This window comes from Ruminococcus sp. FC2018, assembly GCF_000621805.1.
Classification (GTDB): Bacteria; Bacillota; Clostridia; order Oscillospirales; family Ruminococcaceae; genus Hominimerdicola.
The window spans coordinates 1-57,671 of the sequence record NZ_JHXH01000014.1 but is presented as its reverse complement, the minus strand read 5'-3'; the positions used below and the strand labels follow the sequence as shown (position 1 = coordinate 57,671).

General features: G+C 47.2%; 51 protein-coding genes, 1 pseudogene and 1 riboswitch (1 of these 53 running past the window's edge). Of the genes and pseudogenes, 41 read left to right on the top strand and 11 right to left on the bottom strand.

Features of this window, described 5'->3' with window-relative positions; all coding sequences use genetic code 11:
* On the bottom strand, positions 1–504 hold the 5' portion of the coding sequence (locus T494_RS0109815; protein WP_037344579.1) for a thioredoxin domain-containing protein. The gene continues 1,416 nt to the left of window position 1, outside the view; 504 of the gene's 1,920 nt are visible here — the first part of the coding sequence; it begins with the start codon at positions 502–504; its stop codon lies off the left edge, out of view.
* A 931-nt stretch (positions 505–1,435) separates the two neighbouring features.
* Here T494_RS0109815 and T494_RS0109810 point away from each other — a divergent pair.
* From T494_RS0109810 to thiC, 14 genes and pseudogenes are all read left to right on the top strand, one after another.
* On the top strand, positions 1,436–2,329 hold the full coding sequence (locus tag T494_RS0109810; protein WP_051540324.1) for a MetQ/NlpA family ABC transporter substrate-binding protein: 894 nt from the start codon (positions 1,436–1,438) through the stop codon (positions 2,327–2,329).
* A gap of 18 nt (positions 2,330–2,347) precedes the next feature.
* A complete protein-coding gene (locus T494_RS0109805; RefSeq protein ID WP_028506153.1) occupies positions 2,348–3,364 on the top strand; it encodes an ATP-binding cassette domain-containing protein in 1,017 nt (338 codons plus the stop codon).
* Positions 3,357–4,058, top strand: coding sequence for a methionine ABC transporter permease (locus tag T494_RS0109800; protein ID WP_242836425.1), 702 nt, complete (start codon positions 3,357–3,359; stop codon positions 4,056–4,058). Before T494_RS0109805 ends, T494_RS0109800 begins: the two co-directional genes overlap by 8 nt.
* 431 nt (positions 4,059–4,489) lie before the next feature.
* Positions 4,490–5,695 carry a hypothetical protein gene (locus tag T494_RS0109795; RefSeq protein ID WP_028506151.1) on the top strand — a complete coding sequence of 402 codons (1,206 nt, stop codon included), beginning with the start codon at positions 4,490–4,492 and terminating at the stop codon, positions 5,693–5,695.
* A 40-nt stretch (positions 5,696–5,735) separates the two neighbouring features.
* On the top strand, positions 5,736–6,761 hold the full coding sequence (locus tag T494_RS0109790) for a hypothetical protein (RefSeq protein ID WP_028506150.1): 1,026 nt from the start codon (positions 5,736–5,738) through the stop codon (positions 6,759–6,761).
* 40 nt (positions 6,762–6,801) lie between these two features.
* Positions 6,802–7,830: a hypothetical protein gene (locus tag T494_RS0109785; RefSeq protein WP_028506149.1), complete on the top strand. Its 1,029-nt coding sequence runs from the start codon at positions 6,802–6,804 to the stop codon at positions 7,828–7,830.
* A 102-nt stretch (positions 7,831–7,932) separates the two neighbouring features.
* On the top strand, positions 7,933–19,098 hold the full coding sequence (locus T494_RS0109780) for a hypothetical protein (protein WP_028506148.1): 11,166 nt from the start codon (positions 7,933–7,935) through the stop codon (positions 19,096–19,098).
* Between the two features lie 157 nt (positions 19,099–19,255).
* A riboswitch (TPP riboswitch) is annotated at positions 19,256–19,363 on the top strand.
* Positions 19,364–19,559: 196 nt separating this feature from the next.
* Positions 19,560–20,114, top strand: a pseudogene (gene thiW / locus T494_RS12910) (energy coupling factor transporter S component ThiW); the annotation flags it as partial.
* 160 nt (positions 20,115–20,274) lie between these two features.
* On the top strand, positions 20,275–21,069 hold the full coding sequence (gene thiM / locus T494_RS0109770) for a hydroxyethylthiazole kinase (protein ID WP_051540320.1): 795 nt from the start codon (positions 20,275–20,277) through the stop codon (positions 21,067–21,069).
* Positions 21,070–21,081: 12 nt separating this feature from the next.
* On the top strand, positions 21,082–21,783 hold the full coding sequence (locus tag T494_RS0109765; RefSeq protein WP_028506145.1) for a hypothetical protein: 702 nt from the start codon (positions 21,082–21,084) through the stop codon (positions 21,781–21,783).
* A 22-nt stretch (positions 21,784–21,805) separates the two neighbouring features.
* On the top strand, positions 21,806–22,441 hold the full coding sequence (gene thiE, locus T494_RS0109760; protein ID WP_028506144.1) for a thiamine phosphate synthase: 636 nt from the start codon (positions 21,806–21,808) through the stop codon (positions 22,439–22,441).
* An 18-nt stretch (positions 22,442–22,459) separates the two neighbouring features.
* Positions 22,460–23,200 carry a hypothetical protein gene (locus tag T494_RS0109755; protein ID WP_028506143.1) on the top strand — a complete coding sequence of 247 codons (741 nt, stop codon included), beginning with the start codon at positions 22,460–22,462 and terminating at the stop codon, positions 23,198–23,200.
* 3 nt (positions 23,201–23,203) lie between these two features.
* Positions 23,204–24,010, top strand: a complete 807-nt coding sequence (gene thiD, locus T494_RS0109750) for a bifunctional hydroxymethylpyrimidine kinase/phosphomethylpyrimidine kinase (RefSeq protein ID WP_028506142.1) — start codon at positions 23,204–23,206, stop codon at positions 24,008–24,010.
* Positions 24,011–24,023: 13 nt separating this feature from the next.
* Positions 24,024–25,328 (top strand): phosphomethylpyrimidine synthase ThiC, encoded by a 1,305-nt coding sequence (thiC, locus tag T494_RS0109745; protein ID WP_028506141.1) that lies wholly within the window; start codon positions 24,024–24,026, stop codon positions 25,326–25,328.
* 101 nt (positions 25,329–25,429) lie between these two features.
* Here thiC and nadE read toward each other — a convergent pair whose 3' ends face one another.
* From nadE to rpsT, 5 genes are all read right to left on the bottom strand, one after another.
* Positions 25,430–26,167: an NAD(+) synthase gene (gene nadE, locus T494_RS0109740; RefSeq protein ID WP_028506140.1), complete on the bottom strand. Its 738-nt coding sequence runs from the start codon at positions 26,165–26,167 to the stop codon at positions 25,430–25,432.
* A 29-nt stretch (positions 26,168–26,196) separates the two neighbouring features.
* Positions 26,197–26,688 (bottom strand): leucine-rich repeat domain-containing protein, encoded by a 492-nt coding sequence (locus T494_RS0109735; protein ID WP_028506139.1) that lies wholly within the window; start codon positions 26,686–26,688, stop codon positions 26,197–26,199.
* A gap of 19 nt (positions 26,689–26,707) precedes the next feature.
* The gene (locus T494_RS0109730; RefSeq protein WP_028506138.1) at positions 26,708–27,472 is read right to left on the bottom strand and encodes an amino acid ABC transporter ATP-binding protein; all 765 of its coding nucleotides are present in this window, start codon (positions 27,470–27,472) and stop codon (positions 26,708–26,710) included.
* A 12-nt stretch (positions 27,473–27,484) separates the two neighbouring features.
* Positions 27,485–28,198: an amino acid ABC transporter permease gene (locus tag T494_RS0109725; RefSeq protein ID WP_028506137.1), complete on the bottom strand. Its 714-nt coding sequence runs from the start codon at positions 28,196–28,198 to the stop codon at positions 27,485–27,487.
* Between the two features lie 170 nt (positions 28,199–28,368).
* Positions 28,369–28,620 (bottom strand): 30S ribosomal protein S20, encoded by a 252-nt coding sequence (rpsT, locus tag T494_RS0109720; RefSeq protein WP_028506136.1) that lies wholly within the window; start codon positions 28,618–28,620, stop codon positions 28,369–28,371.
* 243 nt (positions 28,621–28,863) lie between these two features.
* On the opposite strand from rpsT, the gene gpr reads away from it, so the two are divergent.
* The 8 genes from gpr (at position 28,864) to cysK (ending at position 36,135) form a co-directional block, all read left to right on the top strand.
* Positions 28,864–29,688, top strand: coding sequence for a GPR endopeptidase (gene gpr, locus T494_RS0109715; RefSeq protein WP_028506135.1), 825 nt, complete (start codon positions 28,864–28,866; stop codon positions 29,686–29,688).
* Between the two features lie 137 nt (positions 29,689–29,825).
* Complete coding sequence (locus tag T494_RS12905; protein WP_051540318.1) at positions 29,826–31,292, top strand: trypsin-like peptidase domain-containing protein; 1,467 nt, start codon at positions 29,826–29,828, stop codon at positions 31,290–31,292.
* Between the two features lie 131 nt (positions 31,293–31,423).
* On the top strand, positions 31,424–31,609 hold the full coding sequence (locus T494_RS0109705) for a DUF3343 domain-containing protein (protein WP_037344596.1): 186 nt from the start codon (positions 31,424–31,426) through the stop codon (positions 31,607–31,609).
* 12 nt (positions 31,610–31,621) lie between these two features.
* Complete coding sequence (locus T494_RS0109700) at positions 31,622–32,752, top strand: aminotransferase class V-fold PLP-dependent enzyme (protein ID WP_028506133.1); 1,131 nt, start codon at positions 31,622–31,624, stop codon at positions 32,750–32,752.
* Between the two features lie 422 nt (positions 32,753–33,174).
* Complete coding sequence (locus tag T494_RS13500; protein ID WP_051540316.1) at positions 33,175–33,678, top strand: type II secretion system protein; 504 nt, start codon at positions 33,175–33,177, stop codon at positions 33,676–33,678.
* A gap of 140 nt (positions 33,679–33,818) precedes the next feature.
* On the top strand, positions 33,819–34,313 hold the full coding sequence (locus tag T494_RS14300; RefSeq protein ID WP_051540315.1) for a type II secretion system protein: 495 nt from the start codon (positions 33,819–33,821) through the stop codon (positions 34,311–34,313).
* Positions 34,314–34,566: 253 nt separating this feature from the next.
* A complete protein-coding gene (locus tag T494_RS0109685) occupies positions 34,567–35,058 on the top strand; it encodes a hypothetical protein (RefSeq protein ID WP_028506132.1) in 492 nt (163 codons plus the stop codon).
* 144 nt (positions 35,059–35,202) lie between these two features.
* Positions 35,203–36,135: a cysteine synthase A gene (cysK, locus tag T494_RS0109680; protein ID WP_028506131.1), complete on the top strand. Its 933-nt coding sequence runs from the start codon at positions 35,203–35,205 to the stop codon at positions 36,133–36,135.
* 95 nt (positions 36,136–36,230) lie between these two features.
* On the opposite strand, the gene T494_RS0109675 is transcribed toward cysK, so the two are convergent.
* The 4 genes from T494_RS0109675 to T494_RS0109660 all read right to left on the bottom strand — a co-directional run bounded on the left by T494_RS0109675 (position 36,231) and on the right by T494_RS0109660 (position 39,909).
* Positions 36,231–36,650, bottom strand: coding sequence for a hypothetical protein (locus T494_RS0109675; RefSeq protein ID WP_028506130.1), 420 nt, complete (start codon positions 36,648–36,650; stop codon positions 36,231–36,233).
* A 96-nt stretch (positions 36,651–36,746) separates the two neighbouring features.
* On the bottom strand, positions 36,747–37,232 hold the full coding sequence (rlmH, locus tag T494_RS0109670) for a 23S rRNA (pseudouridine(1915)-N(3))-methyltransferase RlmH (RefSeq protein WP_028506129.1): 486 nt from the start codon (positions 37,230–37,232) through the stop codon (positions 36,747–36,749).
* On the bottom strand, positions 37,229–38,014 hold the full coding sequence (locus T494_RS0109665) for an MBL fold metallo-hydrolase (RefSeq protein ID WP_028506128.1): 786 nt from the start codon (positions 38,012–38,014) through the stop codon (positions 37,229–37,231). Before T494_RS0109665 ends, rlmH begins: the two co-directional genes overlap by 4 nt.
* 608 nt (positions 38,015–38,622) lie before the next feature.
* Positions 38,623–39,909, bottom strand: coding sequence for a UDP-N-acetylglucosamine 1-carboxyvinyltransferase (locus T494_RS0109660; RefSeq protein WP_028506127.1), 1,287 nt, complete (start codon positions 39,907–39,909; stop codon positions 38,623–38,625).
* A gap of 508 nt (positions 39,910–40,417) precedes the next feature.
* Here T494_RS0109660 and T494_RS12890 point away from each other — a divergent pair.
* A complete protein-coding gene (locus T494_RS12890; protein ID WP_051540313.1) occupies positions 40,418–40,789 on the top strand; it encodes a NusG domain II-containing protein in 372 nt (123 codons plus the stop codon).
* Positions 40,790–40,792: 3 nt separating this feature from the next.
* Entirely contained in the window at positions 40,793–41,308 is a 516-nt protein-coding gene (locus T494_RS12885; RefSeq protein ID WP_051540312.1) for a Gx transporter family protein, read from the top strand.
* A 99-nt stretch (positions 41,309–41,407) separates the two neighbouring features.
* Here the strand turns inward: T494_RS12885 and T494_RS0109645 are convergent, their stop codons facing one another.
* Complete coding sequence (locus T494_RS0109645) at positions 41,408–41,638, bottom strand: hypothetical protein (protein ID WP_028506126.1); 231 nt, start codon at positions 41,636–41,638, stop codon at positions 41,408–41,410.
* 324 nt (positions 41,639–41,962) lie between these two features.
* On the opposite strand from T494_RS0109645, the gene ruvC reads away from it, so the two are divergent.
* From ruvC to T494_RS0109560, 17 genes are all read left to right on the top strand, one after another.
* Positions 41,963–42,460: a crossover junction endodeoxyribonuclease RuvC gene (gene ruvC / locus T494_RS0109640; RefSeq protein ID WP_028506125.1), complete on the top strand. Its 498-nt coding sequence runs from the start codon at positions 41,963–41,965 to the stop codon at positions 42,458–42,460.
* A complete protein-coding gene (locus T494_RS0109635; RefSeq protein ID WP_028506124.1) occupies positions 42,453–43,022 on the top strand; it encodes a hypothetical protein in 570 nt (189 codons plus the stop codon). Before ruvC ends, T494_RS0109635 begins: the two co-directional genes overlap by 8 nt.
* A gap of 18 nt (positions 43,023–43,040) precedes the next feature.
* A complete protein-coding gene (gene ruvA / locus T494_RS0109630) occupies positions 43,041–43,637 on the top strand; it encodes a Holliday junction branch migration protein RuvA (RefSeq protein ID WP_028506123.1) in 597 nt (198 codons plus the stop codon).
* Between the two features lie 21 nt (positions 43,638–43,658).
* Positions 43,659–44,330, top strand: a complete 672-nt coding sequence (locus T494_RS0109625; protein ID WP_028506122.1) for a class I SAM-dependent methyltransferase — start codon at positions 43,659–43,661, stop codon at positions 44,328–44,330.
* Positions 44,331–44,334: 4 nt separating this feature from the next.
* Positions 44,335–44,691, top strand: a complete 357-nt coding sequence (locus T494_RS0109620) for a hypothetical protein (protein WP_028506121.1) — start codon at positions 44,335–44,337, stop codon at positions 44,689–44,691.
* Between the two features lie 15 nt (positions 44,692–44,706).
* Positions 44,707–45,756: a Holliday junction branch migration DNA helicase RuvB gene (gene ruvB / locus T494_RS0109615; protein WP_051540310.1), complete on the top strand. Its 1,050-nt coding sequence runs from the start codon at positions 44,707–44,709 to the stop codon at positions 45,754–45,756.
* 70 nt (positions 45,757–45,826) lie between these two features.
* A complete protein-coding gene (locus T494_RS0109610) occupies positions 45,827–47,167 on the top strand; it encodes a phosphoglucosamine mutase (RefSeq protein ID WP_028506119.1) in 1,341 nt (446 codons plus the stop codon).
* Between the two features lie 38 nt (positions 47,168–47,205).
* Positions 47,206–48,075: a class I SAM-dependent methyltransferase gene (locus T494_RS0109605; protein WP_028506118.1), complete on the top strand. Its 870-nt coding sequence runs from the start codon at positions 47,206–47,208 to the stop codon at positions 48,073–48,075.
* A 361-nt stretch (positions 48,076–48,436) separates the two neighbouring features.
* Positions 48,437–48,616: a hypothetical protein gene (locus T494_RS0109600; RefSeq protein ID WP_028506117.1), complete on the top strand. Its 180-nt coding sequence runs from the start codon at positions 48,437–48,439 to the stop codon at positions 48,614–48,616.
* Between the two features lie 100 nt (positions 48,617–48,716).
* Positions 48,717–49,580 carry an energy-coupling factor transporter ATPase gene (locus tag T494_RS0109595; protein WP_028506116.1) on the top strand — a complete coding sequence of 288 codons (864 nt, stop codon included), beginning with the start codon at positions 48,717–48,719 and terminating at the stop codon, positions 49,578–49,580.
* Positions 49,581–49,628: 48 nt separating this feature from the next.
* The gene (locus T494_RS0109590; RefSeq protein ID WP_028506115.1) at positions 49,629–50,510 is read left to right on the top strand and encodes an energy-coupling factor transporter ATPase; all 882 of its coding nucleotides are present in this window, start codon (positions 49,629–49,631) and stop codon (positions 50,508–50,510) included.
* Positions 50,507–51,310, top strand: a complete 804-nt coding sequence (locus tag T494_RS0109585; RefSeq protein WP_028506114.1) for an energy-coupling factor transporter transmembrane component T — start codon at positions 50,507–50,509, stop codon at positions 51,308–51,310. The genes T494_RS0109590 and T494_RS0109585 overlap by 4 nt, the downstream gene beginning before the upstream one ends.
* Before the next feature lie 21 nt (positions 51,311–51,331).
* Positions 51,332–52,066 carry a tRNA pseudouridine(38-40) synthase TruA gene (truA, locus tag T494_RS0109580; protein ID WP_028506113.1) on the top strand — a complete coding sequence of 245 codons (735 nt, stop codon included), beginning with the start codon at positions 51,332–51,334 and terminating at the stop codon, positions 52,064–52,066.
* A gap of 102 nt (positions 52,067–52,168) precedes the next feature.
* Entirely contained in the window at positions 52,169–53,995 is a 1,827-nt protein-coding gene (locus tag T494_RS0109575; protein ID WP_028506112.1) for a DUF5711 family protein, read from the top strand.
* Between the two features lie 121 nt (positions 53,996–54,116).
* A complete protein-coding gene (locus T494_RS0109570) occupies positions 54,117–55,004 on the top strand; it encodes a hypothetical protein (protein WP_028506111.1) in 888 nt (295 codons plus the stop codon).
* Positions 55,005–55,043: 39 nt separating this feature from the next.
* Positions 55,044–57,356, top strand: a complete 2,313-nt coding sequence (locus tag T494_RS0109565; protein WP_197021146.1) for an ATP-dependent Clp protease ATP-binding subunit — start codon at positions 55,044–55,046, stop codon at positions 57,354–57,356.
* A gap of 50 nt (positions 57,357–57,406) precedes the next feature.
* The gene (locus T494_RS0109560; protein WP_028506109.1) at positions 57,407–57,655 is read left to right on the top strand and encodes a hypothetical protein; all 249 of its coding nucleotides are present in this window, start codon (positions 57,407–57,409) and stop codon (positions 57,653–57,655) included.
* Positions 57,656–57,671 lie beyond the last annotated feature (16 nt).

Here is a 57,671-nt window from a genome sequence, read left to right as displayed (position 1 = left end):
CGCCGTTTCTTCGCTTTTCAGAATCTCAGTTATTTGATGTGCAGAATCAAGGAGCTTGTCACGCTGAGTTTTCCACATTTGCGTGACTGCGTTCAGAACATCGGTAAAGCCCGGCATACCGAAACGGGAATGAACAGGGAAATACGTCCCCGCAAAGAACGGCTTTTTGTCCCATGTCATAATAATGCTCATCGGCCAGCCTCCGCTGCCTGTAAGCGCCTGACAAACGTTCATATACACGCTGTCGATGTCGGGACGCTCCTCCCGGTCAACCTTTATTGATATATAGCTTTTGTTCAGTATATCGGCGGTTTCGGTATTCTCAAAGCTCTCACGCTCCATAACGTGACACCAGTGGCAGGTGCTGTATCCGATGCTCAGAAAGATCGGCTTGTCCTCTGTCTTTGCACGCTCAAACGCCTCATCGCACCACGGATACCAGTCAACAGGGTTGCCTGCGTGCTGCAACAGATAGGGACTTGTTTCATTTTTCAGATGATTCATACAATGTCTCCTCGCTTTTTGAGATTAGTATGCGTGGGATCGATGCTTGTATACAATACTTTCATCTAAAAAGCGAGCCAAGGTGCAAGCTGAAACTGTATAGGTTGGTGGAAGTTACACTTTGAGCCGCACAGCATAAAAAGGGTCGTTGGTTCGAGTCCAACTGGGGGAGCCAAAGAAAAATCCGTAAGTTTAATGCTTGCGGATTTTTTTGTTATATAAAAGCGCGGCGCAAGGCTTCGGGATCGTTCGATTTTTACGCATTACGCTTTTTATCGTGCGTCTTTTTTCATGCCGGCACGTCTTGCAAGTGCAGAATTTGCAAATGTCAAAAATCGGCTGGGCATAATTGACATAAATTTTTAAAGATGCACATTTGCTTTGTTTATCTCGCCGAAATCGTTTCCTGCGATTTCTTACCAAGGACTTTAAAATGTGCGTATTTACGCAGTGATCGGACACATCTGTTTCCTCTGATCCAAGCGTATGCACAAAAAAAGTTTGAAAAAAACTCTTGACAAACAAAAACTGATGTGTTATCATTACATCATACCAAGACTAACCTACCAAGTTAGTGTGGTAAATCTGAAAGGAGAACGTATCTTATGAAAAAGACATTTACAGCAATGATGAATATGTCTATGTGCATGTACGGTGGTATGTGCTTGTTTTGCTGTGATCTTTTTCCAATGCGTTCCCAAGCAGATATGAATAGTTGACGCTGAGCCAGCTTTAATATCAAGCCTTTTGCCGAGGGATCCGCTTGGATCTCTCGGTTTTTATTTTCTAAGGAGGTATGTGTTATGCAAAAAATACTTACGACCCTTTTGAGAGAGAATTTCAGGAACGGACGAATGTAACGATACCACTTTTTCGATCTTATCCGTAATAATCAAATCTGAAATTCAAATCAAGAAAGAGGTAATCAAATATGAAAAAATCATTATCAAAAAGAATTATATCACTGGCACTTTCCGTTGTATCAATAGCATCAGTCCTTTCTTTCACATCCTGCGGCAGCTCGTCATCCGGCGGCAGCTCTGATTCCAAGTCAGACGGTGTGACCATAGCTATCCCCAATGACACCACCAATGAGGCGAGAGCACTGCTGCTCTTGCAGGATAAGGGCTATATCACCCTCAAAGACGGCGCAGGCATAACCGCAACACCTCTTGACATCAAGGACAATCCGCACAATATCAAGTTCAAGGAAGTCGAGGCAGCCCAGCTTCCCAACGTTCTGCAAGACGTGGATTATGCGATAATCAATTCAAATTATGCTATTGATGCAAAGCTCAATCCGGTTAAGGATTCACTTGCGATCGAAGGCTCATCATCAGCTTACGGAAACATTCTTGCCGTTAAAGAGGGTAACGAGAAGACCGATCTTGTAAAAGCATTGAAAGCTGCGCTTGAAAGCAAGGACGTGGCAGACTATATCAAGGAAAAGTATGAAGGCTCTGTTATCTCGGTTGTTGACAATCCCACCGACGGATACGACTCATCTGTGGATTATTCCGCACTTTCCGGCAAGACAATAACCGTTGCCGCTTCACCGACACCTCATGCCGAGATACTTACAAAAGCAAAGGACATTCTCGCTAAGAAGAACATTACTCTCAAAGTCACCGAGTTCACCGATTACGTTCAGCCCAATAACGTTGTCGAAAGCGGCGAGATCGACGCAAACTACTTCCAGCATGTTCCCTATCTTGACGATTTTAATAAGCAAAACGGAACCCATATCGTCTCTGTCACAGCTATCCACGTAGAGCCGCTTGGACTTTACGGCGGCAAGCTCAAAAGCCTTGATGACATAAAATAAAAAAGTTTGGAGAACAACATGATCGAGATAAAAAATGTATCCAAGGTCTTTAAGACCAAGGAGGGCACAGTTGATGCACTGCGAGATGTGAATATTACTATCCCCGACGGCGATATCTTCGGTATAATCGGTATGAGCGGTGCAGGTAAAAGCACGCTGGTGCGATGTATAAATATGCTTGAAAAGCCAACAAAGGGAAGTGTCCTGATAGATGACACCGACCTTTGCACCCTGAGCGAAAAGCAGCTTAGAAAAGTCCGCAAAAATGTGACTATGATATTTCAGAGCTTTAATCTGCTTATGCAGAAAAACTGCCTGAAAAACGTCTGTTTTCCACTTGAACTTGCAGGAGTAAAGCGAGCGGATGCGAAAAAGCGTGCGCTGGAGCTGCTGGAGCTGGTGGGCTTGCAGGATAAGGCAAAGGCTTACCCTGCACAGCTTTCCGGCGGTCAGCAGCAGAGAGTTGCAATAGCAAGGGCTTTGGCGACCGATCCCAAGGTGCTGCTCTGCGACGAGGCAACAAGTGCGTTGGACCCAAACACAACGGGTGCGATCCTTGAGCTTATCGCTGACATCAACAAAAAATTGGGTATAACCGTGGTTGTTATAACCCACCAGATGAGCGTTGTCGAGCGTATATGCAAGCACGTTGCGATAATAGATGACGGCTGCGTAGCCGAGCAGGGAGAGGTAGCACAGGTGTTTGCCGATCCTGAGTCCGATGCAGCAAAACAGCTTGTTTACAGCGACGAGCTTTCAAAGATAATTGACCAGTGCGGCGGCTTTGGGCATACCGTCAGAGTCGTTTTCAATGGCGCTGAAGCGGCAAAAACTCCGCTGATAGCCCAGCTTGCCGAAAGCAAAGGCATACTTGCCAATATAGCATATGCCTCCACCAAAAGCATTGGCGACAAGGCATATGGCTCAATGATACTTGGTATCGACGGAGATGAAAAGGTGCTTGCACAATCCCTTGATTTCATCACCTCGATCAAGGGAATTACTGCCCGGGAGGTGTTTGTAAATGATAAGTGACTTCTTTTCCTCGCCGGAGTTCAAAGAGGCTTGGGAAATATTTAAGACCCAGTTTCCCCTCGCTGTATGGGAAACGGTATATGTGACCGTAGTCTCAACGTTCTTTGCGATCCTCATCGGACTTCCGCTGGGAGTCCTGCTGGTGGTAGGCGAAAAGGGCGGCGTCAGACCCATACCCGGCTTTATTTTAAAGCTCCTTAACGCACTGATAAATCTTTTGCGCTCAGTGCCGTTTCTGATCCTGATGATACTTGTTTTTCCGCTTACAAGAGCCTTGATCGGCACGGTCGTGGGCACAACGCCATCTATTGTCCCCCTGGTGATCGCAGCATTCCCCTTCGTAGCACGCCTGGCCGAGAGCAGTCTGCGTGAGGTCAGCCAGAACACTATCGAAATGGCGCAGAGTATGGGTGCATCGCCTTTTAAGATAATCACAAAGGTGCTTATTCCCGAAAGTGTCCCCTCACTTATATCAAATGCAACTATCGCCGTTACTACCGTGCTTGGATATTCCGCAATGAGCGGTATTATCGGCGGCGGCGGTCTTGGAAAAATTGCTATCAATTACGGCTATTATCGCTATAAGTATATCGTGATGATCTTTGCGGTGGTGCTGTTGATCCTGATAGTCCAGCTTTTCCAGTCTGTTGGTACAAAACTTGCCAAAAAAACAGATAAACGTCTGAAAGGCTGACATAATCATTGTTCGTTGGCAGGTTATCCGGGTGTCTTTTTTGAGAACGGTTATTCCGACTGCACTTGGGAAAAGATCTTTCCGGTTCTGATCTATATTTGACAGCTTGTGGGAGCTAAGTTTTTCTTGGCTCCCGCTCTTTTTGCCTGTTTTCACTATTTTTGATAAGTGTGTAAGTCACATAGCGAAATTCTGAACTGATATTATAAGCTAAAGTGGAAAGTTTTAGTAAGTTGTATGTTAAAAGTGTGAAAGAAATCTATAAAGCGCACAATCATCTTTGTGCATTTTTGTCAAATATGCTTATTGCAAAACGAGGACTTTTATTGTATAATATAAGAGAGAAAATATGCCCACAAGGGGGAAGTGCACCCTCTTGACAAAAAAGTCCAATTATTTAAACAAAAAACGAAGAGAGCGAGGTGAGTGTAATGAGCGAAAGAACGGTGAGTGAAAACAATAAAATGTGGGAAGCAGCGGAGAAAATAGCCGAACAGGTCGTCGCAGAAAAGAAAGCCGAAAGCGAGGAAGAACGCCGTAAGCAGAAAAAGCGTGCAATAAAGCTTGTGCTGATGATGATACTTATTGCACTCATAATGATATTCGCCTCGATAGCATGGTTTGCCATGAATAAAGCCGTGACCGCCGACACAATGGCGATCGAGGCAAACGGAAGCTCCTTTGATATTGCCACCAAAAAAGAGAAGGTCAGCTATAAGGACCGCCTTTTGGAAGTTGACAGCGAGTATAATGAAGGAACTAAACATACCTATAATAACGAAGACGGCGGCGAGAGTGACTACTATATCCCCACCACATCAAAGCTGATACTGCGCTGTGATGCAAATTCAAAGGGCGAAGGGGACAAGGATATCCTTCCCGGCGGATACGGTGAGCTTGATCTTTATATGATAGCTAAGAAAGCCGGTACACTGAACGCAAGGATAAATGTCAAGGTCACAGGCTTTACGGCACTCGAATTCCCGGTTGTGGACGAGGAAACCGGAGAGCAGAAGACAGATGCCCAGGGCAACAAGCTGTATGTAACAGAGCTTAAAAAGACCTCGGAATTAACAACCGAAAAAGTAAGAGGGTCACAGCTTGAAGGCAAGGACCTTAACGTGTATAAGCAGGCTGAAAAATACCTCTGCGGACATATCCTGTTCTTTAAAGATGAAGGAGATACTTCGTCCGGTACCCCCGAAGAAAACAGGTATTATTATAAGACACCGGCAGCCTTTAACACTGCGGATATGAGCTGGACACTGGAATTCGGAAAGGAAAACGCAGCGGAAAACACAGCATATAAAGTACCCGTTCGTTGGATGTGGACCAATACCCTCGGACAGATGGCACTTCCGAACAACGCAGACGACAAGCGAAAAGGCTATCCGGTGGTTGAAGACGGCAGCGCCGACCATGATACAGTTGTAAAGTATCTTAAAGATAATAAACAAAATATATTTAAGCCATATACCGAGGCAGGCAGCACAATTACTGTAGATAACGAAATGATTGATAATCCTACCGACGGCGATAATTTCAGGAAACTCAGCGACGGCTATAACTATGCAGACTTTGATATCGGTACCTGCGTGAATTACTTTATGATCGAGGTATCTGTGGAGAAAAAGTGATGTCCGATCCAGGAGCTTAACGGAAAGGAGGGCGAATGCAGTGAACAGAATAAAAAAGATTTTCCGCAGATTTGATGATCTGCCTGCAAGGAAAAAAATGCAGCTGGTAACTGCCATGACGCTTACCTTCTGTCTTATGATCTCTATACCGTCCTTTGCGTGGTTCAATGAGCAGAAAAAGGCAGCAGAGATGTTCAAGATCGAGTATCCGAATGCGCTTTATGTAAATGCCGCCCATCGAGAGGACAGAGTGTTCTTTGACCTTGGCGCTATAAATGTCAATGCCAATGTTACCGATGAGTTCGGCAACGATATTTATTACAGCAAAAGTACAAATCAACCTAACTACCACCGTGACGACCAGGATCAGATAATTACCAACGAAGACGGTTCGCCTAAGTATGTTACAGAGCCTGAATTGAGCTATACCAAGAAGATAGATAAAAAACAATACGTTTTTTCTGTCTCCGGATCAGGCACCAGAAGCTTTACACTCCAGCTTGCCCATACGACCAATAACCAGTTTACCTATAAGGTGTATGATGCGACCCAGTACAGATATAACAAAGGCACCACCGGAGTTGACGAAGCAGCGGCGGTTCCTTCCGGTGCCAATGATGAGGATATAGTTAAATATAACCTTAACGCAAATAGCCATACCGAGAATAAACTGGTAGTATCCGGCGACGAGTATAATGACCCGACCCTTCCTTCAACATTGTATTATGTTAAGGGCAGCGACATTGAAATGGAAGCTAAAAACAAAAAGGAAGTCGCCATGGAAGGTGCAAGCTACTCTGAGGTCCTGGGAAAGACCCTGAACGATGAATCCAAAGAAAAGTATTATACCGAGACTTATGCTGAATATACCGACGTTCATAAGAACGCCGTTCCGATCTACTGGCAGAAGAACGTGAATCTGAGGAGCGACGAGATCGATGAAAACAACAGAACTTTCTGTAAGTATTATATTCTGGAAGTAACATGGAATACGGATCAGCAGGCAAGTATTATCAATAAGGAAACTGATATGGTTTATCTCTCTGTTGACAGAGGAAACGGCTGATCTTAGATTTCGGAAATCTGAATGAAAGGAGCTGCGGCGTATGAAAAAGAAAATATTTAAGTTCATAAAGAAGCAGTGGCTCCTTGCGTGGATACTTGCTGTATCTGTGGGATTACTGTCATATGTAGCATATGCTGAGTACGCTTTTAACAACAATTATATGAAGCGGGTCGTAGTGTCTGCTTCCGATCAGGGAATGATGTTCTCGTCAAACTATCTGACTGAGGGCGGAAATAATGTATATCAGGCAAAGTATGTGACTAAGCCCGATGTGCCGGATACGGATTTTTCCGCCGATGTAAACGTGTATATCTGGAATTTCAGCACACGTAACTCAGCGCAGACCTACCCTGAGGATATAGAGTATACGATGGAATATAAGGTCACCGATCCCTCCGGCGCAGCTATTTCGGATATGGGAACAAGAACGATCGTTATAACAAAACCTGACAATACAACAATTGAGGTAAATAATTCAAATCTCAGCGGAAGCTTTGACTATACCTATGTTAAAACCGATGCTGATAATAAGTATACCCTTACCTATAATGGATGGAATCCGGATACCGACAGCGGTATATGTCTCCAGCTGATAGCAAAGCCTAAGAAAACCTCAGGAAAATACAGCGATCTGAGGGATATCGGAGGAATAATCGGACTTAAAACCGAAACCGGTTCTGCAGGCGGCGGCTGGGATGCCTATGTAAGCGAAATAAGAGCAAGTATAGACAGAGGCGAAGCAGACGGCTATAATCTGGTTGTTACAGGTTCCGGAAAGGCAGAGGTCACCATAAGATGGGATCCTGAAAAAATTGATATGAATAAGTATTTTAAGGAAAACCCTGTAATAGACTATCCCGAAGTCGGAACCCCTGTAGACGATGATCTGAAAGCCGGCTGGAAGAAAATGACCATAAGCGCCGATGCTGGTGAAAGAAACCGATATAATATCCAGCTTTATCTTAAACAGGGAAGGCCGGATAATTACGACTTCTTTAAACAGCGTAGTGAGGCGTTGGATAATACCTGGGTGACATATGAGATCAACAATATAACTAATGAAGGATAATACTATAAGAATAGTATATATGGAATTTGAATTATTGAAATGAAAGGGAAAGCGTAAGCGATGGCTTTAACAGTCATCTGACATTTTGGGAGTATGATGCATATGAATAAAAAGCTTCTGAAAAGAATAAAGAAAACCAAAGCTTACAAACGTGTTATAAGCGGAGTAGTTGCTGCCGTTATGTTCTTTGGTGCACTTCCGATGCTTGAGATCAGCGAGAAGTTGGGTGAGCTCGATTTTTACAGTATCAATGCGTCTGCAGCGGGTCATGATGAATCTGCTGATGATATTAAGTTTTTGCCGGACCCACATACCGGATATGTGGAACTGACACCGAACAACTTTGTAGATTATTCTAAAAGAGCGAATGAATATCACAGAGCCCACCAGAACGATAAGATCCGTATTAACCTTGAAGCGGGCAATGTAACATCGAATGTTCTGTTGATAGACTTCATGCCTCTTGGTACTGAAAAGTATCCGTTCAAAGGATCTGTGACTGTAGACGGACTTAGCGGAATCGTCCTTAACCTTGAACAGCCTTTGTTTGACTATGTGTATGATTCCGCACAAGTTTTACGTTCGTCTGATAATGCAGAGGTAGATCATTATCCGCTGGATATCTCAAGATACTATGCACAGGGACGTAATAGCCTGAAGCCTCTGCTTGCTAACAACGTTATCCACGACAGCGGTAGTGACCCTGATCCTGATAGCGGTGAAGAAGCTGTTGTAAACAAATGGGATATAAATATCTGTACGCCTAAGATCGAAGATTCTCCCTCGGCTACACTAAGGAATTTTGGCGGACTTATCGGCAAAATGTGGAACAACTATACCTATTCCGAGTCCGGAAATGATACTATCCACAGCGGTGCCGCTAAACTTGAGCTTAGCGTAACTATGAATACGGGCGAGGGCGATACTGAGAATGTTTCCATACAGGGTGATGACAATATCGGATTTGCCTGCGGAACAATGGAAACAGGAACATCACTTACTCTTGATTTTACCTCTAATAGGAAAATTGCCGAGATCACAACCGAAAATGGAAATGCCGGCGGTTTTGTAGGAAAAATGGAAGCCAACTCCACATTCGAGTATACCTGCTCTTCATCTCCTTTCGATGAAAATACAAAAATCGAAACAAAAGACAGCAGTAAAGGCTTCGCAGGCGGTATTGCCGGATACAGCGTCGGCGGAAATGTAGTTATTTCCGAAAATCATACCGTGAACCAGACCATAATCGGTGTTAAGGGTGAAGGCGGACTCTTTGGTTATTATAAGCCAAGCAGTGATGTTACAATAGAAACGAATGTTTGTAAAATAGACGGCTGCTCACTCCAGGGAACGGGAGGAAGCGGCGGTCTTATCGGTGTGCTGGAAAGCGATAAGAATGTTACGATAAGTGTTGATGGTGATATTGAATCAAAGCGTGCAGGCACCGATACCTGCAATGCATATGGCGGACTGATCGGTTTGTATAGGGTCGACTCCAAGAGCCATTCGCTTACTGTTAATGGAACAACAGGAAAGAGCGTGTCTGCCGACGGAGCATCCAAGGCGAAGGTTTACGGCGGCGGCATAGGCGTGATAGATGGTACCGTTACTGCTAACCAGACAGATGGAACATCATATGTAAAGTTCAACGGCTTTACACTTGGCTCGGCTGCCAACGCTTCGACCTTGACATTCGGCGGATTGGTTGGCAATGGCGACAAGGCGTTCATTGATGCCAAGAATGTTACAATAAAAACCAGCGAAAATTATAAAGGCGGCGGACTGGTGGGCAGTCTTGCCTACGGCGTCCTGAGAATGGACGGCACCATAGACCTTAGCGGTGCAAAGTCAGCTGAACCTGATAAGAATGACACTACTAACATAGATGAAACAAACAAAGTCGGCATAATTGTGGGATACCGTGACGATGCCCTGATTTATGCAAAGCCGGGTTGGACACTAAAGAGAAATATGAGCGGCGCAGCAGTTGATGACATCGGCTCATGGGGTCAGGTGATACGCTTTGACGGTTCATCTCTCACAGCCGAAAACCAACTGTTCAATGTAAACGAAACTGACCATACCGTCCAGATAGCTTCTCCTTCAAGTGCATATACAACCATCGGATCGGTGGCGGATTTTGCCAAGACAGCGCTCTGCTTCCAGATCGATGCTTCAAATAATGAGTATGTAAGCTTTGCAAACACAAATTATAAATGGGATACGATCAACGAAGCTTCTATAACTTTGACCGCAGATATAGATCTTTCCGGAACGGGAATTACCGGATTAACAAGAGATAATGATATTGGCAGCGAAGATGTTAAGCATACCTATACAGGTACATTGTCATCTTCAGACGGTAAAACTATCACCCTTGCTATCGGTGAGCCTTACGGCAAAGACGGTACCATACCCATCACCTCACATTCCAAAGAAGGTCTGGGTAAACAGTACCGCCACAACTATGTGGGTCTGTTTGGTTCTGTCAGTGCTTTTACGATCACAAATGTCAACCTTGCCGGAAACGTTTATCTTAATGCCAAAGAGGATACAATGCTTGCAGGTGCAGCAGCAGCCGAAGCAAGCGGAGCCTTTAACGCAAACAATATGAATGTTACCACCGCCTTCAGTCATGCAGGCGGAGCGAAGCTTACCCTTGGCGGTGTTCTCGGTGAGGCAACAAATACTATTAGCAGCATAGATATAAATACCGTTAATGTTACTGCGAATATTTCCGGCACAGCTTCCAATACCACCGATCTTTATCTTGGCGGCGTTGTCGGACGTATCAATGAGACAAGTAATAACAGTAATGAGTGGAAGTTCACCAATGTCAATGTTTCAGGCAGCATTTCAAATACATGGGGTGTTGCTTATAACCGTATGGGCGGCATTGTGGCAGTTGTTTCCCATAATGCAAATACCACTAAGTCTAACCGTTCCATTAAGCTGAAAAACATAACTGTAAGCGGTCTTTCCCTGTCGGCTTCCAAAACCGGAAGCGGAGATACCTCTAAGAGTACAAGGGCTATCGGCGGCTTTCTGGGTTATGAATGGCGAAATGTAAATGTTGACTTTGATAATGTTGTTGCACAGGAAAAGGTCGAGGGCGAAGGCAACTCGGCTGTGACTACCCACAACACGATAACTCTTGGAAACGTTGAATCGAATTATGGCGATATCGGCGGACTGGTATACTGCGGCACAGGTTATTGGACTGTAAAGGACGCAAACGATATTCAGCTCAAAGATCTCCGGATCTCTTCCGGCGGGAAAAAATCACTTGGTCTTCTTGTAAACAAAGCCTGGTATACCACCAACAATAATGATTATAAAGGTAGCACAAGCTCCGCACTTTATCTTGAATTGCAGAACAAGGATGCGTATAAGATAACAAAAACAGGCGTTACCGGAATTTCCGGCTTTAGCGTATTTGATGAAATAGTTGCGTATAGTGCTTACTATAACGATAACGGAAGTGGCACAAGGCTTTATGCTCCCGCAGGAGATACCGAAAACTTCTATGTCCTTCAGAACAAAGCAGCGGTCATATCTATAAAGACAGCTGCACCAAATGGGCTTTATATGGACAAAAGCGGCAATACTCCCAGCAATTCTTATACCGCTCAGACAGCTGAGGGCAATACCGCAAATCCCTATACAAGATACTACTACAATCTTGACGTTGTAAGAGACAGCAGTAAAGATAATGGTAAAGATGCTCCAAAGCTTATGCGCTGGGGTCTGGGTCACTATGCCCATGAGTCAATAAGTGAGTATTTCAATGATACAATGGGTAATAGTATAGCGGATGGCACTTATGATATGCAGGGCTACAGCTGGTATCCGGTCGATGTGGACAGCAGCGTTACCGTGAACGGCACGTTCAAGCTTTATAATAAGGAGTTTGAGCTTTGTGAACCTAAAATTGTTATCAATCCAGACGCAAATGATCCTACTGAATTTCAACGAACATCTCTTGATAAGACACAGCATTATCTGCTGCAAAACGGCCTGTTCCGTAATGTTAATTCTGATGCTAAGCTAAGCGTAGGTGAAGTTAAGCTTCAGGGCAACGTTGGTAAAACAGCTTATGGTTCAGGTGCGCTTATCTGCGGCAAGGTACAGGGTTCGGCTAACCATAAGGCAGTGATAAATGTCACCGGTTCTATACGGCTTGACAGGGTTTATGTCCATGATATGACCGGTGACGAAGATGAGTATGCTCCGCTTTTGATAAATAAAGTGGGCGATTATACTCAGCTTACTATAAGCGCGTATTCAAAGCGTGATTATAACTCAAGAACAAAAGTTGAGACAAGCTACAGAAAAATGATGGATTCGCTTTCCACATATCCTGGTTTGCTTACAGATACAGAAAATGGTGTAGATTGCCCGAAGGCAGGTACCAGTTTAATAGGTAATGTAGATGGCAGTAGTACTAACGGTGCCACTGGTGTTTCAATTGAGTTTACAAAGATGATCCTTGACGGAAGGAATAAGAACCTTACTGTACTAGATTCGGAAGATTCTTACGCTTATGATAATAAGCTAAACATAAAATATGGTACGGAGCGTTCGATTTTTACACATGCAACTTTTTTGGAAAAGTTCAGATACGAACCGGGTTCTTTCGGTAAATATAACTTTACATGGGATGAAGACTGGAAAGATTTTGACCCTGATAGCAATGTAGATGCACCACATCAAGTGACATATGGAAAAGAACTTGGCTATACCGTTTCAGATACATCTACTGAGTATCCCGGTAAGGAGCGTTACTATTATGGTGAGCCTCAAGAAGGTGAAACAGATAAATGCTTTGTTAATCCTGTTTCTCTGTGGGATGTTACCGGTGAGTATGCACAGCACTTCCGTGAGGATTTCCTTCCCTACGTATATACGGAATACAACGAGGCGAACAAGACTCACCAGATAATGGTCAACCAGAGTTCTGAGGGCTTCAGCGGCTGCGGAACTTACAATGATCCGTATACTCTGGAAAAGGACGAAAACTTTGTCGCTCTTTCGCAGATCTTTTTGGAAAACCATACGTTGACCGAGATTAGTGTACCCGCAGATAAGAATGGAAAGGCTGTTGATCTTACGAGTTCTGCAGCAACATGGCATAATTCTTCATATGGTCATGTAACTTTAAAATATTATGATAATCCGACTATTGATGACGGTAATGGAGGAACCATAACTTGTCAGTCAGGTTATTATTCCGGAACACCTACACAAAATCCCAGTGGTGGCGGTAAATCCGGTACATTTATTTCCAAAGAATATATGGAGAAATACCTTGCCGGTGCGTATTATATCCTCTCCGGTGATGAAAACGAGATCGAGATAAAAGGAAGTAATTTCAAAGGAATAGGCTACGCAACTTCTGATAAGAATAATTATGTTCCTTTCAGAGGCGTTATCGTGGGTAACGGTAAAACTATAGTCAATAAGACTGTGTACCCGCTTATTGCCAATGCCAATGGCTGTGTGCTGAAAAACATCAGCATTAAAGTAGCATCTGAAAAAGATATACCCGTAATTGGAACATCCTCTGCGTTCAAAATAATGGATAACAACAATGGTACAAACGCATATGGAGCGCTTATTGGTAAAGTTCACGGCGGAGACAATATCATAGACAACTGTCTTGTTGATTATTCGTCGTTTGAAAAGACGATCAGCCTGACCGGAACACCGCAGCTTGCTCCTGTTGGCGGATATGTTGGAGTAATAGTAAATGGCGGAGTGATTTTCCGTAACATGGACGAAACCGCCGGAGACTATAATGGAACTACCCGTGCACTCAGCGATTCAAAGTTGACAGCATCAAATGCTGCTCCCGCTAATGCAGGTTCTCCCTCAACATCAAGCGACAATCTTGCGTGGCTTTACGTGAACCCGATAATCGGCCGTGTTATAAACGGATATGCAGTTACCGAATCCGGCGCTTACAGACCTTTTGAGGATGGCGTAAGAGAGTACGGCGACGGTACAAAGGTTTATTATACCGAGACTAAGGGCACTGATGGCAAGATCACCTCGTCCTATAACGGTACAAAAGCAAACAAGATAGGCGTAACGCTGAAAAACGGCACAAAGCATTATTCAATAACAGATATCAGTAAAGGTTTAACTCAGCTTGATACTTACTATGGTAATAAGGATAATAATATTGGCGTGCCAAACGGTCAGGCTTTCTTCGTTATGTCCTTAATTGTAAACAGCGGAATGAGAAGCAATATAATTGGTTATAAACAGTCATATCAGGTCACTCGCTGGGCTGATTATACTGATGTAGCAACAAATCTCACTGCCGTTAATACAAGTGTTGACGATTATAAGAATTATGCTAAAAATGACTGGTTAAATAAAACAACTTATTCTGAACAAGCCGGTTATCTTGCAAAATTCTATACGACAAATGTCAATAAAAAAGATAAGATATCAGGTACTATCACGTTGACTGATGAAAACAGCACATATTACCTGCCAGATGGTTACAAGGGTATAGGTAATATGTATTATAGTACCAATGATAATGCCAAAATGTCTGTTACCAATTTCAACGGCAACGGTGCGACCATATCCCAGAATTCGAGCTATTATTACTACTACTCCAAGAAAAATACAAATCCAATTTCAAAAGCGAACACAACTGTTGCTGATTATCAGAACAGTGAGTTTGATTCAGGATATCCTCATATAGGTGATATCGGTTTTGGTCTGTTCAATAATCAAAAGGGATCAACAAATAGTGAGAGTAAAAAGTACTATAACTTTACTCTTACCGGCAACGTTATTTGCGATTGCATAGATAATAAATCAGGTGATCATATACCGTATCTGTGTGATATTAGTTCTCCAGATCCAAGCGGTGGAAGTGGTATTGACAGAGTACAAATGGTAAGTGCAGGAATGCTGATGGGCACATCTAATGCCGAGCAGTATCTTGATAGTGTTGCAGTAAAAAACATTAATGTCAAGGGTGTAAGAAATGCTGGTGGACTTATCGGATGTGTTGCTGGAACCAAGAACACTTTTTATAAAACTACTTATAAAAATTCTTTAAGCTTACCTTCTAAAGAGATCAAGATTCACAGTGGCGGCTCGGCAGGCGGAATGATAGGCAAGAGCTACAATGGAATGATCGACATTGACAACAATAATGCTACTTACAGCATTACTGAAGTTGTCAGTGATTGTGATTATCGATCCGGATACGATTATAACTACGGCGTTGGTGGATTTATTGGTTTCTGTAGAACCTCAACCGTTTTAGATGCTGGTAATAATAAAACAAGTTATGTAAGAATCAGAAATGTCATTGTAGGTGATAAGAATGCAGTTGAGGCTACAACGGTAAAATGCAATGAAAATAGTATCGGTGGCATAATGGCGGGCGGACTTATAGGAATGCAGAATAAGGCTACTTTGTTCCTTGACAACTGCAAGGTGTATAATCAGTCAGTGACCAGTCCATATATAGCAGGTGGACTGCTTGGTTATATCGCATCAACATCTGATAAAACTGATATTCACCCGATATTAAAAACAGTATGTAATCAGTCGATCATTACTAACACAGAGGTTTACAGCAACAGCAATGCCAAAGCAATCGTCAAGTGTAACGGATATACAAGTTATCAGGAAAACAACCCATCAAAACAAGCTTATTATGTAGCAGCAGGTGGATTTATAGGTGCTGTAAAACATGAAATGAGTAATGTTCTGATACAGAACAGCAATATTGAAAGATACACTATTGAGGCAAATGAGATTGCCGGCGGTGTTGTTGGTGTCTACGGGCAACACCCTTCATCTAACGGTACAGATAAGGATAATAGATTTGATATTGAGAACTTTAAAATATCTGATTGTAGTATCAAGGCTACAAATAATACTGATGGAGCATTGAGCTATGCAGGTGGTCTTGCCGGAATACAGTATACTTCGGGTAGTAAGCAAAAGTATCTCCACGGATACAATATCCTCGCTAAAAATCTGACATTCACAGGAACAAATCAGGGCTATATCTGTGGCTGGAGAAGGTGTAATACTGTTGCTAATACTGACACTTATTGTGTCATCAAGCTCGCAGGCTTCTCACGTCAGGACGACAGAACCGGTGGAAACAACAAGATGATATCAGACCTTGTGGGTTCTTGCCCGGATGCCTCTACTCCATACGGCACCAACGGCTACGTTATCTTTGCAGACTATAACGATAACGCCAGCAAAACAAGCACACAGTATCCCTGGTTCTCAAATGTCAATAACACCGATCTCAGCGAAACCAATAACGTTGAGACCATGCGCAGTATCAAGACATGGACACAAAATGGAACAACTTATACTGCCTACGATAATAATAAGGATCAGGCTGCTGCGTATACAGCTGCCGGATATGACGAAACGACCGGTGGAGTAACATACAATTATAAGAACGAAAACTATCCGTTTGTTACCTCCAGCCCGTCCTTAAAGATCGACAGCTCCAATATCCTTACAAGTGACGGAATAAGTAAGTCTGGCTCGTCTTACACATACGATAATTCTATGTTCAAAAAGATCCGGACCGATATAGCAGGAAATGTAAGAAAAGCATACAGCAATGTACCTGCTATTGATAATGTGACCATGAATTATATAAAGGATCACTATTCGACGTCGAACATGGAATTCCTTACAAAAGACAGTAATATAGCTGAATTCCCGCTGATCGTTGTGGATGACTCCAACAGCAGCAACGTTACCGATCTTATCAATGGTTATCTGCGTACACTTACCAATACATCGTATAACTTTGCAGACAGTACAACCAATAAGCAGGTATATAACGTTCAGCTTCGTAAAATGGTCTATGATTCAGGTGAAAAGAGATTTAATGATCAGACCGGTACAGATGAAAAGGATCTTGCTAACCTGCGTATTGAAGGCGTCGGTGCAAACAGTAAGTTCTGTATGCTGCCGCAGTATGTTGATACAGGAGTTACCCAGCAGTTTACCCTCGTTGACGTTCAGTTCTACGATCCGTCAACCGTGACCGGCACCGGTTCGACTGCTAATATCACCGCCGCAAAGGTCGCATATCATCTGTATGTACCTGTGTATACAAGAAAGATCCTGAGATATAACTTCTATGCTACCCTTGCTTCCAATACCAACTACTATAAGGATGCATATGACAACGATACCAACAATAACTTTGAATCAAAGTTCCTGTTTGAGAACCTTGGAAACCCTGTAACCTATGCCTTTGAATATCAGTATTTCCGTACTGATGAGGGCAAGGCTGATAATGAGTGGATCGAAGCACTTAACAGCGGTGAAAACGTTATTGTTGACGGTAACTTCAGAAAAACTATCACCATAGAAAAGAAACATACCAGCGATAAATTCTGGCCTGATGTTACCAAGATGGTACTGGTTGATTCCACCAAGGACGGAAAGAGCTATTATCTTGACGCCCCTGTTGCCCCTGCATCTGAAACAGCTTCCAGTCGAAGCATTAACCTTGTTGATTTCAAGGACAGCAGCAATAATGCGTGGAAACCGTCTTGCTTTAACGATCTTATGCAAATAACAGTTCAAGAGGACAGCACCGACGGAACGCTTGTTGAAGCTTCCGATGCTTCAGCGGCTACCTTCTATGTCAATACCGCATCAGGTAAAAAGTATTACAGACCGTTTAACAGCGGAAGCGATGGTGCTGATGTCAAGAAGTATAAAGTAACAGCTGTAAATGTTAAGCCGGAACGGTACTATCTCACATTCTTTACCCAGAATGAGAAGGATAATTTCTACTATTATTCCCTGACTTCACCTGCTCAGTTTGACCATATACAGGATGGATCAGGAAATGATCAGATCGAGGATAAAAACTGGCGGCCTAATAAAATCAATGCAAAGTCGTACTCATATCTCATCATAGGTGATATCTATGAGGATAACTTCGCAACGTCGGATACATCACTGACAGTTTGGACTCCTCAGAGCACGAAACTTATTTCAGCAACGAACAATACACTTAAAGTCACCATGTTGACCACGATCAATCTGAAAGACAGTACGCAAAGAAATACTATTGCAACTCAGATGTCTCAGCAAAAAATGAAAACTCAGATCTACCATGCGTTCCTTATGACGTATGGACAGAAGCTTTCAAACATGGGAGACGAGATCGTTGGAATAGTCAAGAATTCTCAGATAGTCAGCAGTGAGTTCAAACTGGCACCGGGCGTATATTCATCTAACAACTTCCCTGACAGTGCACAGAATGTGACTTCACCTACCATTGATACAAGCTCCTCAAGCTTTATCAAGCTGACCAGTGCCGAGAATCTTCTGGAGTATCTGTGGGATTCATCCAATCAATACGCAGTGACCATAAAGGCAGAGTTTACTCTTGCGTACTATGACGATCTGAGCCGAAACGCACAGTTCCCGACTAACGATCCTAATTCACCTGATCCCGAAATAGGAGCAAAGGTCATCGGTCACTCTAATATTTCGTCTTCTGCCTCAGGCGTTGATTACAGCACAACCTCGCAGAAGAAGGAACATGCCAACAGGTACTATGTTGCCAAAACCGCTGCAGCAACACTTTCCTACAATATGGTGGAGAATACCGAAGATACAGCAGAGGTCAAAGCGGACGGAAAGTACAGATCACTTGGTATAAATGCAAAGACTGACAGCGAGGGATATATAATCTCCAACGGTGAGTATGATACCCATAAGCTGACAACAACAAGCAACTATATTGAGTATACCCTTACACTTTCCAAGAAGAACAGTTACGTCTTCCCGTCAGAGAATAGTCCCACAGCACAAGGTACACCTCTGAAGATCAGCGACTTCCTGTCAGATCTGAAGATCTATGCGGATAATGGCGATGTGATCTTCGATCAGAATAAGATACTTGACGACAGCTTTACACTGCCAACAGGTGTTGAGTTTGTAAGTACAGGAGGAGAAAGCGGTACTGTGTATACCGTAAGAGTTGATAAGTCCCTGCTCAAGACCAGAGGTGCGGCTTCCGACGGAGTATACGTGCTTCCTATACGTTATAAGGTCAAAACAGGCGACGGAAGTGGTAAGTGGAACGATACCTACTCCAACTACAAAGTAACACTTACCGCACAGATGTATAACCCTGCCAAGGGAAATGCATCACTCACCCGTATCCAGTCATCCTGGGCGCAGGATTACTTGATCTATACCAATGCAAAGGTAGAAACAAGGGTGATCAGATAACAACCCACAGAGTCGGGACTAACCTCCCGGCTCTGTTTTTTGCATTTAAAGCATAACTTACAATGAGTTTCCCGCAGCCGCCGCATTGCTTCTATCGGGCAGCAAAAAAATCTTGGAATATGCTTGCAATTTTATGAGTAAAGGTGTATAATAAAACTCGGAAACAGACGGGAGCTTGTGGGGACAGGCTGAGAAAAAGGTGTTACCTTTGACCGTAAACCTGATTTGGGTAATGCCAACGTAGGTACTTGATGATATTTCGTCAATGCGCAGGGCTTGCCTTTTCGGGAGCCCTGTTTTTATTATGTGTGAAAGGAAGTGACAACGCTTATCCCGAAGGATCGGGCGGATAGAAGGGGAGCTCCTTGTGTCTTGTATTTTTGCGATGGGAACCTGTGTTTCAGGGTGAGAGGCAGAAATAGATCTGCGACCGAAAATAAATGCGAAAAGAGGATATTCAAGTGAAAAGATCGAAGAATCTTATGAAAATGGTCGTGCTCTCCATGCTCATAGCTTTAGGCGTTGTTATCTCACCTATACTCAGAGTAGAGGGCATGTGCCCAATGGCGCATCTGATAAATATAGTCTGCTCGGTGCTTTTAGGACCGTGGTATTCGCTCTTGTGCGCCACACTCATCGGAATAATAAGAATGGCTTTTATGGGAATACCGCCCCTTGCACTTACAGGTGCCGTCTTCGGTGCGTTTTTGTCAGGAGTCTTTTACAGACTCTCAAAAGGCAAGATAATCTTTGCCGTCCTGGGCGAGGTCATCGGCACAGGTATCGTCGGCGCAGTGGTTTCCTATCCCGTAATGCGCTTTATCTGGGGCAGAGAAGGACTTGGCTGGGTGTTCTACATACCCTCGTTCGTGGCAGGAACACTTATCGGCGGCAGCATCGCATACTTCTTCCTGCGTAAGCTTGCCGATAACGGAAGCCTTGGTAAAATGCAGAAAGCCCTTGGCTCGCCTGCTTTTGCCGATAACGCCGGCGTCCTGTCAAATTCCCTGACAATAGCCGCCTTCGGTGCAATAGCCTTTGTGGTGGCGGAAGTGGTCTGTGGAATGTTTAAGCTTGGCGCAAAAACCACCCAGTATGTCGCCTATGGCTCGCTCATAGCCTTTGCAGCCGCAGCACTTGTTTATTTTATAGTGAAGAAAGCCGGTGGAAAACCAGTTGGAGCAGATAAGTGAAATAAGAAAATCCCTCAGGGATAATTCCCCCCTGATACATTGTATAACCAACCCTATCTCAATAAACCAGTGCGCTAACGTTATTCTTTCCACAGGCGCAAGACCAATGATGGCAGAGCACCCCGAGGAAGCAGCCGCAATGACTGCCTCCGCAGGTGCGGTCATGCTCAATATGGGCAACCTTACCGACGTGCGTAAACAGTCCATGCTTATCAGTGCCCGGACTGCAATAGAAAAAAATGTGCCCTTTATGCTGGACATCTGCGGCGCAGCCTGCCTGCCTACCCGCAGACAATATGCCCTGAAGCTTGTGGGATCGTTCACGCCAATGGTGGTCAAAGGCAACTATTCCGAGATAACCGCCCTTGCCCGTCAGGATTATTCTTCGTCAGGTGTGGATGCGGATAAAAGCCTTACCCTTGAGCAAACCGTAAAGACCGCAAAGCAGCTTTCCCTGCACCTTGGAACAGTTATCCTTGCCAGCGGCGAAACGGATGTGATAACCGACGGCAAAAAAATAAACCTTGTGAAAAACGGCTGTAAACAGCTTGCCTCGGTCACAGGTACAGGCTGTATGCAGGGCGCATTGTGCGCAGCATATCTTTCGGCAGCAAACCCGCTTGATGCCGCAGCAGCGGCGTGTGCAGTCTTCGGCATCTGCGGCGAGCTTGCCCAAACAGATAAAGGCTCGGGCAGCTTTATGGTAAACCTGCTTGATGCCCTTTCCACCATAACTGACCGGCAGATAAACTCTCTGACAAAAATACAAACCCTTTAAGGAGGTGTCACCGTGAGCCTTTTTGACCACTATTTTGACCGTGACTACGCCCTCGAATTTGAAGCGTGGGGCGACGGCGAAATTTCCGAAAAAGCACTCAAGATCTCCCTGGACGAGATCTTCGCCGAGTTCGCCGAGGAAATAGGCGGCTACCCTGCCGACATCTCGCTGAGCATTACGGACACCCTCGCATGCGGCTACGACTACGGCTTCACCTCGATAGATACCGCCTTTCTCGAAAAGCTGGATACCCTAAAAGAACTTGTCCTGCCCGATTCGATAACCGACATTAAAATGACCCCAAAGCTCGAAAAGCTGCTCAAAAATAACGGCGTGCTTATCCGTGGCACATTCGATTCGTTCGCCGAAAAGTTTGCCGCTGAAAACGGACTGCATTTCAGACACAGAGATCTCTTCCTCGCAAGCTACGAGTTCGCACCCGCCCACGAAACGACCACCCTCACATTGCAGTTCCTCCGTGACGGCTCTGCACAGATAGAAGAAAACGTCTCCTCACCTGGCTCGTCATCAAGCCATTGCTTCGGCGGCACGTTTTACCACGCCCTCGACAGAGAGTTCTTCCTGCACAAGTCCGCCGAGGACATCGCCGATAGGTTCGGCAAAAGCCTGCACGATGAGCTTATCGAAAACGGTAGGCTCGCAGATTTCCTTGAAAAAGCAAGAACACACAGGCTCTACAAGGGCAAAAACTGACCACAGGTACGGAGGAAAGATAATGAAAAACCTCGATACAAGAATATATTTTATAACCGACAGCACCCCCTATACCGAACAGGAGTTCCTTGAAAGGGTGCAAAGTGCCCTCAAAGGCGGCGTGAGCCTTATCCAGCTCCGTGAAAAGGAGCGCACCACAAGAGAGTATATCCGCCTTGCACAAAAGGTACATCAGCTTGCCAAGCAGTTCAATGTGCCGCTTATAATTGATGACCGTGTGGACGTTGCACTTGCAGCAGAGGTCGAGGGAGTGCACCTGGGGCAGAGCGATATGCCAATATTGACCGCCCGTAAGATACTGGGCGAGGATTATATTATCGGAGCTACCGCCAAAACCGTGGAGCAGGCACTTGAAGCCTTTGAGCAGGGCGCAGACTATCTCGGCGTTGGAGCAATATATCCCACCACCACAAAGGTAAAAACAGTGTTGACCTCAACAGAAATGCTGGATAAAATATGTAAAGCCGTGCCTGTCCCCGTCAATGCCATCGGCGGACTGAATAAGGATAATATCGACGTCCTGAAAGGAATAAAAATAGCAGGCATCTGTGCAGTGAGCGCAATAATGAAAGCCGATGACCCCAAAACCGCCGCAGAGGAACTTTCACAGGCAGTAAAAGACAAGCTTGGATTCTGAATCAGATAAGGAGCTCTTATGAAAAATCAGTATGTCGGTGATATAGGCGATTACGGCAAATACGGATTGCTGCGTTTTCTTGCAGGAAAAGGCATAAATATCGGCGTGAACTGGTATCTGACCAAAGATGACGGTTCAAAAGACGGCAAGTTCAAAGATTATCTGAGTAAAGATGAGTTTGGCTGTTATGACAATGAACTTTTCAAAATGCTGAAAACATGCAAATGCGTTAAGGACATCGAAAGAAAACAAATCATACCCAATGCCGTTTTCTTTAGCGATACGCTCAATACTTCAAGTGCAGAGGGCAGAAAAGAACGCAAGGCTATCCGTGATGAATGGCACAAAAAAGCTATGAAAAAGCTGTGCACTGACGGTGCTGACCTTATCTTCGCCGACCCCGACAACGGCACTCTTAACCCCTATACCAAGCCGTCAATAGCAAACGGTGAGAAATACACAACACTCGAAGAACTAAAAGCCTATTACAACGAGGGCAAAGATGTTGTTTATTACTGCCACAGAGCACGCAGGAACGATGCCAAGTGGGCAGAGAAAAAGAAAGAGCTGGAACAGGTATGTCAAGGTGTAAAGATAATAGTGCTGACATTTCACAGAGGGACACAGCGTTCATACATCTTCGGTATCCACCCCGAGAGATATAAAAATTACGACAAACTGATAAACGAGTTTCTCAAAACCGATTGGGGAAAGACTGATATCGAACCCAAAAAGATACCACTATTTACAAAGGAGTAATCTATGAAAACAGCATTGACAATAGCAGGCAGCGACAGCTGCGGCGGCGCAGGCATACAAGCCGACATCAAAACAATGACCGCCAACGGCGTGTATGCAATGAGCGCAATAACCGCCCTCACAGCGCAGAACACCACAGGCGTGCGTGCCATTATGGAAGTCACACCCGAGTTCCTTGCGCAGCAGCTCGATGCTGTCTTTGAGGACATCTTCCCCGATGCGGTAAAGATCGGCATGGTCTCCTCAAAGGAGCTTGTGACGGTAATAGCCGAAAAGCTAACCGCCTATAAAGCGAAAAACATAGTTGCCGATCCCGTAATGGTTGCCACCAGCGGATCTGCGCTGATAAAGACCGATGCCATAACAACGCTCACCGAAAAGGTGTTCCCAATAGCGTCTCTCGTAACACCAAATATTCCCGAAGCGCAGGTGCTTTCGGGTTTGGAAATAAACAATAAGACCGATATGCAAAAAGCCGCCGAGGCGATCTATGAAAAATACGGCTGTGCAGTGCTTTTAAAGGGCGGACATAGCGTCAGTGATGCAAGCGACCTGCTTTGCTGTGAAAATGGGGCAAGCTGGTTTGAGGGCAAGCGGATCAATAACCCCAATACCCACGGCACAGGCTGTACCTTGTCAAGTGCCATAGCCGCAAATCTTGCAAAAGGTTATGACCTGAACGAATCTGTTGGCAGAGCAAAGGAGTATATCTGCGGCGCACTGGCAGCTCAGCTTGACCTTGGCAAAGGCAGCGGACCCATGGCGCATAACTTTGACCTGAAGTCGGATTTTGCATATGAAAAAAAGTGAAAGGAAAAATGTTATGAGAGACTATGCAACCCAAATGGAAGCAGCAAAAAAGGGGATAATAACTCCCGAAATGAAAATAGTTGCCAAGAAGGAGTACCGCACCGAGGAGGAGATAAGAGACCTTGTGGCAAAAGGACAAGTGGCGATCTGCGCCAATAAGCTCCATAAGTGCATCGACCCCGAGGGCGTAGGCTCAATGCTTCGCACTAAGATCAATGTGAACCTTGGTGTTTCCCGTGACTGTAAGGACTATGACGTTGAGATGAAAAAGGTTCAGGCGGCTGTGGATATGGGCGCAGAGGCAATAATGGACCTTTCCTCACACGGCAATACCCAACCATTCAGACAAAAGCTCACAAGCGAGTGCAGAGCGATGATAGGTACCGTCCCCGTGTATGACAGTGTTATCCACTACCAGCGTGACCTTGCAACGCTCACCGCCAAGGATCTGATCGACGTTGTAAGACTCCACGCACAGGACGGAGTGGACTTTGTGACCCTGCACTGCGGAATAACAAGAAAGACCATCGACCAGATAAAGACCCATAAGCGCAAAATGAACATTGTTTCAAGAGGCGGCTCTCTCATTTTTGCGTGGATGAGCATGACTGGCGAGGAAAACCCGTTCTACGAGTACTTTGACGAGATACTTGACATCTGCCGTGAGTACGACGTGACTATCTCCCTGGGTGATGCCTGCCGACCGGGATGCCTTGCCGACGCAAGCGACGTGTGCCAGATCGAAGAGCTGGTGCGCCTTGGAGAGCTGACAAAAAGAGCCTGGGCAAAGGACGTACAGGTCATGATCGAGGGTCCCGGACATATGCCCCTTGACCAGATCGAGGCGAATATGAAGATCCAGCAGACTATCTGTATGGGCGCACCGTTTTATGTCCTTGGACCGCTGGTAACGGATATCGCCCCGGGCTATGACCATATAACCTCCGCCATCGGCGGTGCAGTGGCAGCCTCCGCAGGTGCAGCCTTCCTGTGCTACGTTACCCCCGCCGAGCATCTTGCCCTGCCAAATGTAGATGACGTTAAGCAGGGAATAATCGCCTCCCGCATCGCAGCCCACGCAGCCGATATCGCAAAGAAGATCCCCCATGCCCGTGACATCGACGACCAAATGGCAGATGCCCGCCGTACCTTTGACTGGGATAAACAGTGGGAGTGCTCTATTGACCCGGAAACCGCAAAAGCGATCCGTGACAGCCGTGCCCCCGAGCATGACGATACCTGCTCCATGTGCGGAAAATTCTGTGCCGTGCGCAGTATGAACAAAGCCCTTGCCGGCGAGTATATCGATATTCTCTGATGTAAACACCACTTGCGAAATGTGATATTATAGCAAGCATTAATAAAAAAGAGCTTGTCTGCATTGCTTTGCAGATAAGCTCCTTTTGTTTATTGTGATTCTCACATTTTCGGTTCAAAGCTTGGCATAAGCTGAAGCTTAAACAGGTTCATCTGGTGCTTGCGGTCGATAAGAGCCTTTGTCTTTTCATCTTCGCAAACTCCCGTGCGGATGTACTTGTCAAGCACAGCGTAGGTGAACCCCAGATTGTCCTCGTCCGTCTTGCCCGAAAGCCCGTCCGAAGGCACCTTTTCCACTAAGTCAATGGGCAGACCAAGCTCCTTGCCAATGGCTTTTACCTCCGTCACAGTCAGATGCGAAAGCGGGCTGAAATCACCCACCGAGTCGCCATAGCGTGTGGAGTAGCCCACCCAGTCCTCTGAAAGATTGCAGGTGTTCACCACACGACCGTTGCAGCACTGGCTCACAGCGTAAACCGTTGACATTCTCAGCCTTGGCGCAAGGTTCACCCGTGCCTGCTCGGTCAGTTCAAGGTCCTTTGTGATAGCCCCCACGATGCCGTCAAAGCCCTCCTTGATGTTCACCGTGTAGCTTTTGATACCAAGGTGCTCCACCAGCCTGTAAGCGCAGTCAATGTCCCCCTGTTCGCCGTTTGGCATAAGTACACCGATGACCCTGTCCTTTCCCAGAGCCTTAACGCAAAGAGCCGCCGCCACCGACGAGTCCTTACCGCCTGAAATGCCCAGCACAGCGTTGCAGCCCTTGCCGTTTTTCTCAAAGAAATCCACTATCCACCTGCAAGCCTGCTCAATAACGTCCTTAACATCAAATTCTTTCATTATCCTTACCTCGCTTTTTGCCGGAGCCGTTACCCCAGCGTCTCTCCGAACAGATCCTCGCCCAATACAGCGTGCTCTGCACCTTCTATAACAATGCCTTTGTCACAGCCGCAGAAAGCGTAGCTGTGTATTTTTTTCACATTTCCCAGAAACTTCACCCTTTTAAGCTCCCTGCACTGCTTGAAAGTAAAAGGAGCCACCGTTTCCACCCCCGCAGGTATAATAAGCTCTTCAAAGCTGCTTCTTGTGAATGCGTAAGACCATATTGACCTAAGGTCCCTGGGCAGGGTTATCTGCCGCAGATTTTCGCACCCGTCAAAAACAAATTCACCTATGTCCGTCACAGTGTCAGGGATACAAACGCTCTTTATCTCCCCGTGTCCTCTGAACAGCTTGTCGTAAAGGATAGTTACAGGCTTGCCAAGGAATATAGGGGGAATGACCACCCTTTCCTCGTCCCCCTTGTAAGAGGACACCGTGTAGCATTCGTCCTGCGTCATCATAAATTCAAAATCCTGCATAAAACCATACCTGCAAATGTTAATTCTTGAACCTTGCCAGAAACTGCTTAGTCCTTTCGTTCTGAGTGTTGCCGAACAGCTCCTCCGGTGAGCCTTCCTCAACTATATATCCGTCGTCCATGAAAATAACATGGTTAGCAACATCTCTTGCAAAAGCCATCTCGTGAGTAACTATCACCATAGTCATCTTTTCCTTTGCAAGCTCCTTTATGACCTTTAATATCTCGCCCGTAAGCTCCGGGTCAAGAGCCGATGTAGGCTCGTCAAAGAACAGTATCTTAGGATTGAGAGCCAGTGCCCTTGCAATGGAAACTCTCTGCTGCTGACCACCGGAAAGCTCGCAGGGATAGGAGTTCTCCTTGCCCACAAGTCCCATTTTCTCCAGCAGCTCATCTGCCTTTTTCCTTGCCTCGTCCTTTGGCATTTTAAGCACGTGTATCGGCGCACCTGTAATGTTTTTCATAACGCTCTGGTGTGGGAAAAGATTAAAGTTCTGAAACACAAGTCCTATCTTCAGCCTTATCTCACGCAGCTCTTTTTTTGAAGCGTAAACCACCCTGCCTTTTTCCTTGTCGGTGTAAAACATTCTTGTGCCGTCCACGGTTATCTCTCCGCCGTCTGCCCTTTCCAGCTGGTTGATGCACCGCAAAAGGGTAGACTTACCGCTTCCCGAAGGACCGATGATAGCCACCACCTGTCCCTGCTCAACGTCAAATGAAATGTCCTTGAGAACTTTCAGCTTGTCAAAGTTCTTAACAATGTTTCTGACCTCCAGAATAGCCAACTCGATACCTCCTTATCTGTAATAATTGAATTTCTTTTCTATGACCGCAAACGCCACCGTTACCACAGCGTTCATAACGAAATAGAAAATGCCCACAATGAAAAGGGGAACGATAGAGCTGTATGTGTTCATCTGCTGTTTAGCCTTCATAGTTATCTCAGCGTAAGCGATAATGTTTGCCAAAGAGGTGTCCTTGATAAGAGTAATGACCTCGTTTGAGGTAGCAGGAATGACCCGCTTAGTGACCTGTGGCAGGATTATCCTGAAGAAGGTCTGCATCCTGGTCATGCCCAGCATAGAAGCCGCCTCGTACTGTCCCTTGGGGATAGAGTCAACGCCGCCTCTGAATATCTCCGCAAAATAAGCCGCATAGTTGAGCACGAAAGCGATGCACAAAGCCGTGAACATATAGCTGTCGCTTCGTGTGTCGATATTTTTAATGAAGTTTGAGAAAAATCCCTGAGAGCCGTCCCGCTCCATGCTTGCCTTCATCATTGGCACAGCGTAGTACACCACGATTATCTGAAGCATAAGGGGAGTGCCACGCATGATAAGTATGTAAAGGTTTGTCAGCCACGCCACAGGTTTGAAGCGGCACTTTTTCAGCAGCGTCACCACCATACCCACCGGAATGGACAGCAAAAGCGTCACCGCAAAAAGCTTCAGGGTGTTGGGCAGATATTCAAGCAGAATGCCCGTGACCTTTTTAATTGATTCCCAATCCATTATTACACCACCAGTTTACTGTTTGTGCTTTACCGCACTAATATGATAATATTATACTACATAGATAAAGCTATGTCAAATCATAGCGTGCCTTTTATTTACAGCCGCTGCAGGGCAAAACAAAAAGCCGCCCAAAGGACGGCTTAAAAATATCTCCGATTTTATATGGCTCAGCCCAGCTTCTTTGCCAGCTGTGACTTCTTTCTTGCAGCCTTGTTCTTGTGCATAATACCCTTTGTGCAAGCCATATCTACCTTTTTGATAGCTGCTCTAACAACCTCTTCCTTGTTGTCTGCGTTGTCGATAACAGCAGCATCTGCCTTCTTCAGAGCAGTCTTGAGATCAGACTTGATAGCCTTGTTTCTGGCAGTCTTGGTCTGAATGACCTTAACTCTCTTCTTAGCGGATTTGATGTTTGGCATACTGACACCTCCTGATCATTTTGAATAAAAATGTACTTATTTGGATAAGTTAGCTACAGACTGAGAGGAGATGCAGCTACCCTAATAAACAAGCCTTGCATAATATTTTATCACATTCCTTGGTGAATTGCAAGTATTTTTTGCAAAAAAAATCACTAATTTTGGGTATGCCTGTACAGATTAAGTGAACAAAGTGCACTAAAACGCCGTATTTATACGGGAAAATGAAAGGAAGCGCAATTTATGTCCCTACGAACCGACCTTGCAGGGGAAGCCATACTGACCTCGGATAAAGCCGCTGCCCATGGATTTACCACCTCCACCCTGACCAATGAGCAGGCAGGAGTTGAAATAACCCGTACCCATATCCATGATACCCGAGCAGGGGAGCTCATAGGAAAACCTCCCGGCAGATATGTCACCGTGCAGTTTTCACAGACTCTTGATAATTACAGCGATAGCTTTAAAATGCGTGCACAGCTGATTGCCCGGGAGCTTTCAAGGCTTTGCAGCAACCCCAAAAGAGCCCTCGTGGCAGGTCTTGGCAATGTGCATATCACCCCTGATGCGGTGGGAACACTATGCGCCGAAAAAGTCTTTGCCACAAGACATATAAAACAGTTTGCCCACCACCTTTATACCGATGCGCTGGGAGAGGTGACGGTCATCATCCCGGGAGTGCTGGGTCAGACCGGCATAGAAGCCGGCGACCTTGTGAAAGCCGTCTGCCGCCGTGTAGATGCCGACGTGGTGATCGCCGTGGATGCCCTTGCCTGCCGTGATATACAAAGCCTTGGCTCGGTGATACAGCTCACCGATACAGGTATCTCTCCCGGAAGCGGAGTCGATAACGCAAGAAAGGAGCTTTCCAAAGCCACCCTCGGCGTGCCCTGCGTAGCCGTGGGCGTGCCCACCGTTACCGACCACCATTTCGGCACAAGCACCCTTATGGTCACTCCAAGAACAGTAGATAAGCTGGTTGAGAATGCCGCCGATTATATTTCCATGGCAATAAATCTTGCCCTGCATCCGGGTCTGAGCTTTGAAGATATCCGTTCGCTGGTGTGAAAAAGCCATGTGTGCGCAATTTTGCAATAAAAAACATAAAACACATTGTTGTTTATCATAAAACTATCACATTGAACGGTATAATAATAATTAACACATAATAATTTATCGGCAAAAACGATTCGGAGGTTTGAAATATGAGCGAATTCAATAATAATTACCATAACGGATATGAACCTGAAACCGACCGTGTTTCCGGCAGCTTTTCAAGACCAAATACCAATAGCTATTCTTCCTCCTCAAGGTATAACAGCTTCAGTGACGGCTCGGGCTATACCAACTTCAATCAGCAGGGAAGCTCCAATGAATTTTATTATTCCCCCCATAAGCCCTCCGCAAGCAAGGGTAAAAAAGCCCTTACCGCTATAATCGCCGTTTTGAGCATAATTGCCCTGGGTACGACTTCAATAGTCTGCTATACCCTTATAACCGGCAATAACCCCGTGTCTCCCCAGACTACCGCCAGCGCAAAGGCTGACGATAACGACAGCAAAACCGAGGATACCTCCGCAGGCAGTAACGATTCTTCCCAGGTGGACAGAAAGAACCTGCCCACCATCGCACAGCTTGCCACTCCGTCGGACGCAATGGCTATCCCCGATATAGTAACAAAGGTATCTCCCTCCGTAGTGGGAATATCCTGTATCCTCTCCCAGGGTACAGCCACAGGAAGCGGTATAATAATGAGTGCCGACGGCTATATAATAACCAACGCACACGTTGTTGACGGCGCAAAATCCGTCTCTGTGCTCCTTCCTAAATCCTATGCCAAAAGCAGCAGCACCAAGGAGGAAGATCTGACCTATAAAGCCACCATCGTCGGAAAGGATACCCAGACGGATATCGCCGTTCTGAAAATAGATGCCAAGGACCTGACCGCCTGTGAGTTCGGTAAGTCGTCTGAAATAAAGGTGGGAGAAATATCCATCGTTATCGGTAACCCCCTGGGATTTTCCCTGGCGAACTCCGTGACCTCGGGAATTATCTCCGCCAAGGACAGAGTCCTCACCGTCCAGGACAGGACCATGAACCTTATCCAGACCGATGCCTCTATAAATAACGGAAACTCCGGCGGACCGCTGATAAATGCCTACGGACAGGTCATCGGTATTACCTCCGCAAAGGTTTCCTCTACCTATGGCGAAGGACTTGGCTTTGCCATACCGATAGATGAGGCAATGCCTGTGATAAAGAGCCTTATGGAAAACGGCTATGTGAAAAGACCGAGCCTTGGCATTACGGGCAGAAACGTATCCGCCACCTATGCCGAGTATTATAATATCCCCCGAGGCTACCAGGTAGTCTACGTCAATAAGGGAAGCGGTGCCGAAAAAGCAGGCGTCAAGCCAAATGATATCATAATCGGCATCAATGATACGTCTGTATCCACCCTGGGCGAGCTGAACGTGGTAAAGAATAAGTGTAAGATAGGCGATACCGTAAAGCTTACCATTTACCGTGACGGCAAGATGATAGATCTGAACGTTACCCTTGACGAGGCGAAAAGTGCCGACGAGGATAGCTCAAAGTCCAACAATAATGATTATTCCCAGCAGTATAAGAGCTATTCCGACCTGTTCAGAGACTATCTCAACAACTTCTGATAATATGTATCTTTCCCCTGTCGCTTCGGCAGGGGATTTTTTGTGCCCATTTGACAGGTACGAGCATATAATGTTACTGCATCACACTATAATAAAAGGAGCGAATACTCTTGAATACACAGCTTATACCCATGACATCGATAACCTACGCTATGAAAGCCAAAAAGCTGCTCAACTCCCGGGGAGTGTATTGTGAGATACAGCGTACCCCCAAGAATGTGGCAAGCGGCTGCGGCTATTCCATTAAGGTGAAGGACCTTTCTCTGGCTCTGAGCCTGCTTGAAGAAAACAGTATACCCCATAAACCCCTGGACTGATAGGAGAGATATATGATAAACTTTGACAATTCCGCCACCACCTATCCCAAGCCTGCCCCCGTGGCAAATGCCGCCCGGACAGCAATAACCCAGTACGGCGGCAATCCCGGCAGGGGAGGGCATACCCTGTCCCTGCAAGCGGCGCAGAAGGTCTACGAGACCCGGGAAAAAGCCGCACAGATGTTTAATGCCCAAACCGAAAATGTGGTCTTTACCCCCAACTGTACCTATGCTCTGAATATGGCGATAAAAGGCATATTGCACAGCGGCGACCACGTTATCCTCTCCGACCACGAGCATAACGCCGCCGCAAGACCTGTCTATGCCCTGTCAAAAACCCGTAACGTAAGCTTTTCCGTGGCACAGACCTACCCCGACCCCCGTGCGACCGTTGACAGCTTCCGAAAGCTTATAAGGAAAAACACCCGAGCCATAGTCTGTACCGCAGCCTCCAATGTCACAGGGGCAATAATGCCCGTAAGAGCATTGGCAGCTCTGGCAAAGGAGAATGAAATACCCTTTATAGTTGACGGCGCACAGGCGTGCGGAGTGCTGGATCTGACCCTTGACGACGGAATGGACTTTCTCTGCCTCAGCGGACATAAAGCCCTCTACGGTCCCACAGGCACAGGTCTGCTGGTCACCAACGGAAAATATAAACTTGATACTATTATAGAGGGAGGTACAGGCGCAACCTCCGCCAGCCTGGAGCAAACCCCGTTTTTGCCCGAAAGACTGGAAAGCGGTACCTTGAATACCGTGGGGGTCATCGCCCTTGCCCAGGGCATCGACTTTGTACGCCGTACTACCCCAAAGCGTATCTATGACCACGAAATGTCCCTGTGTAAACGCTTGGAGAGCCGCCTGCGGGAGGATAAAAGAATAACCCTGTATGAAACCGACCGTATGCGTTCCCCCGTCCTTGCGTTCAATATCCGGGAAATGTCCTCCGAAGAAACCGCCCGTATGCTGTCGCAGAAAGGCTTTGCCCTGCGAGGAGGTATCCAGTGCGCAGCCCTGACCCATAAGACACTGGGTACCCTGGATACAGGCGTTGTACGCTTCTCGCCCTCCGTGTTCAATAACTCCCGCCAGACCGACCTGTTGGCGCAAACGATACTTTCTTTGAAAGATCAAGGATAAAAAGCCACGCCGACCCAAAGAAAAACCGTGAACAAGCTGATTTGGCAGACAAAATAAAAAGAAAAAATATTTCTGTAAAAACACTTGACAAATAGAAACCCTTGTGATATAATCCTAATGTACTCAAAAATAAAGCGTTAGTTTTCTTGCGCTTTTGCGTTAACTGAGCGTTTCGTGAGTATAAATTTGTATTTTATATTAAGTATTTTGGCGAATTTATCGTAAAGAAATGCTGGTTTTTGGTGATTTGCACAAACTTGAAAAAAAATTGCAGAAACTATTGACAAATCATATAAAATGAGTATAATGTAATTAAGTCAAGAGGAACTTGACAAGGGTGCCTTGACGGTTTAATTGTGGAAAGTTCATTGCATATTGGGGTGCAATGCTTTTATAAAAATTTTATTATGGAGGGATTTTCTATGAGAAAGTCAAACAAGAAGGGCTTTACACTGGTAGAGCTCGTAGTAGTTATCGCAATCATCGGCGTACTGGCAGCTATCCTTATTCTTACAATGATGAACTATGTTAAGAAGTCCAGAATGAGAACAGCTAACTCTAACGCTAAGCTTGTTTTCGAGCAGGTTAACAACATGGCATCTGATAAGGTTGCTGACGGCGATGCAGTAAAGAAACTCGGACCTACAGGCATTATCGCTGTTAAGTCTTACAAGGGTTCTTCCAACGCTCTTGAGGCTGCTGTTTGGGATGCTCTTAAGGATAACGGCGAGAGCGGCGCAGGTTTTGTTGCTATCGAGTTCGATCCTAACAAGAAGGACGCTGTTAACTGGTGCCAGTGGCAGACAAATGAGACAGAAGCTAGTCAGATCACTGGTCAGTGGCCAAACGCTCCTAAGGATGTTGACAAGGCTGAGGGTCTTACATTCGGTAAATACAACGCTGCAGTTAACGATTCTACAACCTAAAATTTTTGAGCGATCGCTTCGGCGGTCGCTTTTTTTTTTGGCTAAAGCCCTTGACTTTTTTCCAAATCATGTTATAATGTAAGTGGAATTATGATGAACGTATTGCGACTGGGCACTGCCCGAAATACGGAGGGACAATTATGAATAAGAGAAACAAAAAGGGCTTTACTCTCGTGGAGCTCGTCGTGGTCATAGCCATAATAGGTGTCCTGGCAGCTATTCTGATACCGACCATGATGAACTATGTTAAAAAATCCCGCCTGAGAACAGCCAACTCAAACGCAAAGCTGGTTTTCAATACGGCTAAAACTGTTGCCACCGACCAGGTCGCTGACGGCGAAGCTGCACATGACTTTACCGTCTCCGGTAAACCCAATGAGCTTGTAGGAAAAGCTACCGACAACTATGAAAAGAAGGTCTATGAAGAGATCGCCAGGGTCATGAAAGAAAATGGCGACGGATCCGGCATGATCGCCTTGACTATCGACGAGAAAACCTATATCGGCTATGCTCAGTGGACTGCTACCGCTGCCACCGAGGGACAAAGCGGCTTGCTGATCGGTCAGTACCCCGACGCACCAAAGGATTACGACCAGGCTGAAACCATTAAGTTCGGCACAAAATTTACCCCATAAGCATTTTTAAGCTTCCCATGTTTTAATGGGGAGCTTTTTTGCTGCCTGATTTTCTTACAGAAAATTGCCATAATTAAAATAAAAAAATTATTATTTTGCGAACAAATGTTCTTGACAAACATATGTTCGTGTGCTATACTTGTAAACAGAAGGAAAAGGAGGAATGTGGAGCCGCCTTTTCCGTAAATAGCCGAAGCCCCGTCGGCGTAGAAAGAGAGAAAAACAAGTTGACCTGAAATTTTGGAGGACAATAATGGGCGCAAAAGAATTTTTTACAGCCATTGATATGCTTGATGTATATAATGAAATAGTGAAGCATCAGCAGAAACCAAAACCGCCTGTCCACCTCACTACCCGTGAGCTTGGGCGATATCGTTTTTATATCTACCGGGAGAAAATGCTCACCCGTGAGCTGGAACGGCTCTGTGCGGAGCATATGCGACTTGAAAAGCTTATGGAGAAAAGGGGAGTGAGTGCGGATATCTCCCTTAAAAATTCCCATAAGCGTGAAAAGTACCGCTTTCTGGACCTTATCTACCAGCAGTCTGTGGTCAGAAGCAGGAAGCGGGAGCTTGAACATAAGCTGGAGCTTATCTCCGACCCCTTCGTAAAAACGGTGGTAAAGCACCGCTATTTTGAAGATACAAAACGCCGCCTGCCCACATGGGCGCAGACAGCGAAAGAACTTGATATCCCCCTCTCCGGTATCAGACTGCGTGCCGAAATAACCGCTGCCTTGCAGTGACTTTTATGGGCAGATTGTATTTCCCTCCGCAATAGAGCTGCCTACGCTGCCTCCGCTGCCTCCGCTGCCTACGCTGCGGTTGCAAAAATATCTCAAGTATGCTATAATATACATACCGCATTTTTAATTAACGGAGGAGATACTATGGTATATAATAGCGTGCTTGATTATATCGGACACACCCCCATGGTCCGACTTAATAGAATGGTGGAAGCTGACAGCGCAGAGATCCTTGTAAAGTTTGAAGGACTCAACGTTGGCGGCTCTATCAAGACCAGAACAGCTTATAATATGATCTGCGACGCAGAGCAAAAAGGACTTATAAATAAGGACACCGTAATTGTTGAGCCAACGTCCGGCAACCAGGGCATAGGGCTTGCACTTATCGGTGCAGTCAGAGGCTATAAAACCGTGATAATAATGCCCGATTCGGTTAGCGTTGAAAGGCGTAAGCTGGTGAAGCATTACGGCGCAGAAGTCGTTTTGGTACATGACGGGGGAAATATCGGCGCAGCAATAGACGAGTGTGCGAAAATGGCAGACGATATGGCTGCAAGGGACCCCAACGTCTTTGTCCCTCAGCAGTTCTCAAACCCTGCAAATCCTCTTGCGCATAAGTATCACACCGGCGTCGAGATACTTGAACAAACAGGCCGCCAGATCCATGGGTTCTGCTCGGGAATAGGTACCGGGGGAACGATCAGCGGCATTGGCGAGGTCTTAAAGGCACAGTATCCGGATATCGAGATTTGGGCAGTCGAGCCTGAAAACGCTGCCATACTTGCAGGCGGAACAGTTGGTACACATCTGCAAATGGGCATCGGCGACGGGCTTATCCCCGACAACCTTAATCAGAATATCTACAGCAATATCTATATTGTTTCCGACGAAGAGGCAATATGCACCGCAAAGGATCTTGCCCGTCTTGAGGGCATAATGTGCGGTATATCCAGCGGAACAAACGTTGCCGCAGCCAAAAAGCTGGCAAAGAAATTAGGCAAGGGCAAAACGGTGGTCACCGTTCTTCCCGATACCGCCGAACGGTATTTTTCAACGCCTCTTTTTGAGAACGACTGATAAAGCGTCCACGCTGCCGACCTTGGCAATTCATGACAAAAAACAGAGCAGGGCTGTTTTTCACGCTTTGGTATAAGAGTGTCCAAAGCAGAAAGTCAACCTTGCTCTTTTCGTTTTATCCAGAGTATTTTTTCGTTGCCCACCATATAATCCATGCCCGCAACACCAATATCATACTCAAAACCAATGGCGAATCTTTTTCCGAGATAAACGCTGATATAAGCCTTTTTGCGGAGCCTTGAAATGCCGAACTCCGCCTTTGCCTCACGGTAAAAGAACTCGTTTTCCGGCTGTGTGACCTGTTTTGCCTCAAGAGGTATCTCAAACAGCTCTCCGTCTGAATAACGCCAGGCACAAAGCCTCTTGACAGGTGTAAAAAATTTACCGTGCCTGCGCCCCTTTACCATGTAGATAATAAGGCTTGACGGCGGTTCGGGACGGTCTTCAAAGTCACGGCAAACCTTCAAAGCCTTGTTGTATTTGTCAACACATCGGTATAAAAGATTATCTGTCATAGTGTTTCACCCGAATCTTGAAAATCGAATAATTGCCTGTAAGTCTGTTTACTGCCGGATCTTAAAATCATGCGGCAGCCCAAGCCGTGCCGCCTGTTACTTGTGATACTTTGTGTGTGCGCTTATCTGAAATGCACGGTATATCTGCTCGATAAGCATGACCCTTGCCAGCTGGTGCGGAAAAGTCATCTCGGACATTGAAAGCCGCACATCGGCACGTGTTTTGATATCCTCGCTTATGCCGAAAGAAGAGCCGATAATAAAGTTTATCGTGGAATATCCATTGGCACCGCAGCTGTCCAGTTTTTGGGACAGCTTCTCGCTGGTCATCTGCTTGCCCTCAATGCACATTGCAAAGTTGAACGCACCTTTGGCGCTAAGATATGGCTCCATAGCCTTTGCCTCGCTTTGAAGTGCGGCAAGCTTTTGCTTTTCCGAAGGCTCGTCAGGGAGCTTTGACTCGTTCAGCTCGATTATTTCCAGCTTGCAAAATGCCCCCAGCCGTTTGGAATACTCCGCCACAGCGTCACGCCAGTATTGCTCCTTTAGCTTTCCAACAGTGATAAGATTTATCTTTATCAAAACGCCACCGCCATTCCTTCACCCTCGGGTTTAGCCACGAAAAGCAGATAATCTCTGTTGCGCCGTGCATCTGACAAAGTGCCTACCACGGTGTTTTCGGCGGTGATCGGAGTGTTATTGTGCTGGGATAGGTGCCCCAGAATGAACTTTTCCGTTGAGCATTGCAAAAGCTTGTGGACCGTGTCTGCACAGTCAGAGTTTGAAAGGTGCCCGTGGTCCGAAGCAATGCGCTTTTGAAGCTGGTAGGGATAAGGTCCGTGAGCAAGCATATAAGGATCGTAGTTTGATTCAAGCAGCACAAGATCGCTGCCTTTAAGATTGTCCCACACCGTCTGGGTCACGCAGCCAAGATCGGTGCAGATGCAAAGCTTTTTGCCGTCGGGGCAAATGACTTTATAGCCACAGCTGGCAGGGGTGTCGTGAGGCGTTTCAAAGTGGGTAACCAGAAAGTCTCCGCACACGGTTTCATCGCTGTCAAGCTCCTGGAGCTGTGCGCTTTCGGGAACAAGATCGCTCTCCATAAGTATGGAAAGGTTCTGCCGCTGTGCGTAAATAGGTATGTTGAGCTTCTTTGCAAGTACTTTCAAACCGCTTACGTGATCGGAATGAGTGTGCGTGATGAAGATCCCCGAGATGCCTGCAGCTTCAAGCCCGTTTGCACTCAGTGCATCGCAGATCTTCTTGCAGCTTACCCCCGCATCGATCAGTATCCCACTCTTTCCGTTGCCTATGTATGTGCAGTTCCCACTGCTTGATGAAAATAACGGATATATTCTCGCCATCTCGTTCTCCTCTCATAAATCAGAATTTACCGCAGCACCCTTGCGGAGTAATCGGGGAAAACCCTTTTGAAAAAGGGTTATTCCCCGTACCCCTTTCCTAAAACTTTTAATGATTTTTACTATTTGGGAAACAAGTCCCCAAATAGTAAAAATGACTGAGAGCTTAGAAGAGAGAACGGAAAACAATACTTTCCAGAAGAACTTTCTCCGACTGCTATGCAAGGATAATGCGCCAAATTGTGCATATTAAAAAGGTTTGGGGTCAAGCCCTTTCCTAAAAAGGGCTTGCGGGTCGAGGGCGGCGCCCTCGTCGCTGTCCGCAGAGAGCGAAATCCCCCTACATCGTGCGCTCCGCAAGGGGTGAATTTCAAAACAGTCCGGTGGACTGTTTTGGAAGAGGGGACGCCCTGCAAGAGAGGGCGTGCCCCTTTGGAAAGCGCAAAACTCTCTTCCCTCAATCCGCCTGCAAAAAGGCGGATTTAATCTCATATAATGAGCACCTATAACCCCTTCGGATAAACACTATTACACAGTGCTAAATTAAATTCTGATTTAGAATAATTTAAAAACGGCGGCAAGTAATATGCCGCCGTTATGTTGATAAGATATTAGCCGCTCATAGCAACCGAGTCTGCATCGGGTCTATACACTCTTTGGATATCAGCACCGAGCTTGCGGAACTTTTCGTCGATAGCTTCGTAGCCACGTTCGATATACTCGATATTATCTATTTCGGTAACGCCGTCGGCAGCCAGTCCTGCGATGACCATAGCAGCGCCTGCTCTCAGGTCGGTAGCGACTACGGGGGCACCGTGGAGTTTTCCCACGCCTTGGATTACAGCTACTTTACCGTCCACAGAAATATCTGCGCCCATTCTTCTCAGCTCGCCCACATATCTGAAGCGGTTATCAAATATATCGTCTGTAACGATGCTTGTACCGTCAGCCAAAGTAAGCAAAGTAGAGAACTGGGGCTGCATATCGGTCGGGAAGCCGGGGTGGGGCATAGTTTTAAGTGAGGTCTTCATTAACGGACCGTCCACCCAGACGTGCACGCTTTCGTCGCTTTCCACAACGTTTACGCCGCATTTACGCAGCTTTGCGGAAATAGATTCAAGGTGCTTGGGGATAACGTTGCAGATATTAACATCTCCGCCTGTTGCGGCGGCAGCCACCATATAGGTACCTGCTTCGATCTGGTCGGGGATAGTGGCATAGGTAACGCCTTTGAGGTACTCAACACCTCTGACCTTTATAACGTCCGTACCGGCGCCACGGATATCGGCACCCATAGAGTTAAGGAAGTTGGCAAGGTCAACGATGTGAGGCTCTTTAGCTGCATTTTCGATTATAGTAAGACCGGAGGCTTTAACAGAAGCAAAAATAGCGTTCATTGTTGCACCAACGGTGACAAAGTCAAAGTAGATCTGATTTCCGGAAAGCTTTTCCGCACGCACGTGGTTGTTGCCGTTAACGATATCGTCGGTAGCTCCAAGTGCTCTGAAAGCCTTTAAATGCTGGTCGATGGGACGGTCGCCAAGGTCGCAGCCGCCGGGCATCGGCACAAATGCCTCGTGGAATCTTCCCAGAAGGGTCCCCAGAAAATAGCAGGAAGCACGCATAGTCCTTGCAAGCTCATAGGGCACGGAAGGATTGGTGATACCTGCGGTATCTATCTTTATGGTGTGTCTGTCCAAAAGCTCGACCTTTGCGCCCATCTCTTTAAGTATCTTCAGGCACTTGGTTATATCGCTTATCTCAGGCACGTTTTCAAGGACGCATGGCTCGTCGCAAAGGATAGTTGCAGCAACAAGCGCAACAGCGGCATTTTTTGCACCGCTAATATACACGTCACCATGAAGCGGCTTCCCGCCTCGGATAACAAATTTCTCCAAAACAAACACAACTCCTCAAAACAGGCAAACAGTCAAATTTCTCTCTCTATTTATGCCAGTTATTATACCACGGTTTGGCTTGAAATAAAAGCTTTGGCAGAAAATTTCCACGTTTTGCTTAATTTCTCTCTCTGCGGCGGGAAATTTTCATAAATTGTCACACAAACTATGGTGCAAAGGAAGGCAGCAGGTCTTTACAAAAAACACCGCTGCAAGCAAAAGGCAGCAATTTGCAACAATGCAGAATGTTACAAATTTTCAACGATTTTATTTTACCACACATATCCATGAAAATCAATAGGCAAACGACATTTTTCTATGGTTTTTCAAATTATTTTTTACAATTATTACAGAACGGTTACAGATGTACAAAATAACGTACAGTTTGTATTTCTTTTGTAATACAAGTGTCCAAAATATTACACGGTAATGGGTAAAACTTCCTTGACGGGGAGGGGCGTGTGTGGTATAATGTGGGTGGGAACGCAGATTTTGAGGAGGCGATAACGTGAAGAAAAATGTAAAATGGGCGATAGTATTCGGGAGCGTTGTCGCAATATGTGTTTTTGTGATAATTTTCGGACAGTTAAAATCGGACAAAAAGGGCGCGGAGATATACGTTGACCGGAAGCTTTACAAGGCGATCGACAGCATCGAAGATCAGGAAACAAAGAGTATTCTCATAGAGACGGAAAACGGTTGGAACAGGGTTTGCTACGGACGGGGAGAGATCTGGGTCGAGGAGGCAGACTGCAAGAACCAGGTGTGCGTAAAGCACGCAAAAGCGTCGTTTGTGGGCAGCAGCATTATTTGCGCTCCGCACAAGCTGGTCATCAAGGTGGTGGGCGGCAGCGGTTCGGGCGCAGATGCGGAGGTGTAGGCGTTGGGAAAAGGCAGGATAAGTGTACAAAAAATTGCCCTTATAGGTGTTCTGGCTGCACTTTCGCTGGGAATTTACGCCATTGAGGCGCAGGTGCCGATGCCAAATTACGCAGGTGTGAAGCTGGGGCTTGCAAACGTGGTGACTCTTTGTGCGATGCTTTTTGCGGGGCGTGCTGCTGCGGGGGCGGTACTTGGGATAAGGATAGTGCTGGCGGCGGCATTTTACGGGACGTTTATCAGCTTTATGTTTTCGCTTTGCGGCGGTTTTGCGGCGTATCTGGTAATGTGTCTGCTGGTGGAGAGGTTTGACAAAAGGCAGATATGGGTAGTGTCGGTATTCGGGGCGCTTGGGCACAATGCAGGGCAGCTTTGCGTGGTGGCGGTGGTGCTAACGGCGCAGATAGGGGCTTTTGTGCCGTATCTTGTGATAAGCGGCATTGCCTCGGGAGCTATCACGGGCTTGGTGGCGCAGCGGCTTTGGTTCTCGCCTTTGAGGAGATTTGCGGTGAAGAAATAAGAAAGAGCAAGCACAGGGCTTGCTCTTTTTTGATATGCAGCGTCATTTTTTGAACGGATCAGGGTAGTTTTTTGGGATATGCCATGGACAGCATTATTGTCAAATATCTGTGGCGGTAAAGTATTTAACAGAGCTTTGTGGGTTGTCGAGGTCGATAGTTGAGTAAAACTCAACATAGATAGAAAAATCTTTTTTCTCTGCATTGCTTCCATATTTGTCTGTTTTCCAGCAATGACCATAAAGATCTACTGAATATCCCGATGCAGTTTTTTCTGTTTTAACTTCGCCGATCACAACCGGACTATATTTCTCATATTTGGCTTTTGCCAACCCTCTGGCAATGTTTTCGGCATCTTCTTCGGATTTTAAAGTTATTGTATTTCCTTTTGCAGCTGTCGTTGTGGTCGTTGTGGTAGTGGTGGTCGTTGTTGTAGTTGTGGTTGTTTCCTCGCTGCCAGCTGAACTGCTGTTGCCGCCGCAAGCAGTCAGGCTTTGGAATTTATGCGCACAGGGTATAAAAAAATGGTCGTTATATAACGTTTATGCTTGCATTTGTGATTAAAATATGGTATAATACAACTATATAATGCCACAGGTATGGTTTTGGGGCGAAATGACACGTTTTTACGCCTTTGAAGGGAGGAGCCGGGGGCTATGAGAATACTTGGGATAGACCCGGGCTACGCTATTGTGGGCTTTGCGGTGGTGGACTTTCAAAGCGGCAAATTCCGGCTTGCGGACATGGGCGCAATAACCACGGCGGCGGATATGCCCTTTGAGGCTCGTTTGAGGGCTATTTACCTTGATATGTGCGAGCTTATAAAAACTTACAAGCCCGGCGAGCTGTCGGTGGAAAAGCTGTTTTTTAACACAAACCAGAAGACCGCTATTGATGTTGCTCAGGCAAGGGGGGTCACCCTTTTGCCGGCTATAATGGAGGGTCTGCCCATATTTGAATACACGCCCCTTCAGGTGAAAAGCTCCATTGTGGGCTACGGGCGTGCCGAGAAAAAACAGGTCCAGGAAATGGTGCGGACTATGCTGCACCTGAAAGAAGTCCCAAAGCCCGATGACACCGCTGACGCTGTGGCTCTGGCGATAACTCACGGGCTTCTCATGACGGGCAGGCAGACGCTGGAAAAATATGGATAACGAGGTTTTTGTTATGGAAAATGTACAGGAATTCATTGACAGGATAAAGGCAGACAGCCACATAGCACACTACCTTTCGGCTGAGTGCGATTTTGACCTTGAGGATGACAAGCAGCTTGAAGATGACCTCTATTATCTGCTTGAAGGCGGAAAATGCCAGTTTAAGCTCACGCCGTTCGGCTGCGACGGCTGCGGCGGAGTTTATGTGCTCGCCGAGGACGGCAGGGTCGGCTATATCGACTCGGAGGGCAGTGCAGGATTTGCTGCGCAGAACATAAGGGACTTTTTCAGCATTCTGCTGTGCTGCAGATATCTGAGCGACTGGTCGGATGTTGACTTTGACAGCGTGGAAGATTTCATGGAGTGCATTGAGGACAAGTCCTCGCCGAGCAAGAATTACAAGGAGCGCATTGCGGCATTTATCGCTGACTGCGGACTCGAAAGTGAGCCTGAAAAAGTGTATGAGATGTTCAGAAACGGCGTGAATTCGCAGCCGCCGCTTGAAATAAAGGCGACCGACGATGATTATGAGGACTATGAGCCGCTTTTTCAGATAGGGTAAAACACAAGGAGAAAAGTTATGATATATTCGGTAAGAGGAAAGGTGATCGCCACAGAGCCTGAGCTGGTGGTGGTGGAATGCGGCGGTGTGGGCTATGCCTGCCGCACCTCGTTCAACACCATACAGGAGGTCACGGGGCAGGACGAGGTGACGCTGTTCACTCACCTTGCGGTAAGGGAGAACGATGTTGAGCTGTTCGGATTTGCAACAAGGGAGGAGCTTAACAGCTTCAAAATGCTGATAAGCGTTTCGGGCGTGGGTCCGAAGGCTGCGGTGTCGATCCTTTCGGGCTGCACGCCGTCACAGTTCGCTCTGGCGGTGGCTACGGGAGATTACAAGACGTTTACCCAGATAAAGGGCATAGGAACAAAGATAGCTCAGAAGATAGTGCTTGAGCTGAAGGACAAGGTGGCAAAGCAGGGAGCTATTTCGGTAAGAGGCGAGAGCACTCAGGCAATTATTCCGCAGGGCAGCAACATTGACGAGGCGGTGACGGCTCTGGTGGTGCTTGGTTATACCGAGGGCGAGGCGTTGTCGGTCATATCGCAGCTTGACCCGGGGCTGCCTGTGGAGGAGCTTATCAAAAAGGCACTTATAGGACTGGCGAGGTTTTAAGGAGAAAGCCGGGGGAGCAAAGTGGATAACACGACACCATTCAAGGTAAGTGCGTATGACGAGAACGTGCGCAGGGTGATACCCTTTTACAACGAGTTGCACGAGCAGGTATTTTCGGTGATAAGGGCACATTTTAAGAACAGGAAGATAAGTCTGCTGGACACGGGGTGCGGAACGGGAACGTTCGCGCTAAAAGCACTGGACAGGCTTGATATAGCAAGGCTGACGCTCTGTGACCCGTCGGAGAATATGCTCACCGACGCACGCGCAAAGCTGGCGGGCAGGGAGTGCGAATTCTACGGCATTGGCTCGCAGGATATGCAGTTTGAGGGCGAGTTCGATGCTGTGACGGCGATACAGTCGCACCACTATTTTGACAGACAAACGCGCGAAAAGGCGGTGACTAACTGCTTTAAGGCACTCAAAAAGGGCGGTATTTTCGTATACTTTGAGAATACTGCGCCGCTTACCGAAACGGGCAGGGAAAACTTGCTTGCGCGGCTGGGCGAGTATCAGCTTGATGCGGGCAGAACGCCTGTTGAGGTCGATGCGCACCTTGCGAGGTACGGTGCGGAGTATTTCCCGATAAACATAAAAGAGCATTTGCAGATGCTTGAAAATACGGGCTTTGCGGCTTGCGAGCTTTTCTGGGCATCATATATGCAGTGCGGATTTTACGCAGTAAGAGGGTAAGGATATGCAGTTCAAAGAGGGACTTGGCTGGAAAGCCTGTTATGACGAGGAAAATGACCTATACACCGCAAAGGATTGGGACAGAGGTGACTTTTACCTCTTTGAGATAGACAAGGAGATCTTTGACAAGCTGGATGACCCGCCGCAGGGCGAATTTCCTTGCGAGATGATACGCAAGGGCAGGGTGCTTTATGAGAGCCACGACAACGGGTATAGCTCACCGTACGATATTGTTCACGATGAGAACTATGCGCAGATGTGCTCGTGGGTGAAGATACAGCACTCGGGTCACGAATGGTCGAGGGAAATGACCGGGTTTGCAGACGAGATCTTCGGTGTGAACAAAAAGGAGCAGGAGTAAAAAGAGGTGTAAGGCTTGATAGAAAAAGGCGGATTTGAAATAGAAAATGACTATGCTGGCAGGCTTGTTGCCCCACAGGTCACAAAGGACGAGAGCGAGGACTTTGAGGTCAGTCTGCGTCCGAAGACACTTGACGAATACATAGGGCAGGAAAAGGTCAAGGATAATCTGAAGATATACATTCAGGCGGCAAAAAAACGAGGCGACAGTCTTGACCACGTGCTTCTGTACGGTCCTCCGGGACTTGGAAAGACCACCCTTTCGGCGATCATCGCCAACGAGATGGGCGTTAATATCCGCATCACTTCGGGACCTGCAATAGAAAAGCCGGGGGACTTAGCGGCTTTGCTAACCAACCTGGAAAAGGGTGATGTTCTTTTTATCGACGAGATCCACCGCCTTTCACGGCAGGTGGAGGAGGTGCTTTACCCGGCAATGGAGGACTTTGCTCTGGACATCATAATGGGCAAGGGTCCTGCGGCAAGGAGCATAAGGATAGACCTTAACAAGTTCACCCTGGTTGGCGCCACCACCAGGGCGGGTCAGCTCACCTCTCCTTTGCGTGACAGGTTCGGGGTCATACAGCGGCTGGAGCTTTACACCACACAGCAGCTTTGCGACATTGTTGAGCGCAGCGCAAATATTCTCGGTGTTCCCTGTGAACACGACGGCGCAGCGGAGATAGCTTCAAGGTCAAGAGGCACTCCGAGAATAGCCAACAGGCTGCTCAAGCGTGTGAGGGATTTTGCGGACGTTATGGGCAACGGTCGGATAACACGGGAAATAGCGAAGATAGCTCTTAATCAGATGGACGTTGACGATATGGGGCTTGACAGTCTGGACAGACGCTTGCTTGACATGATAATAAAAGGCTACGGCGGCGGACCGGTGGGGCTGGAGACCCTGGCTTCGGCTATCGGCGAGGAGGCTGTGACGCTGGAGGACGTTTGCGAGCCGTATCTTATGCAGCTTGGTTTCCTTTCCCGCACCTCCAGGGGACGGTGCGCCACAGAGCTGGCTTACAGGCACCTGGGGATACTCAAGGACGGACAGGTGACTTTTTAGGCGGTTTCAAGGATAAACAAAAATTCTTTATCAAGGAGGATGTGCCCGTTAAAGGGCATCTAAGAAAGATATGGGAGAATTATTCGGTACTGACGGTGCAAGAGGTATTGCTATAAGCAGTTTTACCTGCGAGACGGCTATGCAGATAGGCAGGGCGGTGGCTGCTTTGCTTTGCAGGGACTGCGAAAAGCCCAGAATAATCATCGGTCTTGACACCAGGGTGTCGGCTGAGGTCATTCAGTCGGCTCTGGTCAGCGGTATCTGCTCGATGGGTGTGGACGCTGTTATTGTGGGCGTTGTTCCTACTCCTGCGGTGGCTGTGCTGGTGAAAAAGAATAAGGCTTGCGCAGGGATAATGATAACCGCAGGCATCAGCGATTACAAATACAACGGGGTAAAGATATTCGGCGCAGACGGCTTCAAGATAAGCAGAGATACCCAGCAGCAGCTTGAGGCTCTTGTGCAGGACGGGAATTTTGAGCTTAAAAGCGGAAGCGACATCGGTCACATATACTATGACAAGGACGGTCAATGGGATTATGTGCGGCATATGCTGAAACTGGTGGACAGCGATTTCCACGGAATAAAGGTGGCTATCGACTGTGCAAACGGTGCAGCCTGTGATTGCGCAGGCAAGATCTTCAGAGGTCTGGGGGCTACGGTGCTGCTTATCAACGATCTTCCCGACGGTGAGAACATCAACCGCAACTGCGGCACTCTGGAGCTGTACGGGCTTATCAAGACTGTTGTGGAGGAGCACTGCGATCTGGGTCTGGCTTTTGACGGCGACGGGGCAAGGTGTATTGCTGTGGACGAGGCAGGAAGGGTCCTTGACGGCGACAGGCTCATGGCTATTTTTGCGGCGTTCATGCAGTTCAGCAAAAAGCTCAACAACAACAGCTGCGTTGTGACAAAGATGACAAACTCGGGATTTTACAAGTTCGCCCGTGATGCGGGGATAGTTACCACCGCAACAAAGGTGGGCGGGCTGCACGTTATAGATGAGATGCGCCGCTCGGGGTGCAATCTTGGCGGCGAAAAGTCGGGCAACATCATTTTCCTTGACGATGAGACCACAAGCGACGGACTGCTGGTGGGCACAAAGCTTATGACGGTGATGAAGCTTTCAAACAACAAGCTCAGCGAGCTTGGTAAGATAATGACGGCTAATCCCCAGATCCTTCTGGACGCTCACGTTAAGGAAGAAAACAAGAAAAAGTGGCGTGAAAACAGCGAGATCACTCAGCTTATCGTTTCATACAGCGGAAAGCTGGGCACTGAGGGCAGGATATATGTTCGTGAATCGGGCACAGAGCCTTTGGTGAGAATAATGATCGAGGGGAAAAAGACGGGTATCATAACCGAATACGCCAAGAATATTGCAGAGACTATCGAGAGGATATACGGGTAGTTTTCTGATAGGATAAAAACGCAAAGGAAAGTTTGCAGATGCGCATTGCAGAGAATTGGAAAGAGTACAAAATTTTGGACACGTCCTCCGGAGAGAAGCTTGAAAGCTGGGCGGGCAGGGTGCTTGTGCGCCCGGATCCGCAGATAATATGGAAGTCGCCACGGCGCAGCGAGATGTGGCAGAGGGCGGACGGGATATATCATCGCTCGGACAAGGGCGGGGGACAATGGGAGTTCAGAAAAAAGCTGCCCCAGAGCTGGCAGATAAGCTACGGGGCACTTAAATTCAACATTCGTCCCACCGGTTTCAAGCACACGGGGCTGTTCCCGGAACAGGCAGTAAACTGGGACTTTATGGCGGATCTGATACGAAACGCAGGCAGAGAGATCAGTGTACTTAATCTTTTTGCATACACAGGCGGTGCCACACTTGCCTGTGCAGAGGCGGGGGCTAAGGTCGCTCACGTTGATGCGTCAAAGGGCATGGTACAATGGGCAAGGGAAAACGCTGAGGCTTCGGGACTGTCCGACAGACCGATACGCTGGCTGGTGGACGACTGCGAGAAATTTGTCCGCAGGGAGATCCGCCGAGGCAGGAAATACGATGCTATCGTTATGGACCCTCCTTCATACGGCAGGGGTCCCGGCGGAGAGGTATGGAAGCTGGAGGACTGTATTTACGATCTTGTGCAGACCTGTTCAGGCGTGCTGAGCGAGCAGCCTTTATTCTTTCTGCTCAACAGCTACACCACGGGGCTTTCCCCTTCGGTCATGGCGTATATTCTGAAAGATGTGATCTGCGGAAAGTTCGGCGGATCTGTCACCGCTGACGAGATAGGTCTGCCTGTTGAGGCAACGGGAAGCGTATTGCCATGCGGCTCCACGGCGATATGGCAGGTTGGTGAATAGCTGGAGGGAACTCTTTTGGAGAGAGAGTCGAAGAACGGCGCAGCCGTTGTTCAGAGTAACCGTGGTAACGGTTACTCTATCCCGTCCGCCCCCCCTTCAGAAACCTTTTAATGATTTTTCAGTAAGGGAAGAAAACTCCCATTACTGAAAAATGACTGAAAGTTCGGAGAGAGTACGGAAGAACACTTTTCAAGAGAAATCTCTGCAGCTATTTATTCCGTAAACAAATATGAGGAAGAGAGAACTATATGAACAGCACAGCAGGGATAAAGGCGGACAGCGAAGAAGAATCACGATGAACGGGCAAGGGGCTTTGTGCCCTGCGCTTTTCATAAATTATTATTTTCAGGAGGAAAAAACTATGGCACTGGACATCGACAACATCAAGGATAAGGCAGAGGATCTGCTGGACAAGATCCCTGACGATGTAAAGGACAAGGCTAAAGAGCTTGCCACAAAGGAAAACCTTGAAAAGGCTAAGGACACAGTCACAGGCTTCTTCAAGAAGGATAAGGACGACGAGGACAAGAAAGAGGACTGAGTTTCGTCTTTGAGGGTACGATGATGATATATCCTTTCTCTGCTTATGCGGGGAAAGGATATATATCAGGTTGTAAAAATCTGAAAGCAAGGAAAATAAAATGAGTTACATTCACATAAGGGGACTGGAGTTTTCATACATCAACGAGGCTGAGGAGCCGCCGGTCAAGAACACTGTACTCAAGGGGATAGACCTTGATATCGAAAAGGGCGAATTCGTGGCGGTGCTTGGTCACAACGGAAGCGGAAAATCTACCCTTGCAAAATGCATAAACGCTATAAACACCCCGGAAAAGGGTGAGGTTACGGTGGACGGTCTGGACACCATAAGGGAGGAAAACCTTTTGCCTATCCGCAAAAGGGTGGGAATGGTCTTTCAAAATCCCGACAACCAGATAGTTGCCACTATCGTCGAGGAGGACGTGGCGTTTGCCCTTGAAAACCTCGGCGTGGAGCCAAAGGAGATACGCAGGCGTGTTGACGAGGCACTTAAAACGGTAGGTATGTACGAATACCGTATGCACGCCCCGCACAAGCTTTCGGGCGGACAGAAGCAGAGGGTGGCTATTGCGGGCATTATCGCTATGGAGCCTGACTGTATCGTGCTTGACGAGCCTACGGCGATGCTTGACCCAAAGGGCAGGAGCGAGGTCATGAAGACCATAAAGATGCTCAACAGGGAAAAGGGCGTTACTATCGTACTTATCACTCACTACATGGAGGAAGCTGCTCAGGCGGACAGAGTAGTGGTCATTGACGGCGGGGAAAAGATAATGGACAGCGTTCCAAAGAAGGTCTTTTCTCAGGTGGACGTTATGCGCAACCTGGGGCTTGATGTGCCGCAGGTGACGGAGATAGCGGATTTTCTCAACAAGCAGGGGTACGATATCTCCGGCGAGATAATCACAGAGGACGAGTGTGTGCAGGCGCTTTACGGGCTGTTGAAGGACACAGCTGCAGGGTAGACGGCAGTGATGAGCGTGATATGTGCATTGAACGGAGAGTAAAAGGAATTGGCTATAATCAAGACAGAAAATCTGACTTACATATACGGCGACGGCACACCATTTCGCAAGGTGGCTGTTGACGATGTAAATCTGGAGATAGACGAAGGGGAAATGGTGGGCATCATCGGGCACACCGGCTCGGGAAAGTCCACTTTGATACAGCACTTCAACGGGCTTTTGAAGCCCACTTCGGGAAGCGTGCTTATTGACGGGGAAAGGCTTTGGGACGACAAGTCAAAGCTGCGCCCGGTACGCTTCAAGGTGGGACTTGTGTTCCAGTATCCCGAATACCAGCTTTTTGAGGAGACCTGCTACAAGGACATCGGGTTCGGTCCGAAAAACATGGGGCTGGACAACGCTGAGGTGGACAGGCGGATAAAGGAAACTGCAAAAATGGTGGGGATCACTGCGGATATGCTGGACAAGTCGCCTTTTGAGCTTTCGGGAGGACAAAAGCGCAGAGTCGCCATTGCAGGCGTTATGGCTATGGAGCCAAAGGTGCTTATTCTTGACGAGCCTGCCAGCGGGCTTGACCCAAAGGGAAGAGATCAGATACTGGGGCTTATCAAGGAATATCACAGGGAAAAGAAAAACACAGTGCTGCTTGTGTCACACTCAATGGAGGATATTGCAAAAAACGTATCCAAGATACTGGTGATGAACAAGGCAAAGCTTTACTGCTACGACGACACCCGGACGGTATTCCACAGGGCTGCACAGCTGGAGGAAATGGGTCTGGCGGTACCGCAGATAACAAGGGTCTTTAACAGGCTCAAGGCTATGGGTCTGGACATCGGGGACGATGTTTACACCACAAAATATGCAAAGGAGCTGCTTTTGAAGCTTCTGGCGGAAAAGAAATTCAACAGAGGAATTGAGACAGATTGATAAAGGATATTACCATTGGACAGTTCTTTCCCGGTAACTCTCCGGTCCACAGGCTGGACGCAAGGGCAAAGATACTGCTGACCATTGTTTTCATAGTGATGCTGTTTACGGCGGGCGACATGAGGGGACTGGGTGTATGCGCAGTGTTCACGCTGCTCACCTTCCTTATCTCACGCATACCGCTGAAGATGATGTTCAAGGGGCTAAGGACGATACTGGTCATTATAATCATAACGTCGGTGCTTAATTTGTTTTTCATTCACACGGGAGAACCTATATTTGAATGGAAGTTCATTAAAATTACCGACAAGGGTCTTCAGACGGCTGTTTTCATGGTGGTGAGGATAGCTTGTCTTATCATAGGCACCAGTCTGCTGACCTACACAACTTCGCCGATAGACCTTACGGACGCTATCGAGAGGCTTTTATCACCGCTTAAAAAGATAAAGGTCCCTGTCCACGAGCTGGCGATGATGATGACTATTGCGCTCAGGTTCATTCCCACCCTTATCGAGGAGACGGACAAGATAATGTCTGCTCAGAAGGCAAGGGGCGCAGACATGGAGACAGGGTCGTTCATCAAGCGGGCAAAGGCTCTGATACCCGTACTTATACCCCTTTTCGTGTCCTCTTTCAGACACGCCGAGGAGCTGGCACTGGCTATGGAATGCAGGTGCTATCACGGGGGAGAGGGCAGGACAAGAATGAAACAGCTGAAGATGAAGCTTATCGACCTTTGGGGAACGGTATATGTTTTTACGTTTTTCGCAGGGGTCATAGTGTTAAATCATTTTATATAGCCGGCAAAGTAAGGAAGAAAAATGAGAAATTTCAAAGTCACCATCTGGTACTGCGGAAGCGCATACCACGGATGGCAGATACAGAACAATTCTGTGACGGTACAGGAGATATTCCAAAGGTGCTTATCCGACCTGCTTGAACAGCCCACGGTGGTGATCGGCTGCTCACGGACAGATGCGGGGGTGCACGCAAGAGAATATGTGCTTAACTTCTGCACTGAATCAACTATAACCTGCAGGGGGATAGTTTTCGGCATGAACTCACGCTTGCCCGACGACATCGGCGTCAAGAGCTGCCAGGAGGCACCCCCCGATTTCCACGCAAGGTTTGACTGCAAGGGCAAGCAATACGAATATCTGATACACAACAGCGAATACAAAAATCCGTTCTACATGAACACCGCTTACCGCAGCTGGTACCCTATCGACGAGAAAAAGCTGGACAGGGCGGCAAAGGACTTTATCGGTAAGCATGACTTCAGATCCATGTGCTCGTCGGAATGTACCAAGGAGAACACGGTGCGCACCATAAAAAGCTTTGATGTGCGCAGGCAGGGAGACATGGTCATATTCTCCGTTTCAGGGGACGGGTTTTTATACAACATGGTAAGGATAATGGTGGGGACGCTCCTTTTCATCAACGAGGGAAAGCTGGGCGAGGGAGATATTCCACGTATAATCCAAAGCAAAGACAGGACAAAGGCAGGACGAACTGTTCCGCCGCAGGGACTTTATCTTAACAAGGTGTTTTACTAAAGCCACGGAGCACAGGATCACAGGGGTATTGTTCCGTGAGGGTACAAGAAGATCTTATCAGCAAAAAAGGAGGAAGGTCTGCGATATGCAGGCGACCGTACTGTGAGTAAGAAAAACAAAATGGACAGCATGAACCGCCGCACTTCACAGGATTTTGTGGGTGCGGAGGAGTTTAACGCATATAACGTGCCGATGCCGGAGTCGATGCACAGGAAAAAACGCAGAAAGCCCAAGGCTCAGGCGCAGCAGGGACAGCACGTGAACGCCGTGATGCCCGAGATGCAGGAGGCTCAGCGCAAAAGAGAGATCCACAAGCAGCGGCTTGAGGCGCTTGACTATGTGCGCAGGGCGGAGCTTGCCCGTGAGGCGGAGGCGGAGCGTCACCGCAGGATGCAGGAGCTTTTGCGGCAAAGAGAGCTTGAGGCTCAGCAGCAGGCTCAGAGCGGACAGGACAGTGGACCTGATGAATACGAGATAAGCCAGGGGCGCATCACCCTCACAAGCAGCTTTCAAAAGCCTCAGCCACAGGAGCAGGATGAGGACGGATACGAGCAGGAGGAGATGCTTTATCAGCAATACGACGACGAGCAGCCTTCTTTCAAATACTTAAAGCTCAAGGACGGAAAGATAAGCGAGGACGACGGCGGGACGGAATCCACGGATGAGCCGCAGGACCGGATAGATGAAATGGTGGACCGTCTTAAAGAGGAAGAGGACCGTTCAAGAAATATCAGCCAGCAGATAACCTCTGAAAGCGGCAACGTTACTGATATAAGGCAGGAGCGGAAAAAGGAAAAGAACAGGCGGTTGATAAAGCGTCTGGTGGTGCTGGGGATAATTTTTGCCCTGGGCGTAACGGCTTATGCTACACACAAAAAGTGGCTGCCAAAGCTGGAGGGCTTATTTGAAAAGCCACACGAGACCATTGTCAACGACGGTGTTGAGGAGGGCGGAAACTTCCCTTTGAAGATCTCCCAGGCGGACATAAGCAGCATTACACAATGCGGCGGCGTTATGGTCTCACTTGACGGCAAGAGGATAATTTTCTACAATCCCGATGGGTCGCAGATAAAGGCGGTGGCGCACAATTACGGCTCTCCTGTGATAGATGTAAGCGAGAAAAAGATACTTGCTTACGATAACTCCGGCAAGAACTTCCAGGTGCTTACACGCAAGAACGTGGTTTACACCAAAAAGACAGACAACCCCATTCTTCTTGCAAAGATCGCTCCCAACGGCTACGCTGCGGTGCTTACCCAGACGGAGAAGGACACGGCGTTTATCACTGTTTATGATGATATGGGGTCGGTCATATACACCTGGTCAAGCGGAAGGAGAGTTATCGACATTAACTTCTGCGACGACGGCAAGGGGTGCTGCATAAGCACGATTTCCTCGTCGGGTGGAAAGATAGATTCAGCCGTTTACTCGGTGATGTTTGACAGCAGAGAACCTGTTATGACCTGCACGCTGGAGGACAGCTTCGTTCTGCGGACCCAGAAGCTCAGCAGCGGTGGATACATCATGGTATGTGACAACTGCGTTATCGGGGTGGACGGCAACGGAAACCAGACGGGTCGGTTTGATTTCAAGGATCAGCCTGTTTCCTTCGGCAACAGCGAAAAGTACACGGTGCTTTACACCAAGGCGGTCACCGGCACTCACGGCACGCTTATGATCTTTGACAACAACAGCGGCAGCGTTCAGCCTACGGTGACACAGGATATTCAGGGTGAACCAAGGAAAGTCCAGCTGGACGGCTCAACGGTCATTGCGTTCAGCGACAAATTTGTGGAAAGCTATGATGTGGACGGCAGCAAGCTTGCCACGGCACAGGTGTCCCGCAACTATGTGGATTGTGTTTATGCAAACAAGGCAGTATATCTTATGGGATACCGTGATATAAATAAGATAAAGTTTGATACATAGCTTGTACGCTGCAAATGGTTTTATGTATGGTTATGTAAAGGATGAGGATCATAATTACTGGGCGATGCCCTTTACTAAACAAAAAAGATAAAATCGGAACAAGAGATGGTGAGATCAAATAATGTCAATACTGCTTGACGGGATAGTTGTTGTATTATTCATAGTGACCTGTGTGACAGGTTATGTTATGGGCTTTTTCAAGTATGCGGCTCTGATGCTCAAGACGATAGCTACGCTGCTTATTGCGGCTGCGGCTGCGTTTATCCTGGCTGCCCCTGCATACAATGCTGTTGCTCATGACAAGGTGGTAAACGCCATTGAAAGCTCGGTGGAAAAGATAGATGTGGAAGACAAGGTCAACGGTGAGCTTCGCAAAAGAGGATTGCCCCAGACGGTCACCAACGAGGAGCTGCGCAGTGTGCTTCTTGCAGACGGAGATGTGGTGGATAACCTTGACGGGGTAATGGCACAAAAGGGTGTTGACCCTAAGATAAGGCAGCAGGTAAAACAGGAGTTTGAGGACTATATTGACAACGAATTGCTGGGGCAGATAGTGAGCATGACCCGCAGCAGTGACGATTCGGACAGCTCCATTGTCCGCACAGGGCTTGAAAACAAGCGTGAGGAGCTTATAAAATTTGTTCGGATGCTGCTTATGTCGGATAAGCACAAGGCTGCACAGGAGATAGAAAGCACCTATGTAAGACCTGTGGGAGAGAAGATAGCAGGGGGCATAATTTTTGTTATAGCCTCCATTCTGGTGTCCGTAACACTGCTTATTGTGATAAAGTTGGCGGGGATACTGTCAAAGGTGAAGGTGGTAAGCGCAGCAAACAGCTTCGGCGGACTGCTGCTGGGAGTTGTCAAGGGCACGCTGTATGTGGCGGTGATAGCTTATGTGCTGTGCGCTATTGTAAACTCGTCCAAAAACCAAATGGATAAGCTTAACACGGATATTATCGACAAAACTTATCTTTTCAGATATTTCTTCAATTTTTTCTATAAATAAAAAGCATGGCAAACTTGCGGCGAAAGGAGAAAACATTTTATGCTGATGTGTTCAAGATGTCATCAGAGACCGGCGGTGGTCTTTATATCGCAGATCAACCCAAACAAGCCCGAAGAAAAAAAGAACGAGGGGCTTTGTCTGGTATGCGCTAAGGAGCTTGGTCTGCCTCAGGTGGATGATTATATCAAGTCTATGGGTATTTCCGAGGACGAGCTGACTGCAATGAGCGAGCAGCTTGCGGAGGTGCCCGACGGGGACGATTTTGAGCTTGGGGGAAGCGGCACAATGCCCGATTTTCTCACCAGCCTTTTCGGCGAGATGGGCAAGGCGGGGGGACTGCTGAACAACCTTGCAGGCGAGCTTTCAAAGAGCGCAGAGCAGGCGGAGGCTGCAAAGGATGGAGCGAAGTCGGTCAAGGAGGATAAAAAGGACAAAAAGAAAAAGCTGAAATTCCTTGACAACTACTGCACTAACCTTACACAGCGGGCAAGAGACGGTGAGCTGGACAGGATCATCGGAAGGGATAAGGAGATAGCCAGAGTTATCCACATTCTCTCACGCAGACAAAAAAATAACCCATGCCTTATCGGTGAGCCGGGCGTGGGCAAGACTGCTGTGGCGGAGGGTATCGCTCAGAAGATCGTTGGGGGAGATGTGCCTTTCCATTTGCAGGACAAGGAGGTCTATCTGCTCGATCTGACGGCTCTGGTGGCGGGAACTCAGTTCAGGGGACAGTTCGAGAGCCGCTGCAAGGGACTTGTTGAGGAGGTCAAAAAACAGGGCAACATTATCCTGTTTATTGACGAGGTCCATTCCCTTGTGGGCACAGGCGATTCAGAGGGAACGATGAACGCCGCCAACATTCTCAAGCCCTCTCTTTCAAGGGGCGAGATACAGGTTATCGGTGCAACTACTTTCAAGGAATACAGAAAATATATCGAAAAGGATGCTGCGCTGGAAAGACGTTTTCAGCCGGTAACGGTGGGAGAGCCTACCATAGAGCAGACCGTTGAGGTGCTCAAGGGAATAAAGGGTTACTACGAGAACTTCCACAGGGTAAAGATAAGCGATGAAAAGCTCCGTGAGTGCGCCGAGCTTTCGGAAAGGTACATCAACGACAGGTTCCTGCCGGACAAGGCAATAGACCTGCTTGATGAGGCGTGCGCTTGTGCAAGTATTGACACGCCGGAGCTGGGGGAGCTTGACAAGCTGAACCGGGAGCTAAAAAAGCACAAGGATCTTGTGAGCGAATACGAGGAAAAGTCAGATCCCGACTACGAGATACTTGCCACGGAAAAGGCGGAGATCTCCCGGATCGAGAACAGGCTGAAAGAGGTTGAGGAAAAGGTCAGAAACGTACAAGTGACCGACGCTGACATTTCCAAGGTCATCGAGCTATGGACGGGGATACCTGCAAACAAGATATCCCAGAGCGAATTTGAAAAGATAAAAAGCCTTAAAACCGAGCTTTCCAAGAGGATCATCGGTCAGGACGAGGCTGTGGAAAAGGTGGCAAACGCCATAAGGCGCACAAGAGTCCAGCTCTCAAAGCGCAGGCGACCGGCGTCGTTTATTTTCGTAGGTCCCACGGGTGTGGGCAAGACGGAGCTTGTAAAGGTGCTGGGGGAGACGCTTTTTGATGCCACGGAGCCGCTTATAAGAGTTGATATGTCCGAATACATGGAGCGGCACTCGGTCTCCAAGCTTATCGGTTCACCTCCGGGATATGTGGGCTTTGACGAGGCGGGTCAGCTTACCGAAAAGGTAAGGCGCAGACCTTACAGCGTGGTGCTGTTTGACGAGATAGAAAAGGCTCACCCGGACGTTATGAACATTCTTTTGCAGATACTGGACGAGGGCACGATACACGATTCTCAGGGGCGTGATGTGAACTTTGAGAACACGGTCATTGTTATGACCTCAAATGCAGGCTCCACAGACAAGGACACGGGAGTGGGCTTTAACAAGACGGACAACGAGATCGCTCACGACAAGGCGATAAAGGCTTTGCGAGAATTCCTGCGCCCAGAATTTATCGGCAGAGTGGACGAGGTGGTCGTATTCAACAGACTCACACAGCAGGATTATGCAAAGATCGCAGATCTTATGCTGTCGGAGATCGCTCAGCCTCTTGAGGAGCGGGGTATCAAGCTGCGCTACAACGAGGATGTGCTCAATGTCATCGCTCACAAGTCCTACGACCAGAAGCTGGGCGCAAGAGATATCCGCCGTGTTATCAGAAACGAGATCGAGGACAGGATAAGCGAGTTTATCGTGGATAGGAATAATACGGGTATCACAGCCTTTGGTATCAGCACGGCTGATGATGAAATTAAGGTAGAATGTCTGTAATAAATCAGAATTTATCATCATACGCATGGTGAATACTGGGGAGGACCCTTTTGAAAAAGGGTCTCTCCCCAAACCCCACCCCTAAAACTTTTATTGCTTTTTCTGCACAAGATGTCTGCGACATCTTGCACCGAAAAAGTAGTGAGAGTTCAGGAGGAGAGATTAAGAGGAAACACTTTCAAGAGGTCACCTCAATTATTTACCAAACATACGATGATAATTCGGATTTACCACAATATCCTTGCATAGCAGTTGGAGATATTCTCTTGGGAAAAGTTTTCCTCAAACTCTCCTTTTGAACTTCTACATATTTTC

Coding starts and splice junctions, on each gene's coding strand:
- rpsT (WP_028506136.1), bottom strand. CDS start 28,620: ATGCCAAACATCAAATCCGCTAAGAAGAGAGTTAAGGTCATTCAGACC.
- nadE (WP_028506140.1), bottom strand. CDS start 26,167: ATGAAAGAATTTGATGTTAAGGACGTTATTGAGCAGGCTTGCAGGTGG.
- T494_RS0109725 (WP_028506137.1), bottom strand. CDS start 28,198: ATGGATTGGGAATCAATTAAAAAGGTCACGGGCATTCTGCTTGAATAT.
- T494_RS0109635 (WP_028506124.1), top strand. CDS start 42,453: ATGGATAACGAGGTTTTTGTTATGGAAAATGTACAGGAATTCATTGAC.
- gpr (WP_028506135.1), top strand. CDS start 28,864: ATGTCCCTACGAACCGACCTTGCAGGGGAAGCCATACTGACCTCGGAT.
- cysK (WP_028506131.1), top strand. CDS start 35,203: ATGGTATATAATAGCGTGCTTGATTATATCGGACACACCCCCATGGTC.
- truA (WP_028506113.1), top strand. CDS start 51,332: ATGAGAAATTTCAAAGTCACCATCTGGTACTGCGGAAGCGCATACCAC.
- T494_RS0109675 (WP_028506130.1), bottom strand. CDS start 36,650: ATGACAGATAATCTTTTATACCGATGTGTTGACAAATACAACAAGGCT.
- thiC (WP_028506141.1), top strand. CDS start 24,024: ATGAGAGACTATGCAACCCAAATGGAAGCAGCAAAAAAGGGGATAATA.
- T494_RS0109595 (WP_028506116.1), top strand. CDS start 48,717: ATGAGTTACATTCACATAAGGGGACTGGAGTTTTCATACATCAACGAG.
- T494_RS12905 (WP_051540318.1), top strand. CDS start 29,826: ATGAGCGAATTCAATAATAATTACCATAACGGATATGAACCTGAAACC.
- T494_RS0109665 (WP_028506128.1), bottom strand. CDS start 38,014: ATGGCGAGAATATATCCGTTATTTTCATCAAGCAGTGGGAACTGCACA.
- T494_RS0109605 (WP_028506118.1), top strand. CDS start 47,206: ATGCGCATTGCAGAGAATTGGAAAGAGTACAAAATTTTGGACACGTCC.
- T494_RS0109600 (WP_028506117.1), top strand. CDS start 48,437: ATGGCACTGGACATCGACAACATCAAGGATAAGGCAGAGGATCTGCTG.
- T494_RS0109755 (WP_028506143.1), top strand. CDS start 22,460: ATGAAAAATCAGTATGTCGGTGATATAGGCGATTACGGCAAATACGGA.
- T494_RS0109805 (WP_028506153.1), top strand. CDS start 2,348: ATGATCGAGATAAAAAATGTATCCAAGGTCTTTAAGACCAAGGAGGGC.
- T494_RS14300 (WP_051540315.1), top strand. CDS start 33,819: ATGAATAAGAGAAACAAAAAGGGCTTTACTCTCGTGGAGCTCGTCGTG.
- T494_RS0109785 (WP_028506149.1), top strand. CDS start 6,802: ATGAAAAAGAAAATATTTAAGTTCATAAAGAAGCAGTGGCTCCTTGCG.
- T494_RS0109780 (WP_028506148.1), top strand. CDS start 7,933: ATGAATAAAAAGCTTCTGAAAAGAATAAAGAAAACCAAAGCTTACAAA.
- T494_RS0109610 (WP_028506119.1), top strand. CDS start 45,827: ATGGGAGAATTATTCGGTACTGACGGTGCAAGAGGTATTGCTATAAGC.
- T494_RS0109565 (WP_197021146.1), top strand. CDS start 55,044: ATGCTGATGTGTTCAAGATGTCATCAGAGACCGGCGGTGGTCTTTATA.
- T494_RS0109620 (WP_028506121.1), top strand. CDS start 44,335: ATGCAGTTCAAAGAGGGACTTGGCTGGAAAGCCTGTTATGACGAGGAA.
- T494_RS0109685 (WP_028506132.1), top strand. CDS start 34,567: ATGGGCGCAAAAGAATTTTTTACAGCCATTGATATGCTTGATGTATAT.
- T494_RS0109700 (WP_028506133.1), top strand. CDS start 31,622: ATGATAAACTTTGACAATTCCGCCACCACCTATCCCAAGCCTGCCCCC.
- T494_RS0109570 (WP_028506111.1), top strand. CDS start 54,117: ATGTCAATACTGCTTGACGGGATAGTTGTTGTATTATTCATAGTGACC.
- thiE (WP_028506144.1), top strand. CDS start 21,806: ATGAAAAACCTCGATACAAGAATATATTTTATAACCGACAGCACCCCC.
- T494_RS0109705 (WP_037344596.1), top strand. CDS start 31,424: ATGACATCGATAACCTACGCTATGAAAGCCAAAAAGCTGCTCAACTCC.
- T494_RS0109795 (WP_028506151.1), top strand. CDS start 4,490: ATGAGCGAAAGAACGGTGAGTGAAAACAATAAAATGTGGGAAGCAGCG.
- T494_RS13500 (WP_051540316.1), top strand. CDS start 33,175: ATGAGAAAGTCAAACAAGAAGGGCTTTACACTGGTAGAGCTCGTAGTA.
- T494_RS0109810 (WP_051540324.1), top strand. CDS start 1,436: ATGAAAAAATCATTATCAAAAAGAATTATATCACTGGCACTTTCCGTT.
- thiD (WP_028506142.1), top strand. CDS start 23,204: ATGAAAACAGCATTGACAATAGCAGGCAGCGACAGCTGCGGCGGCGCA.
- ruvC (WP_028506125.1), top strand. CDS start 41,963: ATGAGAATACTTGGGATAGACCCGGGCTACGCTATTGTGGGCTTTGCG.
- T494_RS0109735 (WP_028506139.1), bottom strand. CDS start 26,688: ATGCAGGATTTTGAATTTATGATGACGCAGGACGAATGCTACACGGTG.
- ruvA (WP_028506123.1), top strand. CDS start 43,041: ATGATATATTCGGTAAGAGGAAAGGTGATCGCCACAGAGCCTGAGCTG.